Annotated in this window: 51 protein-coding genes and 3 pseudogenes (2 of these 54 only partly in view); 45 read left to right on the forward strand and 9 right to left on the reverse strand. The window is 40.9% G+C overall.

Annotation, left to right across the window (positions count from 1 at the left end):
- The 4 genes from MKX60_RS15000 to MKX60_RS15015 form a co-directional block, all read left to right on the forward strand.
- Window positions 1-403, forward strand: the 3' portion of a protein-coding gene (locus tag MKX60_RS15000) for a VanZ family protein (protein ID WP_341060205.1). The gene continues 746 nt to the left of window position 1, outside the view; only the last 403 of its 1149 coding nucleotides appear in the window; its start codon lies beyond the left edge, outside the window; it ends in the stop codon at window positions 401-403.
- 152 nt (window positions 404-555) lie between these two features.
- Complete coding sequence (locus MKX60_RS15005) at window positions 556-1323, forward strand: ABC transporter ATP-binding protein (protein WP_042189627.1); 768 nt, start codon at window positions 556-558, stop codon at window positions 1321-1323.
- Entirely contained in the window at window positions 1310-3229 is a 1920-nt protein-coding gene (locus MKX60_RS15010) for an ABC transporter permease (protein ID WP_341060206.1), read from the forward strand. The genes MKX60_RS15005 and MKX60_RS15010 overlap by 14 nt, the downstream gene beginning before the upstream one ends.
- 5 nt (window positions 3230-3234) lie before the next feature.
- On the forward strand, window positions 3235-3588 hold the full coding sequence (locus tag MKX60_RS15015; protein WP_076285453.1) for a YxeA family protein: 354 nt from the start codon (window positions 3235-3237) through the stop codon (window positions 3586-3588).
- Window positions 3589-3667: 79 nt separating this feature from the next.
- On the opposite strand, the gene MKX60_RS15020 is transcribed toward MKX60_RS15015, so the two are convergent.
- A complete protein-coding gene (locus tag MKX60_RS15020; protein WP_341060207.1) occupies window positions 3668-5059 on the reverse strand; it encodes a sensor histidine kinase in 1392 nt (463 codons plus the stop codon).
- A 6-nt stretch (window positions 5060-5065) separates the two neighbouring features.
- Window positions 5066-5767 carry a response regulator transcription factor gene (locus MKX60_RS15025; RefSeq protein WP_340971125.1) on the reverse strand — a complete coding sequence of 234 codons (702 nt, stop codon included), beginning with the start codon at window positions 5765-5767 and terminating at the stop codon, window positions 5066-5068.
- A gap of 88 nt (window positions 5768-5855) precedes the next feature.
- On the opposite strand from MKX60_RS15025, the gene MKX60_RS31700 reads away from it, so the two are divergent.
- The 13 genes and pseudogenes from MKX60_RS31700 to MKX60_RS15085 all read left to right on the forward strand — a co-directional run bounded on the left by MKX60_RS31700 (window position 5856) and on the right by MKX60_RS15085 (window position 19417).
- Entirely contained in the window at window positions 5856-6164 is a 309-nt protein-coding gene (locus tag MKX60_RS31700) for a hypothetical protein (protein WP_445670752.1), read from the forward strand.
- Window positions 6100-6704: pseudogene (locus MKX60_RS15030) on the forward strand (MMPL family transporter); the annotation flags it as partial. The gene MKX60_RS31700 and the pseudogene MKX60_RS15030, both read left to right, overlap by 65 nt.
- Window positions 6705-7009: 305 nt before the next feature.
- Window positions 7010-7873, forward strand: a complete 864-nt coding sequence (locus MKX60_RS15035) for a MurR/RpiR family transcriptional regulator (protein WP_060622962.1) — start codon at window positions 7010-7012, stop codon at window positions 7871-7873.
- A gap of 571 nt (window positions 7874-8444) precedes the next feature.
- Window positions 8445-9350, forward strand: a complete 906-nt coding sequence (gene murQ / locus MKX60_RS15040; protein ID WP_036688725.1) for an N-acetylmuramic acid 6-phosphate etherase — start codon at window positions 8445-8447, stop codon at window positions 9348-9350.
- Between the two features lie 57 nt (window positions 9351-9407).
- On the forward strand, window positions 9408-10862 hold the full coding sequence (locus tag MKX60_RS15045; RefSeq protein WP_036688723.1) for an ABC transporter substrate-binding protein: 1455 nt from the start codon (window positions 9408-9410) through the stop codon (window positions 10860-10862).
- 104 nt (window positions 10863-10966) lie between these two features.
- The gene (locus MKX60_RS15050) at window positions 10967-11869 is read left to right on the forward strand and encodes a carbohydrate ABC transporter permease (RefSeq protein WP_060622964.1); all 903 of its coding nucleotides are present in this window, start codon (window positions 10967-10969) and stop codon (window positions 11867-11869) included.
- Between the two features lie 18 nt (window positions 11870-11887).
- The gene (locus tag MKX60_RS15055) at window positions 11888-12748 is read left to right on the forward strand and encodes a carbohydrate ABC transporter permease (protein ID WP_341060208.1); all 861 of its coding nucleotides are present in this window, start codon (window positions 11888-11890) and stop codon (window positions 12746-12748) included.
- Window positions 12748-13968, forward strand: coding sequence for an anhydro-N-acetylmuramic acid kinase (locus tag MKX60_RS15060; protein WP_341060209.1), 1221 nt, complete (start codon window positions 12748-12750; stop codon window positions 13966-13968). Before MKX60_RS15055 ends, MKX60_RS15060 begins: the two co-directional genes overlap by 1 nt.
- Window positions 13969-14940 (forward strand): GNAT family N-acetyltransferase, encoded by a 972-nt coding sequence (locus MKX60_RS15065; RefSeq protein ID WP_341060210.1) that lies wholly within the window; start codon window positions 13969-13971, stop codon window positions 14938-14940.
- 2 nt (window positions 14941-14942) lie between these two features.
- Window positions 14943-15650 (forward strand): PIG-L deacetylase family protein, encoded by a 708-nt coding sequence (locus tag MKX60_RS15070; RefSeq protein WP_076106428.1) that lies wholly within the window; start codon window positions 14943-14945, stop codon window positions 15648-15650.
- A gap of 98 nt (window positions 15651-15748) precedes the next feature.
- Window positions 15749-16891, forward strand: a complete 1143-nt coding sequence (locus MKX60_RS15075) for an exo-beta-N-acetylmuramidase NamZ family protein (RefSeq protein ID WP_341060211.1) — start codon at window positions 15749-15751, stop codon at window positions 16889-16891.
- 17 nt (window positions 16892-16908) lie between these two features.
- On the forward strand, window positions 16909-18471 hold the full coding sequence (locus MKX60_RS15080; RefSeq protein WP_076285350.1) for a glycoside hydrolase family 3 protein: 1563 nt from the start codon (window positions 16909-16911) through the stop codon (window positions 18469-18471).
- Between the two features lie 28 nt (window positions 18472-18499).
- On the forward strand, window positions 18500-19417 hold the full coding sequence (locus tag MKX60_RS15085) for an N-acetylglucosamine kinase (RefSeq protein ID WP_076285351.1): 918 nt from the start codon (window positions 18500-18502) through the stop codon (window positions 19415-19417).
- Between the two features lie 96 nt (window positions 19418-19513).
- On the opposite strand, the gene MKX60_RS15090 is transcribed toward MKX60_RS15085, so the two are convergent.
- On the reverse strand, window positions 19514-20722 hold the full coding sequence (locus MKX60_RS15090) for a GNAT family N-acetyltransferase (protein WP_341060212.1): 1209 nt from the start codon (window positions 20720-20722) through the stop codon (window positions 19514-19516).
- A 340-nt stretch (window positions 20723-21062) separates the two neighbouring features.
- On the opposite strand from MKX60_RS15090, the gene MKX60_RS15100 reads away from it, so the two are divergent.
- From MKX60_RS15100 to MKX60_RS15110, 3 genes are all read left to right on the forward strand, one after another.
- Window positions 21063-21380: a MurR/RpiR family transcriptional regulator gene (locus MKX60_RS15100; protein WP_445670753.1), complete on the forward strand. Its 318-nt coding sequence runs from the start codon at window positions 21063-21065 to the stop codon at window positions 21378-21380.
- Window positions 21381-21430: 50 nt separating this feature from the next.
- Window positions 21431-21910 (forward strand): SIS domain-containing protein, encoded by a 480-nt coding sequence (locus MKX60_RS15105; protein ID WP_341060213.1) that lies wholly within the window; start codon window positions 21431-21433, stop codon window positions 21908-21910.
- A gap of 114 nt (window positions 21911-22024) precedes the next feature.
- Window positions 22025-22519, forward strand: a complete 495-nt coding sequence (locus tag MKX60_RS15110; RefSeq protein ID WP_341060214.1) for a GyrI-like domain-containing protein — start codon at window positions 22025-22027, stop codon at window positions 22517-22519.
- A gap of 72 nt (window positions 22520-22591) precedes the next feature.
- On the opposite strand, the pseudogene MKX60_RS15115 reads toward MKX60_RS15110, so the two are convergent.
- Window positions 22592-22741 (reverse strand): annotated as a pseudogene (locus MKX60_RS15115) (helix-turn-helix domain-containing protein); the annotation flags it as partial.
- 19 nt (window positions 22742-22760) lie between these two features.
- On the opposite strand from MKX60_RS15115, the gene MKX60_RS31705 reads away from it, so the two are divergent.
- The 3 genes from MKX60_RS31705 (at window position 22761) to MKX60_RS15125 (ending at window position 25942) form a co-directional block, all read left to right on the forward strand.
- The gene (locus MKX60_RS31705) at window positions 22761-22883 is read left to right on the forward strand and encodes a DUF6809 family protein (protein ID WP_445670754.1); all 123 of its coding nucleotides are present in this window, start codon (window positions 22761-22763) and stop codon (window positions 22881-22883) included.
- A gap of 770 nt (window positions 22884-23653) precedes the next feature.
- A complete protein-coding gene (locus MKX60_RS15120; RefSeq protein ID WP_341060215.1) occupies window positions 23654-24742 on the forward strand; it encodes a DUF1648 domain-containing protein in 1089 nt (362 codons plus the stop codon).
- Between the two features lie 210 nt (window positions 24743-24952).
- Window positions 24953-25942: an aldo/keto reductase family protein gene (locus MKX60_RS15125; protein WP_042189570.1), complete on the forward strand. Its 990-nt coding sequence runs from the start codon at window positions 24953-24955 to the stop codon at window positions 25940-25942.
- An 8-nt stretch (window positions 25943-25950) separates the two neighbouring features.
- On the opposite strand, the gene MKX60_RS15130 is transcribed toward MKX60_RS15125, so the two are convergent.
- Window positions 25951-26850 carry a LysR family transcriptional regulator gene (locus tag MKX60_RS15130; protein ID WP_341060216.1) on the reverse strand — a complete coding sequence of 300 codons (900 nt, stop codon included), beginning with the start codon at window positions 26848-26850 and terminating at the stop codon, window positions 25951-25953.
- Window positions 26851-27093: 243 nt separating this feature from the next.
- Here MKX60_RS15130 and MKX60_RS15135 point away from each other — a divergent pair, with 243 nt between their 5' ends.
- The 8 genes and pseudogenes from MKX60_RS15135 to MKX60_RS15170 form a co-directional block, all read left to right on the forward strand.
- A complete protein-coding gene (locus MKX60_RS15135; RefSeq protein ID WP_341060217.1) occupies window positions 27094-27936 on the forward strand; it encodes a sugar phosphate isomerase/epimerase family protein in 843 nt (280 codons plus the stop codon).
- A gap of 267 nt (window positions 27937-28203) precedes the next feature.
- Window positions 28204-29703, forward strand: coding sequence for a sensor histidine kinase (locus tag MKX60_RS15140; protein ID WP_076299285.1), 1500 nt, complete (start codon window positions 28204-28206; stop codon window positions 29701-29703).
- A complete protein-coding gene (locus tag MKX60_RS15145; RefSeq protein ID WP_076299284.1) occupies window positions 29681-30373 on the forward strand; it encodes a response regulator transcription factor in 693 nt (230 codons plus the stop codon). The genes MKX60_RS15140 and MKX60_RS15145 overlap by 23 nt, the downstream gene beginning before the upstream one ends.
- A 149-nt stretch (window positions 30374-30522) precedes the next feature.
- On the forward strand, window positions 30523-32034 hold the full coding sequence (locus MKX60_RS15150; RefSeq protein ID WP_341060218.1) for an S-layer homology domain-containing protein: 1512 nt from the start codon (window positions 30523-30525) through the stop codon (window positions 32032-32034).
- A gap of 141 nt (window positions 32035-32175) precedes the next feature.
- The gene (locus MKX60_RS15155; RefSeq protein WP_341060219.1) at window positions 32176-32784 is read left to right on the forward strand and encodes an ankyrin repeat domain-containing protein; all 609 of its coding nucleotides are present in this window, start codon (window positions 32176-32178) and stop codon (window positions 32782-32784) included.
- Between the two features lie 167 nt (window positions 32785-32951).
- Window positions 32952-36074, forward strand: a complete 3123-nt coding sequence (locus MKX60_RS15160; RefSeq protein WP_341060220.1) for an ATP-binding protein — start codon at window positions 32952-32954, stop codon at window positions 36072-36074.
- 173 nt (window positions 36075-36247) lie between these two features.
- Entirely contained in the window at window positions 36248-36844 is a 597-nt protein-coding gene (locus tag MKX60_RS15165) for a DUF1349 domain-containing protein (protein ID WP_341060221.1), read from the forward strand.
- Window positions 36845-37079: 235 nt separating this feature from the next.
- Window positions 37080-37238, forward strand: a pseudogene (locus MKX60_RS15170) (HAD-IA family hydrolase); the annotation flags it as partial.
- 139 nt (window positions 37239-37377) lie between these two features.
- Here MKX60_RS15170 and MKX60_RS15175 read toward each other — a convergent pair.
- Window positions 37378-37902 carry a CDP-alcohol phosphatidyltransferase family protein gene (locus MKX60_RS15175; RefSeq protein WP_341060314.1) on the reverse strand — a complete coding sequence of 175 codons (525 nt, stop codon included), beginning with the start codon at window positions 37900-37902 and terminating at the stop codon, window positions 37378-37380.
- Window positions 37903-38085: 183 nt separating this feature from the next.
- Here MKX60_RS15175 and MKX60_RS15180 point away from each other — a divergent pair, with 183 nt between their 5' ends.
- Window positions 38086-39522 carry an FAD-dependent oxidoreductase gene (locus tag MKX60_RS15180; protein ID WP_341060222.1) on the forward strand — a complete coding sequence of 479 codons (1437 nt, stop codon included), beginning with the start codon at window positions 38086-38088 and terminating at the stop codon, window positions 39520-39522.
- Between the two features lie 94 nt (window positions 39523-39616).
- On the opposite strand, the gene MKX60_RS15185 is transcribed toward MKX60_RS15180, so the two are convergent.
- The 3 genes from MKX60_RS15185 to MKX60_RS15195 form a co-directional block, all read right to left on the reverse strand.
- A complete protein-coding gene (locus tag MKX60_RS15185; RefSeq protein WP_076299279.1) occupies window positions 39617-41296 on the reverse strand; it encodes an ABC transporter substrate-binding protein in 1680 nt (559 codons plus the stop codon).
- Window positions 41297-41401: 105 nt separating this feature from the next.
- The gene (locus tag MKX60_RS15190; protein ID WP_076285370.1) at window positions 41402-43012 is read right to left on the reverse strand and encodes a response regulator transcription factor; all 1611 of its coding nucleotides are present in this window, start codon (window positions 43010-43012) and stop codon (window positions 41402-41404) included.
- A gap of 4 nt (window positions 43013-43016) precedes the next feature.
- Entirely contained in the window at window positions 43017-44828 is a 1812-nt protein-coding gene (locus MKX60_RS15195; protein WP_042189548.1) for a sensor histidine kinase, read from the reverse strand.
- 155 nt (window positions 44829-44983) lie between these two features.
- Between MKX60_RS15195 and MKX60_RS15200 the strand changes: the two genes are divergently transcribed.
- The 13 genes from MKX60_RS15200 to sigJ all read left to right on the forward strand — a co-directional run.
- Window positions 44984-45934, forward strand: a complete 951-nt coding sequence (locus MKX60_RS15200; protein WP_042132288.1) for an ABC transporter permease — start codon at window positions 44984-44986, stop codon at window positions 45932-45934.
- 15 nt (window positions 45935-45949) lie between these two features.
- Window positions 45950-46822: a carbohydrate ABC transporter permease gene (locus MKX60_RS15205; protein WP_076285371.1), complete on the forward strand. Its 873-nt coding sequence runs from the start codon at window positions 45950-45952 to the stop codon at window positions 46820-46822.
- A 209-nt stretch (window positions 46823-47031) separates the two neighbouring features.
- Window positions 47032-48384, forward strand: coding sequence for a sodium-dependent transporter (locus MKX60_RS15210; RefSeq protein WP_076285372.1), 1353 nt, complete (start codon window positions 47032-47034; stop codon window positions 48382-48384).
- 243 nt (window positions 48385-48627) lie between these two features.
- Window positions 48628-49299 (forward strand): GntR family transcriptional regulator, encoded by a 672-nt coding sequence (locus tag MKX60_RS15215; protein WP_042189543.1) that lies wholly within the window; start codon window positions 48628-48630, stop codon window positions 49297-49299.
- Window positions 49300-49319: 20 nt separating this feature from the next.
- Window positions 49320-50480 carry an amidohydrolase gene (locus MKX60_RS15220; RefSeq protein ID WP_341060223.1) on the forward strand — a complete coding sequence of 387 codons (1161 nt, stop codon included), beginning with the start codon at window positions 49320-49322 and terminating at the stop codon, window positions 50478-50480.
- Between the two features lie 46 nt (window positions 50481-50526).
- The gene (locus tag MKX60_RS15225; protein WP_341060224.1) at window positions 50527-51570 is read left to right on the forward strand and encodes a methionine ABC transporter ATP-binding protein; all 1044 of its coding nucleotides are present in this window, start codon (window positions 50527-50529) and stop codon (window positions 51568-51570) included.
- On the forward strand, window positions 51545-52204 hold the full coding sequence (locus MKX60_RS15230) for a methionine ABC transporter permease (RefSeq protein ID WP_341060225.1): 660 nt from the start codon (window positions 51545-51547) through the stop codon (window positions 52202-52204). Before MKX60_RS15225 ends, MKX60_RS15230 begins: the two co-directional genes overlap by 26 nt.
- Before the next feature lie 31 nt (window positions 52205-52235).
- On the forward strand, window positions 52236-53255 hold the full coding sequence (locus MKX60_RS15235) for a uroporphyrinogen decarboxylase family protein (RefSeq protein ID WP_339242198.1): 1020 nt from the start codon (window positions 52236-52238) through the stop codon (window positions 53253-53255).
- 11 nt (window positions 53256-53266) lie between these two features.
- A complete protein-coding gene (locus tag MKX60_RS15240; protein WP_076285375.1) occupies window positions 53267-54094 on the forward strand; it encodes a MetQ/NlpA family ABC transporter substrate-binding protein in 828 nt (275 codons plus the stop codon).
- A gap of 18 nt (window positions 54095-54112) precedes the next feature.
- On the forward strand, window positions 54113-54919 hold the full coding sequence (proC, locus tag MKX60_RS15245; protein WP_076285376.1) for a pyrroline-5-carboxylate reductase: 807 nt from the start codon (window positions 54113-54115) through the stop codon (window positions 54917-54919).
- A gap of 2 nt (window positions 54920-54921) precedes the next feature.
- Entirely contained in the window at window positions 54922-55686 is a 765-nt protein-coding gene (locus MKX60_RS15250; protein WP_076285377.1) for a VOC family protein, read from the forward strand.
- Between the two features lie 418 nt (window positions 55687-56104).
- Window positions 56105-57289 (forward strand): NAD(P)/FAD-dependent oxidoreductase, encoded by a 1185-nt coding sequence (locus MKX60_RS15255; protein ID WP_076285378.1) that lies wholly within the window; start codon window positions 56105-56107, stop codon window positions 57287-57289.
- Between the two features lie 39 nt (window positions 57290-57328).
- Window positions 57329-57671 carry the 5' portion of an RNA polymerase sigma factor SigJ gene (gene sigJ, locus MKX60_RS15260; RefSeq protein ID WP_341060226.1) on the forward strand. 521 nt of this gene lie beyond the right edge of the window, so only the first 343 of its 864 coding nucleotides appear in the window; the start codon lies at window positions 57329-57331; its stop codon lies off the right edge, out of view.

Genomic DNA, 57671 nt, shown 5'->3' on the forward strand with positions numbered 1-57671 from the left:
TTTGGTTAGTGAATTTATTGCAAGTACAATTACGCTTTTTATAACCTTTTTTATTATTCCATGGATTTGGAATGGATCGACAATTGGAACGAAAATTATGCGCTATCGTTATGACAGTAAAGTAAGTCGAGTGGAAACTAACAAACGATTATTTAAACGTTTTGGTGCGATTTACGCGATGTACTTCATAACAGTCATTGCGAATACTTTGAATAACGTGGAAATATCAATGGATTCTCCATTTTATAAGGCATCTATATTCTTAACGCTAGGTGCTGGATTGACCTCTATCATTTTAACGATCGTGTTGTTCATTCATATTATATTAGTCGTGTTTGGCAAACAAAAACGCCGCTTTTACTTTGATGAAGCTTCTGATTTATATACAACGAGAAAAAAATGAATTCTTTTCAATCGTAAAGGGGTACTCCGTAGTCTTAAATGGCTACTGGGTACCCCTTTTTTTGGATTTAAGCTTATTGTAAGGTTGGCATGAATTTGCTGTAAGGTTCACAGCCTATAGTATAAGTATCAGCAAATTATGAGGTGAAATGAATGGAACCATTATTAAAAGTAGAAAACATAAAAAAAGTGTACGGGAAGTTAAGTGCTGCATACACAGCCTTAGAAAACGTGTCTTTTGACATTCATGAAGGTGAGTTTGTAGGGATTATGGGACCTTCGGGCGCTGGAAAATCAACCTTGCTAAATTTGTTAGCAACCATTGATTCTCCAACTGAAGGGAAGATTTATATGAAGAACAAGAGTATTCATGATATGAAGGAAGCAGCCTTGTCAGACTTCAGACGTGAACATCTCGGCTTCATCTTCCAAGATTACAATTTACTCGATTCCTTGACTGTAAAGGAGAACATATTGCTTCCTCTGGCGATTGCTAAAATTCCAGCGAAGAAAATCAATCACCTCGTGACTCAGATTTCTAAAGTATTTGGGATTGAAGATTTACTGGCAAAATATCCTTACCAAATCTCTGGTGGTCAAAAGCAAAGAACCGCTGCGGCTAGAGCGCTCGTGACAGAGCCTGCACTGATTTTGGCTGATGAACCAACAGGTGCGCTTGACTCTAAATCAGCAACAGATTTATTGGAAAGCTTAAGCACTTTAAATGAAAATAACAACTCGACCATTATGATGGTGACTCATGATGCCTTTGCCGCAAGCTTCTGCCGCCGGATCATTTTCATCAAGGATGGTTCATTTTCAACAGAAATATTTCGTCGTGATCAGACACGCAAAGCCTTCTTCCAAGAAATCTTAGATGTTCATGCGGCCATTGGGGGTGAGGTAGATGACGTTATTTAGTCTAGCAAGAAAAAATATAGCCAGAAACTTTTCACAATATTTTTTATATATTGCATCGATGGTGTTTAGTATCATCATTTACTTTACATTTGTGACCTTAAAATATAGCGATACGATAGCAGAACAGACGGCTTCATCCCAAAAACTTGGTTCACTAATGAGTGGGGCGGCAGTCATTCTCATCTTTTTCGTGTTCATATTTATTGCTTATTCCAATTCATTTTTTATGAAAAAGCGTAAAAAAGAAGTCGCATTGTATGCGTTGCTAGGGGTACGTAATCGTCAAATAGGTTTTATGCTCTTTTTCGAAAATTTATTGTTAGGATTATTCTCTTTAGTAATAGGAATTGTACTTGGGTTCCTATGTTCAAAAGGATTTATGACGATTTTAATTCATTTAATGGGTTATGACGTTGTAGCACCCTTTACATTTTCAGCGGCGGCAGCGATGAACACGGCTATCGTATTTCTAGTTATATTCTTAGTAACATCGTTTCAAGGCTATCGCTTGATCTATCAATTTAAGCTGATTGATTTATTTCATGCTTCCAAAAAGGGAGAAGTGGCGCCTAAACCATCTATGATAGTAGCCTTTCTTGGAGTGTTACTCATTGTCTTGGGCTATTGGCTTGCAATGCAGGACCTTTTCACTTCTAAGGTATGGGAAAAAATTGGATTCCCCTTGACTGTATTAATTATTTTAACAACGGTTATTTTGGGTACATTTTTATTGTTCCACAGTGTGACTGGCTTTGTGTTAGCAATGATTAAGAAAAATGAAAGGTGGCTTTGGAAAGGCCTTCATGTCATTACTATTTCGCAGCTGCTCTATCGTATTCGTGGGAACGCACGTACATTAACTGTGATTGCCGTGTTGAGTGCTACGACAGTAACTGCCGGTGGAGCGGTCTATGGCCTTTATTACAATACGAATGACTCGGCGAAAACGATTAATCCGAATACCTTTATGTATCAATCCACAGATGCAGAAATGGACAAGCAAGTGAGTGCTGTAGTATCAGATACAAAATACGATAAAAATATTGAAGCACTATCCATTACGTTTCATACGAAAGAGTTAAACTCGCCATCAACATTCGATAGCTCTGATAAAAGAGAATATACAGTTATCGATGAAAAAACATACAACCAATTAGCAAGTCTACAACATAAAGAAAAATTAGATGTAAAGGACAGCTACGCGGTTATTTTAGATATCGGATATGACAAAAGGTTCTCACCAATATATACAGGGAAAACTATAACAACAGGCAACGGCCATCCTCTCACATTCCAAAGCTTTAAAACGCAAAGCGTATTGAATGTAGGTACAGCAGGTATAACCGTGGTAGTCTCGGAGGATCAGTATAAAGTGTTGCAAAATGATGGGGAAGTGCTGCACTATCGTGTTCTTGGGGTAGATGATGCTTCTGTAGATTTATCTAAAAAAATTGCAAACCAATTACCTGAAGAAGCGTTATTTTCAAGTGGTCCACAAGATTACCAAACAAGTTTGGAAGGTGTGGGTTCTCTACTGTTTATCGGAAGTTTCCTTGGTCTAGTATTTCTGGCTGCTACAGGCAGTATCATTTATTTTAAGGTTTTAACAGAGGCAGAAGAGGATAAATCACAGTACAATATGCTGCATAAAATGGGTGTCAGTGCAAAAGAAATGCGAAAATCAATTGCGTCACAGGTATTCGTTATCTTTGTTGTACCGCTTGTAGTAGGGTTATTGCATAGTGTAGTGGCTTTAAAAGCATTCTCTAGTCTACTGATGATAGATTTAGCAAAACCTGTGTTGCTCTGGATGATTGCTTATACCGTAATTTACGGGTTGTATTATTTCTTAACCGTAGCTTCTTACAATCGTATTATCACACTAAATAATAGAACAGAAGGATGATTGAGATGAAAAAATTTCTAATTACTATGGGTATTTTGTTTGTTATTGGAGTTGTAGGGGTCTTTGCTATAGCCAAGATTGATTTCAATCGCTTCAATGCCGAAAATTACTACTTACAAATCACTGAGGATGGGGAACCCCATGAATATAAACTGAGCGATGGTTCGGTCATGACCTCTTATTCTTATACACTAGAGGCTACAAATGCCAAAGGTACTACAATTCCACTGGAATTTAATGCACAAAAAAATCTTCGTAAAGGCGCCTACTTGAAAATGTATGTAAAAAAAGGTGATCAAGTCTCCTCATACGATGAAGTGAAATTAGAGGATATTCCGCTAAAAGCACTAAAAAACTAATAAATTGAAGAAGGGCTGTCTCCAATAAAGTAAGTGGAGAACAGCCCCTTTCTCTGCCTAATAAGTAAGTCATTTTGAATTATAAAAGTATAGTAATGGTGGTACCGGTATTTTCAACGCTCGTCAAATCGAGTTTCCCCTCATGAGCCCAAATAATATCTCTGGCGATGGCCATACCTAACCCAGTTCCATGCTTACTCGTTGTGTTTGTACCCCGATAGTAGCGTTCGAAAACCTGTTCCAGATCTTTAGCCGGAATACCCTGGCCATTATCAGAAATTGTAATTTGGGTATGCGGACTAATGGTTTCCACTCGAATCTTCACCACGACATTTTCATCGTTATGCACAAGCGCGTTGTAGATAAAGTTAAGGATCGCTCGTTTTAGTAATTTTTTATCTACTTTATGTACGGCTTTAACTACATTTGCCTCAAACTCTATCTGCCGTTCACCAAAGGTCGGATCATTTAAAAGTTCAATCGTCATTTCTCGTAGAAACTGAACGAGATTCACCTCTTCAAATTGCAGGGATAGCTGGTGATTACGCAAACGTGTCGTTAAATTGAGGTCATTTAACAGATCTTTCATATACATCGATTTACTCTTGATAATTGACGTGTATTCCTGTAATTCTTGGGCTGTTAAATCTGTGGCACTGTCGTTAATAAATTCTGCATAACCTTGAATAGAAGCAAGTGGTGTCTTCATGTCATGTGAAACATTGCTAATCCATTCCTCACGCATTTGATCGAGACGTTTACGTTCCTCTTCATGTCGATCGAGCTTTTCAGATAGTTCATTCATATTACGAAAAACATCTTCATAAACACCTTTGGGAGTAGGCATTTTCTTAAAACGTCGTTCCCTGAGCTGTTGAATACCCTCTATTAATGTATGAAGGGGTGCAGTTAACTTTTTCCCAAATAGAAATCCAATGAGGATTACAATAAGCACATCAACGATTAAAAAAATGAAAAGAAAAACATTAACATCTTTGAAAATTTTAGCGTAGTCATAGGTCATTACGTACCGGCCTATTTTTGGATTATTAATCCCTAAAAAGTAACTGAAATTTTGGGCTTCGCTGACAAAAACCGTCGTGCGTGCATCTAATTCTTTATATTTATACATTTGTACAATTTCAATAGGAGAATACTCTGTTTTCAATTCTTCAGGGGTATAAAAGGCAGCTGCTTGCTCCCCTTGGTCATTCAAGAATTGTACCCAGGCGCTCATTTCTTGTAGTTTTTTGAGACCTTCTTCATTCACAACAGGTTTGCCGGCCTGTAATTCTACGTATTGTGAAAAGGTCCGGCTAAAGGTTTCTGCAGATGCTTCTTCAGTGCCAAAGTTATTATTATTTACCTTTATAACGAATAAGGAAAGGAACAAAATCGCGTTTACAATACCAACGATCACAACAATAGTCATAACCGATCTTAAAAAGCGGAGTGTCAATTTCCATTTCAACTAGTCTCACTCCTTGGTATTTAATTTATAACCTAACCCTTTAACCGTCAAAATAAAGGAAGGATTTGAAGGGTCGGCCTCAATTTTTTCGCGTAAGCGCCGAATATGTACCATCACTGTATTATCGGAACCAAAAAAGTCCTCACCCCACACCTGTCCAAACAAGGTTTCTTTGCTTAGAATCTGATTGGGATGATGCATAAAACAGCTCATTAAACCGACTTCTTTGGCGGTTAGCACGAGGACCTCGCCATTCTTTTTTAATTCTGTCTCATTGGCACTAAGCTCAAAGGGGCCAGCTTGTAAGCTTTTCGGAGCTTTTTTTTCTTCTGTAAAGCCAGCTCTTCTCAGTTGTGCCTTTACCCGATAAGCGACTTCTTTCGGACTGAACGGTTTAGTAATATAATCATCGCCACCTATCGCCAGTCCTAACAGCTTATTAATTTCCTCATCCTTTGCAGACATAAATAAGATCGGTGCATTTGATGTTTCCCGAATTTTTCTGCATAAGTCATATCCTTCTCCATCTGGTAGCATAATATCTAGCAAGATAAGTTCAGGATTATACTCCTGAAACTTGTCCCAGCCCTCTGCAACTGTCCCGGCAGTTACAACGTCTGCAATACCTTCTTTATGTAAAACTGCCTTCATCAGACGAGCTAAATCATCTTCATCGTCTATGATTAATACCCATTTATGACTTGCCATTTGTTTCCCTCCAAATCCGTCTTTATGTACATTATTACATTATAAAGGACTCTTTATTTCTTGCGCAAAAAAATCGCAAAAGAAAGGCTTGCATGAAGATGGGTATTACTTAAACGAAAATAGCAAAGCAATATTCGGTGATTTATTAAAATTCATTCTAGATATAGCCAAATCAGGTAAGGAGGAGAAATTATTACGCCCCCTGCCTTCCATGGCATTGATCTGCACTGTATATGGCCCTTTGAAGATGTTCGCTAAAATGATGGAAGAAGGTGAGTTACTGTATTCGCTTGAGCTCGAAGAAGAACTTGCAGACAGCTTTTGGAATGCCGTTAGATGGCAGCGACTTGCAAGGAGTGCAAGCAGCCTTAACAGGAACAACTGCAACCAATGCTGATTTACAGAATATTTCACAGGATGACTTTGTACGTACAGCCGTGATTATGCTGGTCGGGATCATAATTGTGCTAATAGTCATTGCGCGTTCTGTGTTCAGTTCTCTGTTCATTATTGCTTCCTTGGTGCTAGTGTACTTACTTCTCTTGGAATCAGTGAAATCTTGAGCTGGATCGTTCCATTTTTCAGCTTCATTATGATTGCAGCCCTGGGCGTTGATTACAGCATATTCCTGATGATGCGGTATAACGAGCTTGAAGGGGAGGGATGTTGGATCAAGAATTGAGTGGCATCACATTATATGGTTGGTGTAGTATTGTCTGCTGCCTTTATTCTAGGAGGCACCTGCGCCGCGTTGATTCCTTCAGGCGTAATGACACTTATACAGGTAGCATTCGTATTAATCATTGCACTATTATTACTAAGTGTAGCGGACATGCCGGTGTTCTTGACTGCATTAAAGCAGCTTGCTAGCAAATTAAATGGTTCAAGAAACGGTGCTACATCAAAGAATGTAGTTGACAAATCGAGTCATATTTAGACGGCAGTAAAATTTAAAAATACATGCGTATTACGTATGCTGAGAACAATAGAAAAAATCTTCGGGGACCTTTGTGGTCCCTTGTTTCACCATATCAGAAAGTATATAATTATCGACTATACCTTACAACTTTATTACGCTATAATCAACGTAAAGTCACCAGATGATCTAAGAGTAGGATGATTTTAATAGATTAATTAATATTAGCTTTTGATATGCCAAAACGTATTTTGTTATTGAAATAGGTTGTTTATATTGTTTATGATATTATTAAAGGTGTTAATTAAATCTAGAGTAGGTAGATTATGAGTCTAAATGACAACGTATTAATTAAAATTCGTGAGATGCGAGAGAGTTTTACACCAGTTGAACGATTGGTCGGAGATTACATTTTAGAAAATACGGAAGAGATCCCTCATTTGTCGATTAAGGAATTGGCTCAATCGAGTAAGACAAGCGATGCATCTGTCCTTCGTTTCTGTAAGACGATGGGTTACAGCGGATACCGCAATTTTATTGTGAGTATATCGGCATCTTTGGGTTCTCGTGATGAGGATTCAAAGGCTCAATATACAGATATTCAGCCAGGTGATGATCTCTCGACAATTATATCAAATATTTCATTGAATAATTGCAAGTCCATTGAGGATACGCTTAGTGTTATTGATCGAAAAGAAATTACAAGAGCTGTAGAATTACTATGTCATAGTAAGCGAATTGTTTTCTTTGGAATAGGTGCTTCGGGACTCGTTTGTATGGACGGGGAACAGAAGTTCTCGCGAATTAATAAGATGTGTCATGCCTATACAGATGGTCATAGTCAGCTCACGGCAGCAACTTTACTTGAGAAAGATGATGTTGCCATTTTCATTTCTAACTCTGGAGCAACTAGTGATATTATTGATGCACTGGAAATTGCCCAAAAGAATAGAGCGAAATGTATTGCGATTACGAAGTACAATAAAAGTGAGCTTGCGGAGCGGGCGGATATTGTACTGAGCATATCCACACCTGAAATAACAATCCGCAGTGGGGCTATGGGCTCGCGTATTGCGATGCTTACGATCATCGACATATTATTTGCTGGTGTCGCAAGTGCAGAATATGAAGAAGTAAAAACCTACTTAACAAAAACGCATAATATATTAAAGAAAAAACTTAGAAATTAGGTTCTGATAGAATGAATGTGGAGGAAAGCATTGATCATGGATCAATGCTTTCTTTTTTTTTGTATTTCATTCACTTCGTATACTTAAATATACTATTTATCAATCCATGTCAGATTATCTACATGATGAATACGTTGATCTAATGAATATAATAAGTAGTTTAATTCAATAATTAGTAGCTTGGCACACAATTATGAGGAAGAAAATGAATGGAATCGAAGACGAAACATCATCCGGTTGAACACGGATGATGTAACTTTATGTTTCGTTTGGAGCGACAATCAGCAAATAATACATTTTTTTAAATCGATTTAACCTTAGAGCCATAGCGATCAAAGCAATTGGTAAAAATTTAAATTGCATCTTGTAAGCGCTTTATAAATGTGGTATAACATAGTGTGTAAGGAATGAAATAAAACATCAGAATTTATTTTCTTTATGAAATTATATTTCAAAATCTATTGACGAAGCGATGGTGTTGTATTAGTATAAGAACATAATAATTGTAAGTTAATCTAACGCGTTTTGTTAATTACATGACAGATTAAGGCTGGGAAGAAGGAGGATGGCTATGAATGACTACCTTGCGGGATTGACAACAGAGGCTGTGAATCCAGACACATTAATGATTGATGAATGTACTACGGAAGAAATGATCCAGTTAATGAATCAACAAGATGCACTGGTCCCCAGAGCTATAGCTGAGGAGATTCCGCAGATTGCAAAGGCGGTAGATATTCTACATCATAGGTTGTCTAATGGTGGAAGAATGTTTTACATAGGAGCTGGCTCATCAGGAAGATTAGGTGTTCTGGATGCTTCCGAATGTCCTCCTACCTTTGGTACAGATCCTTCCTTGGTGCAGGGCTATATTGCTGGTGGTGATATTGCTTTGCGTACTGCGGTTGAAGGCTGTGAAGACGATATGGATGAAGGGATCGCATTAATCGAAAGCATTGGTGTAACAAACAAAGATGTACTTATTGGGATTTCGGCAAGCGGTAGTGCAAACTACGTTATTGCAGCTTTAGCGAAAGCAAAGGAACTTGGAGCAGCCACTATCGGTGTTTGTAACAACAGAGGCTCAAAGTTCGAACCCATTGTAGATGTTTGTATAACACCTGTTGTAGGACCTGAGGTCATTAGCGGTTCGACTCGATTAAAGGCAGGAACTGCTCAGAAGTTGGTGCTTAATATGCTGACAACATGCACAATGGTCAAGTTAGGAAAAACGTACAACAACTTGATGGTTGATCTGAAGGCTAGTAATTTTAAGCTCGTAGATCGCTCGATTCGTATCATCATGAACACGACTGGTGTAGATACATCAACCGCCGCAGAAACACTTGAAAAAGCATCTATGAACTGTAAGCTGGCAATTATGATGATTAAATCGGGGTTAGATGCAAAAGAAGCAGAACAAGTACTTAACGCAAACGGAGGACGCTTGAAACAGGCAATCGCATCATTGGTTTAGGTGTGAAAAGTGGAATAACAGGATGGATGCTATTAATAATTGAGGAGGCTGTTTTCGATGAAAAAAAGATCACGTGGATTAACTCTGTTTTTGTCAGGAATCATGATGGTATCACTATTATCGGCTTGCGGAGGAAACGGAAATAACGCTCCAGCTTCTACAGATTCCGGTAACACAGGAACTAGTAACGGTGGTTCTGAGCCTAAAAAGGATACGATTACAGCACTTTTACCTCCGATATCAGCGAACTATCAAACACGTTTTGCTGATATGGAAAAAGAATTTAATACACTACATCCTAACTTGACTTTGAAAATCGAGCCAGCGAGCTGGGAAGATATGACGCAAAAACTTGATACTCAAGTAAATGCAGGTTCTCCTCCAGATATTGCTTTTATCGGTGCTTCAGGAATTTCGAAATATGCAGCACTTAATGTACTAATCGACCTTAACGGTGCCCTTTCTGATGAAGCCAAGGCAGATTATGACGAAGTTCCATTGAAATATTTCCAACTAGGTGACGCTCAATACGGCCTACCAGCGTATATGGAAATCCACACTATCGGTGGTAACAAACAATTCCTTGAAGAAGCCGGAATTGATTGGAAAAGCATTCAACAAAACGGTTGGACTTATGAAGAGTTCCGTAATGCAATTTCTAAAGGCGTAGTGAAAAATGATAAAGGTGAAACTACTCGTTATGGTTTCGTGTTCGCAACATCTGGTGTAGCATCTAAAGACTATCTAGCTATTCTTGCTAAAACTGCAGGTTTACCAGATTACTTCGATAAAGATCTTAAATATACGTATACAAGCAAAAACTTCTTGGGTCTACTTACATCTATTCGCGAAATGATCAACGATGGTTCTATGCCTAAAGAGCTAAGCTCTATCGATGCTGGTAAACGGTGGAACATGTTCCTAACGGGTCAAACGATGATCACAGGTAAAGGTTTATCTGCATTTGAAAACTCTGCTCGTCTAAACAATGAGAAGATTAAAGCGAACGATGGTTCAGCTGTTGCAGATTCTATTGAAGTTGATTATATTTCACTTCCAGTCCCAACATTCAACGGTGCTGATTATGTCCCTACTTCAATCGTTGATGGTTATATCGCACTTCGTGGTAAAAAAGCTCCATCTGAAGAGCACATCAAAAATATTGCCCTAGCAACGAATTTCTTGTCTTCTGGTTCAATTGCTGCTAACTACAGTAATGAGCTGTTCTTATCACCAATTACTGAATCTGCACGTAATGCAGAAGTACTTGAAAAATTCCCTCGTAACGAAGATAACGTTGCTGCAGGTAAAGCTATGATGGCAAAAGCGCTTCCGGCTCGTACAGATATTCCTACTGATCTGGCTGCTGAAGCATTAAAAATTGAAACAGAAGTTATTATTCCTAAACTACAAGCCTTACTTGCAAATGAGATTGCTCCACAAGAAATGTATGATGCAGTTAAAGCAGCTGCAATTAAATCTTTCGGTAAAGATGGTATTGTAGTTGACTAGTCTGTCGTAGGCTGACATGTGAAAGCTGTGCGTAGCTAGAACGTACAGCTTTCCTTCTAAATTAGCTAGAGCTTGTACTGTTTTTAGAAGAGAGGTGCGACCCAATGAATCAAACGTTGACTAAAAGAAAAAAATTGAAACTCGAAAGTGACTCAGGTTGGGGATACGCGTTTATCGCAGTAGCACTTATTGCGTTTTCTTTATTTACCGCATATCCAGTCATCAATGCTTTTATTATCAGCTTACAAAAATATGGTCCATTAGGATCCACTTTTGTCGGCATGGATAACTTCGTTAACTCGTTTTCAGATGAACTTTTCTGGAAAGCACTGAAAAACACGTTAGTATATACGCTATTAACTGTTCCGTTTAATATTCTTCTATCATTTTTAATTTCAATTTTGATTATTCCTTTCAAGAAAAAAACACAAACGATCTTTAAAGCACTATATTACTTGCCAGCCGTAGCATCTGGTGTAGCGCTTTCTGTTGTGTGGCTGTGGATCTTCGATCCGTTAAAATCAGGTATTGCCAATAAGCTCGTGAGTTTTTTAGGTATTGAAAATCAAAACTGGCTTGGTTCCAGTGCAACTGCAATGTTCTCACTTGTGTTAATGTCATGGTTATCAAGTCATGGTACAGCAATTATTATTTATATAGCCGCATTACTCGCTATTGATAACAGCTATTATGAAGCAGCTGAAATTGACGGCGCGTCTTTCCTGCAAAAGCTTTGGTTTATCGTTGTCCCTTTCCTTAAGCCAACAACGCTATTCCTACTTGTTACTGGTGTTATCGGTTCCTTCCAAGTATTCCAAAACGCTTATCTTATGACAGGCGGTGGACCAGACCATGCAACAACAATGGTAGGTTTGTTAATCTTTAACAATGCGTTCACATATTTTGAGTTTGGTGAGGCAGCGGCACAATCATTAGTTCTAGCAGCGATTATCGGATTTATATCATTCCTTCAATTCAAGTTTATAGGTAAAGATGTAGAATACTAGGAAAAGGAGCAGAATACTATGGGTTTGTACAACAATAGCTTAAGAAGCAAAGGGTATCTGTTTATACGTAATGGTGCAAACATTACGTTCCTTATCCTATTTGCCGCAGCTACCATATTCCCGATATACTTTATGGTCATCTCCTCGTTCGGTGATCCGGTAGAAGCTGGTGCAATGAGCTATTCTATCCTACCATCGAAGATTTCATTTGAATCTTATAAATTCTTCTTTAATTTCAGCAAACATACATGGGACTGGTTATTGAACTCCTTTATAGTGGCAGCGTGTATCACGGTATCTAACGTATTTTTTGCTACACTTGCTGGATATGCTTTTGCAAAAATGAAATTTAAAGGGAAAAACATTTTGTTCGCTATTTTGCTGGGATCTATGATGATTCCTGTTCAAGTCACTCAGGTTCCACTATATATTTTGATCGTAAACATTTTTGAATTACAAAATACGTACACAGCGTTGATTATGCCGAGCATAGTAACGGTATACAATATCTTCTTGGTTAAGCAGTTCATGTCCTCCATTCCAGGTGAAATTATTGAATCTGCTAAAATCGAAGGTTGTTCCCAGCCTAAAATCTTCTGGTATATCATTATGCCTCTATCTAAAACAATTATGGCAGTACTAGCAATCCTAACGTTCATGGCGGCATGGAATGACTTTTTCTGGCCGTTCCTAGTAACGAATACGATGGATATGCAAACCATTCAGGTCGGCTTGAAAAACTTTCGCTTTGCGAATACAACTTACTTTGCACCGATGATGGCGGGGGCAACCATTTCAGCAGTTCCAATGTTTATTTTGTTCTTCAGTTTACAAAAATACTTCCTTGAAGGGGTAACAGTTGGAGCGGTGAAAGGCTAATGGACAAACAATCAAAAGTTGATGCAACATACTTAGTTGGCTTGATGTCCGGTACATCAGTAGATGGTATTGATGCAGCAGTAGTTAAGCTTTTCCCATCAGCCGAAAAAGAACATGGAGTAGAGATTGAATTACTGGCTTTTGAAAACACACCTTTTGAGATGCAAGTTAGAAACTCCATATTTGAGCTTTTTGATCCCGCTAGCGCTACGATTGATAAGGTTGGCGCAATGAATATGTGGCTTGGCGAATTATACGCCCAAGCCACATTATCCGTTATAGGGAAATGCGGCCTTTCGCCTTCGCAAATATTCGCAGTAGGATCGCATGGTCAAACAATCTATCATGCTCCGGATGGGAATGTTATGGGCGGTTATAATCTGCATTGTACCGTTCAGATTGGGGATGGTGCAGTTATCGCCAATCGCACAGGAATTCCTTGCGTATCAGACTTTCGAGTTGCTGACATGGCAATGGGTGGACAAGGAGCTCCGTTAGTACCATTTACCGAATACTTATTGTTTAACAATCCAAAGAAAACACTTCTGATGCAAAATATTGGCGGAATAGGCAATGTGACTGTTTTGCCTGTAAATGCCTCACCGGATGAGGTATTTGCTTTTGATACGGGTCCTGGAAATATGATTATCGATGGCCTTGTATCGCAATTATTTGCACCAATGACAATGGATGTTAATGGCGAAATTGGTGCGGGCGGTCAAGTGATTGATGAGCTATTGAAATGGATGCAGCAGGATAAATATTATACGATGCCGTTACCAAAATCGACAGGCAGAGAACGGTTTGGCCAACAATACGTGGCACAAATTATTGAAATGATGAAGGTTAATAACTGGAAAGCAGAAGATGTTGTTGCAACAGCTACGTACTTAACTGCCTGGAGCATCGTCGATAGCTATGAACGGTATATTGCACCGCAGCACCAGGCTGAGCAATTGTTAATTGGCGGCGGTGGAAGCTATAACAAGACGCTTTTGCGTGATTTACAGCACTTATTTGCACCGCATAACGTGCAGGTGCTGACGCAGGAGGATATCGGTGGTAATAGTGATGCTAAGGAAGCAATTGCTTTTGCTCTGCTAGCGTGTTACACGATGGAGCGCTTACCAAACAATATCCCGCTAGTAACTGGAGCTTCACAGCCAGTAGTAATGGGCAAAATTTCCTGGCCCTATATTGGACGTTCACAGGAGGCTTAAATGTTGCAAATCAGACCCTTTTCAATTGAAGATCACTCTGCAGTTGTAGAGCTTTGGAATCGTGAGGCTACAAAATATGATTATAAGCCATTTACAGATCGAGAGTTTCAAGATACATTCATCGACCATCCTTATTTTGACGCTGACTGTATATGGGTAGGCTGTGACGAAAAAGGGATTGTTGGTTTTGCAGCTGGCTGCTGCGGTGACGATCTCCCTCTTGGAGATGTGGCCGGTTATATTACGAGTGTTATTATAGATAACCATGTGGCTTCTCTGGAGCTTTACGATGCTTTTCTATTGCGTTTAGAAAAAAGATTCCAAGAACTTGGGAAAAGACAAGCGGATGTATTGTTTTTCAACCCTGTTAAGCTGAAGTGGAGTATACCAAGTGCACCTCAGCATGAGCATAATAATGCCCCGGGCATCAGTAAGGACCAGCCATTATATGAAGCTTTAATGGCTAGAGGCTACGAAGATCGAGCGACGCAATGCGGCATGTATTTAAAACTCGGAAGCTTTATTGTTCCCGAAGATATTTTAGATAAGGAAACCAATGCAAATAGCAAGGACTATTACATTACGTCTTATGTCCCTGATTTACATACAGGGCTTGAAGCAACGCTTGCTGCCCTGCAAAATCCGCAGTGGAAGAAGGATATTGTTACTTATGTGAAGGTTGGCGCACCACTTGTAGTAGCCGTGTACGGCAACGAGGTTGTGGGCTTTGCAGGTCCAATTATTTCGCAGCCTGATGGAAGAGCATTTTTTTGCGGTATCGGAGTGCACCCAGAGCATGAGGGTCATGGCCTTGGCAGTGTATTATTTTTCAGAATGGTTGAAGCTTTTCAAAATGTGGGCTGTCAATATATCTCTCTATTCACTGGAAATAATAATCCGGCTCTTCGAATCTATCAAAAAGCGGGCTTTACTATTGAAAAACAATTTTCTATATTGCGGAGGGAACTTTAAAGATGAGCGAAAAATTCACAGTATTAGCAATTGGAGCGCATGTTGGTGATGTGGAGCTAGCTTCTGGTGGTGTGCTCGCTAGTCATAGTTTAAAGGGAGATCGCATTGTGACACTAGCGTTAACTGCGGGTGAACGAGGGGTCCCGGCAGGACAGGATATGAAGGAATATCGTCAGCAAAAAGTGAAAGAGGCACAGGTTTTTGCGGATATGCTAGGCGGTGAAGCCATTGTATTCGATGATTATTGTGACGGAGAGTTGCCTGACAATCAAGAAATTCGTATGGAGGTTTGTGATGTAATTCGTCGCGTGAAGCCTAATATTATTATTACACACTGGAAAAACAGTATGCATAAGGACCATGCGCTAACGCATCATATCGTAAATGATGCCCGTTTCTTCGCAAGTCTATCATCCTTTGAACGAGCGCTCCCCGCGCACTTTGCAGCAAGATTATATTACTCCGAAAACTGGGAGGATGCGGTTGATTATGTCCCTTACGTATATGTGGATTTCGATCAAGCGGCATTTGATCTATGGATAGATGCTTTAAGCAAGCATTGGTTTGTGACGAATAGCAAATCTTTCAAATACATGGATTACTATAAAGCACTAGCAGTTGTTCGCGGCTGTGAAGCAAGAAAGACATATGCAGAAGCATTTATGGTGCCTGCTGAAACGGTGAAGGTTAGGCAGTCTAGTCTTTGGTAACTATTCAACTAGCTAAGAGGGAGTGTTTCTATGTATAGCAGGAAACATTCCCTTGTTCTATCCATTTATGCGAAAAAGCAGCTAGGAGGCAGCTTCATATGGTGTTAAATGGGATTGATTCTATAACGAATTATCGTTATTTGTTCGAAGGTAAGCGCGTAGGATTGATTACAGCGCCGACAGGTCTTACGAAGGATTTTGCATCAACGATTACTATATTACATGAAAATTTTAATCTTGCTGCGATGTTTTCACCTGAGCATGGCGTTCGCGGAGATTTGGATGCAGGGGCAGTAGTAGACACTTACATGGATCCTTTTACGAATGTTCCAGTCTATAGCTTGTACCGTAAAGACTCCAAGCGTTTAACAAAAGAAATGCTGAATGAAGTAGACATCATTGTATACGATATTCAAGATGTTGGTGTACGCTATTACACATTTATTTATACGATGCTGTATGCACTTGAAGATTGTGCAAATGCAGGCGTAGAATTTGTTGTTCTTGATCGTGTTAATCCGCTTAACGGGGTAACGGTAGAAGGGAATGTCTTGAAGCCCGGCTTCAAATCATTTGTTGGAAATTACGAGCTAGCCGTGCGATACGGCTTAACAGCAGGTGAGGTAGCAACGATGGCAAATGATCAAATGAATTGGAATGCATCGCTGCATGTCGTTCGTTTGGAAGGCTGGGAACGGAGCATGTCCTTCCCGGATACAGGATTAACTTGGGTCCATCCTTCACTTGGAATGCCACGATATGAAACAGCTTTATTATATACAGGAACATGTTTATTTGAAGGCACGAACTGCTCGGAAGGACGAGGCACAACGTTCCCATTTGAAATGATTGGTGCTCCGTTCATTCAAGCGCAGCAATTGGCAGATGAGATGAATGCAAAAGGTATCCCGGGTGTGCTTTTCCGTCCAGTTCATTTCAAGCCAACGTCATCTAAACATTCTGGCGAGCTATGCGGCGGGGTACAAATTTACATTACAGATATCCAAGTGCTGAGGCCTTTAGAAGTTGGGGTAACCTTATTATTTACGATAAGAGATTTGTACGAGCAATTTTCATTCCTGCCTCCTGTAAAGGAGGGCTCTCGTCCATTTATCGATTTGCTGGGGGGAGACAACATGTATCGTACGGAAAATATGCAAGCCAAGCAACTGCTTGAACAGTTTGCAGCGGAAAGCAAGCAATTTGCAGAAATAAAACAGCAGTATCATTTATATCGCTAGAGGAAGGTGAATAATTGATGAGAACAATAGAATATATGAGCTTGCGCGAAAAGATTGGACAAATGTTCGTAACAGGCTTCCCTTCAACCGAGATCACTCCTGAGCTGAAGGAAGTTATTGAGCATTATAAAGTCGGCAATATTATTTTATTCTCACATAATATCGACAATAAATATCAATTAGGCGAGCTTGTTACTGAGCTGCAGCAATGGTACACGACACATACTGGTATCCCGGGTTTTATTACGATCGACCAAGAAGGCGGTCGAGTCACTCGTATGCCTAAAGACGCGACCAATGTTGCTGGAGCCATGGCAATTGCTTCTTCAGGACGACCTGAAAATGCGTATGCAGCAGGCAGAATGACTGCCAGAGAATTGAAAGCATTAGGTATTAATTTTAATCTAGCTCCAGTTATGGACGTTAACAATAATGCATTGAATCCAGTCATAAATGTTCGTTCATATGGTGATTCTGTTGCAACAGTATCCCAGTATGGAATTCAAATGATGAAGGGATTACTCGATGGAGGCGTCATGTCCTCACTTAAGCATTTTCCAGGTCATGGTGATACAAATATCGATTCACATATTGGCTTGCCTACAATTGAAAAAACACTTGAGGAATTAGAGCAGCTTGAGCTGCTGCCGTTTAAGGCCGCAATTGAGCAAGGCGCTCAAGCGATTATGAGTGCACATATTTTATTTCCGAAAATTGAAAAATCCGGTGTGCCCGGAACTATGTCTCATACCATTATTACAGAGATATTAAAAGGAAAATTAGGATATAAAGGGTTAGTTGTATCGGATTGTTTAGAAATGGACGCGATCAAACGATACTATGGTACGGCAAAAGGAGCGTTAGGAGCTGTTAAAGCAGGTATTGATTTGGTATTCATTAGTCATACTCCTGAGACAGTGAAGGAAGCGATTCATTTGATCGAAGAAGCTGTAGCCATCGGTGATTTGGATGAAGCGCTAATTGATGCAGCTGTTACAAAAATTTTAGCTTATAAAGCACAATATGCGACGATTGAGGAGCTAGATTATGAACTAGTTGGCTGCGATGTACATCGCCGAGCAAATGAGCTAATGCGTACGGAAACGATCTGCCTCATTAAAGGTGAGCTCCAGCCCATTCATACCGGTGACGAGCAAGTGTTATTTATGGGTTCCTATTCATACCGCACCGATCTTGCGTCCAGCAGCTTGAATCAAGCTCTTAGCTTTCCGCAATATATGGGGGAGCATTTTAATACAGCTTATGAGATTATCGACATTGACCCGAGCGAGGAGCAAATCAACGCTGCGCTGCCAAAGGTACAAGGCTACAAGCATATTGTTATCGGCTTGTTCAATGCGCGTGAAAACAAAGGTCAGCTTGCGCTTGTTCAGAAGCTGCTGGCTGCAGGCTGCAAAGTAACGGCCATTACATTAGGTCGCCCGTATGATTTACCGTTAATCGAAGGCGAGTTCTGCGGAATTGCGGCATTTGAGTATACACTTGATGCATTCAAATCACTCCTTCCAATCCTAAATGGTGAGGTTGTACCCACCGCCAAGATTACGATACAGATGTAGATAAAAAGTACAACAAGGGGACATAGGTATGGCATTTATCGTTGGAATTGATGGGGGCGGCACGAAAACAGCTGTCACAATTACCCATGACCAGGAAGACGCTTTATTCACCTTTACTGTAGGGCCTATTAATTATAACGGTGGTGATGCTGATGCTATTGCCGCCTCCTTTGAGGAAATTTTTAGTCAAACGAAGCTCTACTGCGGTAATTTACAAGAAGTTGCTCATATATGTATAGGTGCGGCAGGAATAAGTAATCCGCTGGTCATCAATTTTTTGGAGCAGCATGTGAGAAATAACGGTTATATCGGGTCATTAACGATTACAGGCGATCAAGAAACCGCATTATACGGAGCACAAAATGCGATGCAAGGCATCATTCTCATTGCCGGTACAGGATCGATTTGCTTTGGGGTCAATGAAAAAGGAGAGCAGCATCGCACAGGAGGCTTTGGTCATCTGATTGATGACGAGGGAAGCGGTTATAGCATTGGGCGCGATCTATTATCCGTATTAGTTCAAGTGGAGGACGGAAGAATAACCGATACGGTCATCCCAGCGATGGTATATGAGCAGCTTGGCTTAAGCACTGTGAAAGAGATTATTGGCTTTGTTTATGATAAAAATACGACGAAAAAAGATATTGCGCAGCTCGCACCGATTATGACGACCGCATGTGAGAAGGGCGATGCACATGCAATAGCGTTAGCGGAGAAATGTGCAACCAATCTATATGAGCTTGTTGTGCCTGTTATTGAACGGCTTAAGCTATATGAAAGTCCGATTGCGATTGCAGGAAGTGTGCTGCAAAAGTCTCGCTTTGTGAAAGAAGCCTTGGAGCGAAAGCTCGCACAGAGCTACCCGCAAACAAAGCTGATTTTGCCAATTAAGGATGCAGCCTACGGTGCTGTCCTGTTAGGAAGATCAAAAATGAACAACGACTAGTTTTTGTCGCTATGGAAAAATAAGGGTGTGTCATAAGTCCGAGCAGTTGGACTTGCGACACATCCTTATTTTAAAATAGTAGGAATCAAAAATGGCTTAAAATTTATCGGTCAAATAAAACACGGCTTGTTGTTTCGGAAATAGAGCTTGAAGGATGTTAGCGTGCTCAGTACTGTCCTTTGCTGCGCCTTCTTCATTATAGCCAAACATGATATAAGTCATTAGCTCGCGTTCATCTACTTCTATTGAAGTAACGGGAATGGTATGATTACTAGCATCGGAAACAGAAAGCTGCTTTTGCTTATAATCCAAGTAGATACAGTCCTCATTGCTGCGAAGTGCAATATGCAGCTCCTGGTCTGCAATTATGTTGCTACGGTTTAGGCGATCTTCTAATTCAGGCTGAAGCTTATGGAAAGTTGAACTGAGATTGATCATTTTCCACATCGCCATATTGATTTGAATTGAATTTGCTTGATGCTGTTGGTAATAGGAATATAGCTTATGGTCCTCTGGGAGCATCGCTAATATTTGCTTTGCATTTTGGCGCAGCTGACATAAGGCATGAAACAAAGCTTCAACGCCGTTTTCGGCTTCGTTCAAATACAATAATTCATTAATAAATACTTGTTCAGTATCTTTCTTTTCAATGATGCCATAAGCGACGATTTTCCCATTTCTGCGAAGGAGCAAGCAGTCAACTTTCTTCCATTCCGGCCAGGTCAATAAATCATTCCAATACGTTTTACTTCGGATCACGGTGTAGGTACGATTCTTATTGAATTGTTCATAGATGAAACGGATATCATCGAGATAACAGGCTTCAAAAGGAATGATTTCATCACTGCTTTGCTGCTGCTCCAAACTTGCTGGTTTTTCAATTGCGAAAGCAGTCTCGGGAATAAGTCTCCAGCCAGCTTTTTCATAAAACGCATGCTTGCTAGCCAAAAGCAAGCTTATATCATAATCGGTTTCTTTCATATAGTTGGTCTGCGCATGAAGAATTTTGTGTGCAAGCCCCAGCCCGCGGTAATTTAGATCTGTACCGACACTCCCCATTGCACCTGTTTTCAAGATCGCTTGACCGACTCTAATATGAAACGGGAAAATTTGTACATTGGATGCAATCTTACCGTCAACCATCGCAAACCATGTTGTATCTGGATCATATGTGGTGTCTAGGTCTAATCTTTCTTGGAAAAAAGCTCGGCCAACGGAAAAGCATTCATCTAAAATATCGTAAATCTTTTCAAGCTGCTCTCTAGTTGGATGGTTCATTACGATGATGTTTGGTGTCGTCGTCATCTTTCATTTTCCTCCTGCGACGTAATGTTGGGATAAATTTAATAAATAAAAAAAATGGTTTTTTGGAATTTAATTTCTTATTTATAGTTTAATATTGAAATAAAAATTCGTCAATAATGGAACGTGTGGAATCGTAGAAGTGATACAAAGTTTAGATTACTCAATATAGTCTAAATGAGGATTAGGAAAATAGCGACTTCGGCTGAGCAATTACAAGCACAAAGCGCACAAATGAAGGCGAAGCTTAAAAAGAAGAATGATAAACCGTTCAAGAACTTTTTGCGAAAAATCGGAAATATTTTCATACCAATGATTCCTGCATTTGTTGGAGCGGGTTTAATTGCGGGGAAGTATGATTTCGCAAATTGAGCTAGACTTAAATGAATTGCCAGAATCAGAGAAAAAAGTAGTGGAGTACATTCTTGCAAATGCTAAAGAAGTGCTGCATATGACCATACATGAGTTAGCGACAAAAGCGGAGGCAAGTAGTGCGGCGGTTGTTCGTTTTTGTCGGTCGCTTGGAATAGAGGGCTTTCCAGCGCTGAAAATCCGTTTATCCGCGGAGGTAGAGAACACGCCGCTTGTTAGATACTTTGATGTTGAATCGAATGAAACGTTGATTCCATCATTGATAAAATGTTGTCAAATACAATACTGACCTTTCAGAATACGGCCAGTTAACTCGACGCGCAGTCTATTGAGCAGGCAGTGAGCCTGTTACAACAGGCAGAAGTGATTTATGTTTATGGGATAGGTGCCTCATTTATTATTGCAGAAGATGCAGCACAAAAATGGCTTCGGCTAGGCAAAAATGTATATGCGATTTCAGATCGTCATTTATTGGCGGCAGCCATGGCTACGAAATCAGAAAATGCCGTCTTCTGGGGGATTTCGTATAGCGGTGAAACGAGAGAGGTTATTCAATTATTAAAACGAGCTAAGGAACAGGGGATAAAAACAATCAGCCTCACTCGTCCTGGTAATAACAAGCTCTCTCAGCTTGCCGATGTTTCTTTATTTACATCACGTGCGCCGGAAGCGCAGCTTCGTAGTGCGGCAACAAGCTCAAGATTTGCGCAATTATTTGTGCTCGATATTGTCTTTAGCGCATATGCATCTGCTCAGCATGATTTTACTGTGGGGCAGCTAGCGAAGACAAGAAAAATGATTGAAATTTTGAATGATTAAATTGCGATAAGAAGCTTCTACCAGAGTATGGTGGAAGCTTTTTTATTGTAAAGTGCTTTAAGCAGATCGAACTATTCTTCCACTTAATAGTATAATCAAATAGTATTCCTTATTTTGAATGGAGGAGATTTTCTGGAAGCTAAAGTAGTAACATTATCCCCTTTTCATGTTGTAGGCTACAAAATTGAAGCAGATATTAAAGAATTTGAGTCTGGTCTTGGTAAGAGTATTTATCATTCGCTATTTGAAAGAAAAGACGAAATTCAAGACAAGAAAAATGAGAATGTAATCTTAATACAGATTTATCCTATGGAGCCCGATTTTAATCCTCAGGTTGACAGGTTTACACATATTCTTTGTTATGAAGTAAGTAAACAAGGTGATGTTCCGTTAGATATGATAGGTCATGCTGTCGGTGAGAGTAAGTATGTTACTTACACACATCAGGGACTTGAATCCGATCTCAGTCGTTCATATGACTATGTATATGGACAATGGATTAGAGAAACTGGAAATGAACCAAAGGATTATGATTTTGAAATTTGGGATGAAAGATATAAACCAGAAAGTCTAGAGAATGAGATTGATTTGTTTGTAGCATTGAAGTAATTATTTATGCTTTAGCCTAGACGTGAACAAGCTCCTGTGAATATCACAGAAGCTTGTTTGTGTTGCGGATTATTATTTTTTGCTGGGATTGCGCTTAGGGTTATCTGTCTGACCTAAAATATAGTCGATGCTTACTTTATGGAAATTAGCTAGCGTAATTAAAACGGCGCTCTGAACATCCAAATTTCCATTCTCGTAGCGGGAGTATCCGAATGAGTTAATTAAGCCAAGTGATCCGGAATTGCAGAAGATTAATCAGAAAATCATTAATTTTTTGGAGATACTCAAAGAGAGGTTATCCGAGGAAGATTTTGATCAAGTCGAAAAGTTATTCGATTTACAGAGTGACTCAAGTTCTATTTAGTGGTGATAAAGATTCTATTTAGTGGTGATAAAGATTCTATTTAAGATGGCATATAATAAGTCAGTAAAGGAACCGGGGTGTAAATACGCTTCGGTTTTTTTGGGGTTTATTTCATGGCAAATAAGAATAGGATTTCAAGCAGAAATATCCGTAGAAGTAATCAGGTTAGATAGTGATAAGGCAAGAATTAACTCAATGTATCCTTTGACTTCATGTCCATTTTTGCCAGAATAGAATACAAAACGATTAAGCGAAGAATGAAGCAGGACAAAGAGGCTGGAGTGAAGAAAGGCATTTTGACAAACGGAAAGCAACTGTTTCCATACTATTATGATAAGAACACAAGGTCGGTACTGGTGGATGAAATGAAGCATCCGATTTATCGAGCGATTGTAGAGAAATATCTTAATGGAACAAACCTGAGCAAGTACTATATTAAGCATGGACGGACTTATTTATACTCTGACGCAGTAATCCGCACCATTGCAGATACGAGGCGAGTCCTTTACCTACATAGAATTTCAAACAGATGTACTTGCCATAATTCAGTTGTCAGATGAGTAGCTCTGCGTAGCGAAAAAACTGGATAAATTGTTAATTTCACCCCAATAGTCACTAAAATCGATTATAATAAAATTTATGTTCAAGTCGATTACCTATCCTAAGTTAATAGGATAATCATACGCAAAAAGGCATAGTGATGAATCGCCTATGCTATAAGGGTTATAGAGTTTTGAATACACACTTATATATAAGAGGAGGCGAATGATATGACGATAATGCCTGTTATAGTAATGATCTTTGTATTTGTACCTGCCATTGTACTCATGGTAAGCATGCCTTATTTAACAAGAGAGACGATTAGTTTTGGGGTCACCGTCAGCCCTGTACAATTCCATAGTGAGCCTCTGCGCCAGATGCGGAAGTCATATGCTAGGATTAGTGCTACCTTGCATACCATCATATTCATTGTTTGTATCATCTGTCTAATATACGGTGATGAACATTCCAAGCAACAAAGTTGGATCATTGTCACTTATTCACTCGCCATGGTCGTAATCTCCCTAGTCATAAACATTAGCTATCATTTCAAAATGAAAAGTTTACTACCTATGCTGCCTATTGCTCTGGAACCATCGATCATGGCAGTGGACACTGGATTTCGGAAAAGAAACATTGGCTTGTCTAATAATTGGTTCCTCATTCATGTTTTAATTACTGTTGTTAGTATTGTAACTGTGCTATACAACTACGATCTGATTCCTGATCAGATTCCGATCCATTACAACAGCAGTTGGAACGTAGACCGCTATGCAGCTAAATCTTTTAGTTCTGTGTTTATGCCTACAATAATGCAAGTGTTCATAACACTTTTGTTCATATTTGAGAATTGGAGTATTCGCAGAGTAAAGCAGCAGGTTCAACCCAATGATCCTAACCGTTCCATCAGACAAGACGCAACTTACCGCCGTACTTGGTCATATTTTATGCTTACAGCAAGCTTCTTAATGGTTATCCTGTTTTCTGTCGTGCAACTAAACATGATATCTCTGCTTAACATGAATTTCGCTATCCCTATTATCCTAATCATAATAGCCCTTATTATCCTATACGCCTTGGCCTTAACGTTCTGGGCTGGTCAGGGCGAAAGCCGCTTGGAGCGATCTGCCGATAGCTCCAATGTCAGACCTGTCCATGATGATGATAAATGGCGATTTGGTATGATTTATTTCAATCCCAAAGATCCAAACCTAATCGTCAAGAAAAGGCTCGGAGTCGGCTGGGGATTAAATTTCGGTCACCCATTAAGCTGGCTGTTTTGGCTCGGAATTATTGTACTGTTAGTTGTGGTGCGGTAACAAGGCTTGGAGGTTAATACTCACCGGAGTATAGGCGAAGTTAGAGTTTCAAAACAAAATATTTACCGAAAAAAACGCCTAAAGGGCGTTTTTTATTATCTTTAAGTATCTCAGTAATATCTTTTTTGAATTAAATCGCATATCAAAGAGTATTTCTCGTATTAATATCTCTTTGTTACAATCAGATTGTTATCTAAAGGAGGGTATAAATTGAACTATCGCAAATTAGGAACGAGTGGTTTACATCTAAGTGAGATTGCTTATGGTAATTGGATTACACATGGTGCTCAAGTGGACAATGATACTGCCCATGCTTGTGTTCGCGCTGCATTGGATGTAGGGATCACAACATTTGATACTGCAGATGTATATTCCGATACGAAAGCTGAGATGGTGCTGGGCCAAGCATTAAAAGGAGTGCACAGAGCTGATATCGAATTGTGTACCAAGGTGTGCCATCCCACAGGGACGGGACGTAACGCAAGAGGTCTGTCTCGCAAGCATATTATGGAGGCGTGCCATGCTTCACTGAACAGATTACAGACCGATTATATTGATATCTATTATGCGCATCGCTTTGACGCAACAGTATCCCTTGAAGAGACCTTCTTGGCTTTTTCGGATCTGGTGCGTCAAGGTAAGGTTCTCTATGTCGGGATAAGTGAGTGGACGGCGGATCAGATAGCAGAAGGTGCTGTTTTGGCGAGGGAATTGAAGGTGCCATTGGTGGCTAGTCAACCTCAATATTCGATGTTATGGCGCGTAATGGAGACGGAGGTAGTTCAAGCTTGTGAGCGGGAAGGGATTGGACAGGTGGTCTGGTCACCGCTTGCTCAAGGGATTCTTTCAGGCAAATATATGCCAGGGCAACCATTGCCAGAGGGTTCTCGTGCTTCAACAGCTGCGGGCTCACCTTTTATGAATAAATTGGCGGGTCAATGGCTTCGGACTGAGGTGCTTGAGGCGATCTCGAATCTCTCTACCATCGCCAGCGAAGTTGGGTTGACGCTTCCGCAATTGGCTATAGCATGGGTGTTGCAAAATCCACAAGTCTCATCTGCAATTATTGGGGCATCCAAGCCTGAGCAAGTAATAGAAAATGCCAAAGCTGCGGGAGTTCGTCTGGATAGGGAAGTTATGATGCAAATCGATAGGGTGCTAGAAGGACTCGTTGAACGTGATCCTAGAAAAACGGGCTGAATATTATATCATTCACCATTAATAACTTCTGAACTCATTTGTCCTATGATCTCTAGTAACGCGGATAAGGAGGCACGATCGGAATCGGTTCTCCAAGCGGCATAAAGGGGAATCGATGGTGTGCTTTCTTCAAAGGGACGAAATACGACACCTTCGCGCTGAAAAATAGCAACTGAAGAGGGCACAATGGAAACTCCAAGATTAGCAGCTACCAAGTTTACAATGGTGTACATCTGAATGGCTTCCTGTACAACATTCGGATACATGTCGTGTTGGGCGCAGAAGCTCATAATGAGGTCATGAAAAGGAGCTCCTAAATGACGTGGGAACGATATAAACGGCTCTAAAGATAAAGAGCGAATGGATAACACCGGTAAATGAGCTAGGTGATGCTTCTCTGGCAAAACGGCAACAAGCGATTCATTGACTAAGGGACGATGGTCGATATGCTTGCCCGACTCTGTATAACGTACAAATCCAATGTGAATCGTTCCTTCATGTAAAGCCTGCCACTGCTGAGCAGATGTCATCTCATGTAATGTGAGTTGTACTTGTGGATAACGTTCCCGAAACATTTTTAACATATCGACCAATACTCCACCAGCTGCAGAATCTATAAATCCAATGTTCAAATGTCCGATAATTCCTTGATCGACTAATTGTGTTGTTTTAATAGAGCGTTCCAGTTGAGATAGAATGGATTTAGCCTCCTCTAGAAATACCGCCCCCGCTGGCGTTAGACGAACTTGTCTTTTGTTCCGTTCTAATAGTTTCACACCAATCTCATTCTCCAGAGCTTGAATTTGCTGGCTTAAGGGAGGCTGCGTCATATTCAGCTTCTCTGCTGCACGGTTAAAATGCAGTTCCTCTGCTACTGCGATAAAGTATTGCAATTTTTTTATGTCCATACTGTTCAATCTCCCTTGAAATGCTTCTCCAAGCAAGTATAAGGATCTTTGAACGAAAATGAAAGGAAGGGCTTGTCGTCCCCCCATAAGCCTCCTACCCCATCTTAATTTTTGACAAAAAACATTATTGCAATTAGATCGTAGAATTTGTTAAAGGGGACTAGAGATGGTTTTATTCGAGTGCACGATGCGCTAGACTAGATATGACGAACTGTTAGATTGGTCATAAGGGGGAGAACGACGATGATAAGAGGATTAACAACAGCAGGTTTGGGTGAACTCAGTTCTAATGAAGAATATATCAGACTTGCGAGCCAATTCGGCTTTCAGTCGATAGACGCAAATCCATTGGAGTTAGTGCAGCAGTATGGTAAGGATGGGGCTGTTCAATTGCTGGAAAGCCATGGCATCATGCTAGGATCATTTGGTTTAGTGGTAGATTGGCGCACAACAGAGGAAAGCTTTAGAGAAGGGTTGAAATCGCTTACCCAAATGGCTGAGGCCGCTGCTGCATTAAATTGTACGACATGTTGTACATATATTTTACCTTCGACAGATCTTCCGGTCGCAGCTTTTATGATTGCAGCCACGAGACGTTTAAGACTATGCGCGGAAATATTAGGCGCTTATGGAATTACATTAGCATTAGAGTTCGTAGGCCCTCATCACTTACGTACACAATGGGCAAATCCACTGATCTGGACGATGCAAGATACGTTGAGCTGGATGGAGACGATTCAAGTAAGGAACATCGGATTGTTATTGGATTCTTACCATTGGCATACGAATGGATTAACGAGTGAGGATCTGCTGAAATTACAACCGTATCAAATTGCATATGTCCATATTAATGATGCTAAACCTCTACCGACAGAGGAATTGTTAGATTTCGATCGATTGTATCCAGGAGAAGGTTCTATTGATCTCACAGGATTCTTGGGAAGCCTGAAAAAGATCGGGTATGCCGGTGTGATCGCCCAAGAAGTTCTGGCGCCAGCTTCCGCGCTAAGTTCATCTGAATTATTTTCTCGTTCTAAAACAGGCTTCGATAAAGTATTCTCATCACTGGAAAACGTACCCATATAGAATGAACTTGAAAATATTCAAAAAAGGGAAAAGTGGTCGAAGTCCAAACATTCTCTGGAGTCGCGACCAACCCGAAATAGGAAAATCATCAGATCAATCTATATAGCATTTGATGATCTCGCGTAAATTAAGTTCTATAAAAACTTCTGCCGAAGTGTTGGTAGAAGTTTTTTTCTGTTAGCAAACGCTCTCCCCATGTGATAGTATTTCACTAAAATACGGAGATGACTATTTAGCGGATCCAATGTTAGTGAGAGGGGAACAGTCGTGTCGATTCGGATAAAATTACTGTTATCTTATACGGGAATGCTAGTCGTTAGTTTACTTATCATCGTAATGACGGCAGCTTTATTTACAATTGCATCAACTGGAGATGTTCATAGTCTTCGGGATTTTTATAAAGTGCACTATCAATTAAATCCGTTGTCGGAGCAAGAAGAGTCGATTTTTTTAGAATTAAAGTATTTAGCCAAGCATGACCCGGATGAATTGCAGAACAAGGATTTGTTACTGGAATATGATTTTAAGCTAAAGACAGAGAAAGCGGGACTATTTGTAAGGCGAGTAAATGACCCTGTGTTTGAATCGCGCACCTTCAATCAACCTGAATTAAAGGATGCTTTACCTCCTTACGATCTCAATAACTATCAGATTCGTAACACGTTTAATATTAAAGAAAGATTTTATGGCTATGCCAAATTTGACTTTAAATATTCGGATGGGGCGAAAGGCAGTGTTTTCGTCATCAAAGAGCATAGTCCTTTTGCGGAACTCACACGGAGGCTGCTACCGATCTTTTCATTGATATTAATTGGCGTTCTTGTGGTTGCGAATGTACTATTATATCGCTGGATTACACGAAGTGTTATTAAGCCACTGAACAAGTTAAGGGATTCCGCAGAACGAATTCAAGAGGGTGACCTTCAATTTGAACTTAACCTGCAATCCAAAGATGAGATTGGGGAGTTAAATAAAGCGTTTGAGACGATGAGACAGAGGTTACAAGAGTCAGTGAGCCTTCGTCTGCAATATGAGGAGAATCGGAAAGAATTAATCTCAAATATTTCACATGATTTACGTACTCCGATTACGAATATTAAAGGGTTTATTGAAGGCATACGAGATGGTGTCGCCAATACACCTGAGAAGATGGACATGTACGTCGACATTATTTATAACAAAACCATTGGAATGGATAAATTGGTTGATGAATTGTTCCTATATTCCAAGCTGGATTTGAATCAGGTCCCATTTTCGTTCGAAGCTGTGGATATTATTGCATTCCTTGAGGATTGTATCGAAGAGATGCGCTACCATAACGAAAATAAAGGAGTTTCATTTCAGCTAGACGACCATAACTCCGAGCGTATTGAGGTTGTTGCAGATTTAGATAAATTAAAACGGGTATTACTGAATGTAATTGGAAATGCGCTGAAGTATATGGACAAGCCGGACCCTTTCATCCGTTTTTCTCTGCAAGTGGATAGTGAATGGGTGACTGTTGAAGTGAAGGATAATGGAATGGGTATTGATGCTGAAGCACTTCCACATATCTTTGAACGGTTTTATCGTGCAGAGCCTTCTCGGAATCTATCGACAGGCGGTAGCGGACTTGGTCTTGCGATAGCTCGTCAGATTATTGAAGGGCATGGTGGGTCGATATGGATGGAAAGTGAACCAGGTGTGGGATCAAGCTTGTTCTTTACTTTAAAGCGAACGACCGATGAAGGAGGATTTCATTCGCATGACACGGATTCTGATTATTGAAGATGAGGCAACGATAGCGCAATTGGAAAAAGATTATTTTGAACTGAACGGTTTTGCCGTTGATATATGTCATACAGGTTCTGAAGGGCTTGGGCAGGCTCTTGAAGGGGATTATAATCTTATTATCGTAGATTTGCAGTTACCTGGCATCGATGGCTTTGAATTATGCCGCCGTATTAGGGAGGCTAAGGAAGTGCCGATCTTTATCGTATCTGCGAAGAAAGAGGAGATCGATAAGCTTCGGGCGTTTAATCTCGGAGCGGATGATTATATTACGAAGCCCTTTAGTCCAAGTGAATTAGTGGCAAGAGCGAAAGCGCACCTAACGAGATATGAACGCATGCTCAGCAAGCTAGAGCCAATGGAGAAGCATGAGATCCAAATCCGTGGAGTTCATATCGATAAAAATGCCCGCAGAGTGTATGTACGTAATCATGAGGTTTTGTTTACCGCTCGGGAGTTCGATGTACTGGTCTTTTTAGCGAGTCATCCGAATCGGGTATTCAGCAAAGATGATTTATTCGAACGGATCTGGGGGATGGACTCCAGCGGAGATATCGCAACGGTTACGGTTCATATTCGCAAAATACGGGAGAAGCTGGAAGCGGACCCCTCGAATCCACAATATATTGAAACGGTGTGGGGTGCGGGATACCGGTTTACGGTGTAATGGCGTTTTTCTTTAAGGTTTTCGATAATTTTAAGCTCTAGTTAATACTTTATTAATAAATCGTTTCTGGGGAGTTTATTTCTTTCCTTTATCATTCAGTTATAGACATGAGCAACAAATAACTTAATGATTTTAGAGGGGGAAATACAGTGAGAATCGTTTCTAAAAAAGCAGCAGCATTAATGATCGCAGCAACACTAGGCGCAACCTCTTTACCCTTTGCCGTGTTAAATGTACAAGCAGCACCTACATCAGGCAACATAGGAATATCCGCAGCTGCATCTAAGTTATCAGATAAAGAAATTCAAGAAGCCGTTGAAGTACTTGCGGGATTAGGTGTGTTACAGGGTTATGCAGATCATTCGATGGGTGTGAACAATCCAATCAATCGTGCAGAATTAGCGAAAATGGTAGTATTGACTTTTAAATTACAAAGCACTGAAGAGAACACTGCCCCATTCACCGATGTGAATTCGAACGTATGGTATTACAAATATGCGTCAGTACTTGTTGGTTTAGGGATAATGGAAACGGAAGATGGTAAATTCAGCCCTAATAAAACGGTAACGGATGAAGAAATCGTGCAAGTTGTATCGAAGGCGTTGAAGCGTGATGTCTTATCGGTTAACTACTGGGCTAATAAATTGCAATCCACTTCTGGACCTGTAACACGTGGCGAAACAGCGGCCTTACTGAATACAGCACGTAAAGCAATGCCATCCGATAAAGCTCAAATTACAAGTGTGAAATCGATCAATGAAATTACATTAATCGTAACCTTAGATGCTCCTTTGACAGCTGAGAATGAGGTGTTTGCTAAAGCAAAAGAAGATTTTGTATTCAATGACGGTCTAACCTTAACGAATATGCCGCGGCTGAAATCGGGTTCTGTTGCAACGTACATTGTTCCTACATCGGTGCAAAAAGCTGGAACAACCTATAATTTAACGTACAAAGGTAAGAATGCAGGATCATTTGTAGGAAACGCAGCCAAGGTGGATATGACAGCAACCACTCAGGTAACCAACGACACCTTTGAGATTGAAGCACTGAAAACAAATGGCGTCATTGACTATGGATATGTCATCTCTGCATACAGTGGTGGACGTGGTGCTAACGCATTTGTTTTGGATGAGAACAACAGAGCAAATGGCATCACGTATCAAATCATTCCTTCCATGCAAGGTAGACAAGTAACGATTACCCCAGAAAATGGAGAATCCATCGTTGCCAAGTATGTTCCATTTACACAATCGACAGATGGTAAGATTGAGCCGAAATTCCGGCTTCCTGAAGGACAAGTCTTGAAACCAGGTGTGAAATATACCGTAACATCCGACTGGGCCAATATATCAAATCCTTCATTCGAAGCAAAAGAAATAGCGCCACTGCAAATCTCTGGCGCTGAAGCTGTCAGCGATACATCCATCAATGTATCCTTGGCTCAAGACCCTGGTGATGAATTGTTTTCGGGTCGTAGTGTACAACTAACCGCTCCAAACGGAGACAAATGGGCTGCAACCTATAAATTCTCCAGTCGTAAAGGTGCCGTAGGTGTATTCGATATTACGGATAGCGGTAAATTGGCTGCTGGGACAGTGTATACTGTGACACCACTAGGCGCATGGGCAACCTCTCAAGTCACATTCACTTCGAAATAAGGCGAGTCTACATGAAAGGTGTTGAATGTCATGCGCTTTCTCGTCTTAACACTCTTACTTTTTATATCAGGATGTCAGACCGATGATTTCAAGGTGTTAAACAACCAAGGGCAGCAATCAACTCAGGAGGTGAACAATGAAATGGATAAGCTGAACCAAGCACTGTTAGCTGCGACTCGTCAAGGAGATAAGGAGCTTATAACAAAACTATTAACAGACGGTGCAGATATTGATGTTACAGATAATGAGGGTAGAACGCCCGCTTTAATCGCTGTACACACGAATCAACTGGATATATTCAAATTATTGCTTGAAAAAGGTGCCAACATCAATATCCGCGACAATCGCTCGGATAATCCACTTCTTTATGCAGGCGCTGAAGGAATGCTTGATTTTGTGAAGGTATCTATTGCTGCAGGTGCTGATACCTCAATTGTGAATAGGTTTGGGGGGACCGCACTCATCCCTGCTGCAGAGCGTGGTCATATGGATATTGTGGAAGAACTTCTTACAAGTTCTGACGTCAATATTGATCATGTCAATAATCTGGGTTGGACTGCATTACTAGAAGCTATCATACTGGGCGATGGGGGCAAAGAACATCAGGCTATAGTGCAATTGTTAATACATCATGGTGCTGATATTCATATAGCAGATTCTAACGGAGTTAGTCCCTTACAGCATGCGCAAAATAGGGGTTATCAAGAAATGGTAGAAATGCTAATGAACAAGAGTAGTGATTCGATATAATTTAAAAAAAGGGAACTCCGCTCAAAACGGAGTTTCTTTTTTTTGTCCTTTGAAACTAGGATTACCCACCTCTAGAAACCTCATAATATAGTATAATCAGACTATAATATTCAATAGCGGAAGATGGGAATATAGCACTATTAAATTTATCGAAGAATGAGGCGTACATGAGAACTTCGGAGAATAAAATTAAGTTAAGTCATATGTTATACATAGTAGTATTTATCAGTATTTTAATTATTGTACGTTGGGGCTGGTATAATCATTTTTCGTTATCCAATCCTCCTGCTGTGAAGCAAGGCGTGTTAGATTTACGTGGGGTGGACATTGAATCACTAAGCACCTTTCCGCTGGATGGTGAATGGGAATTTTATCCTGAACAATGGGTGAATGCTACCAATATCGACAACGCTACGAAGGGGCAGATGCTTCAGGTACCGGGTAACTGGAATGCTATATTTAAGCCTGAAGAGCAAAAAAAGGCATATGGATACGGAACTTATCATTTGCGAATTCTGCTGGATCAACCCTTATCTGAGCCACTTAGCTTTTGGTTCCAATCTATCTATACTGCATCTGAAGTGGAGATTAATGGAACAGTTCTCTCACGGTTTGGTGTGTTATCTGATGAGAAAGAAGGCCATGTTTCTGTCACCAAGTCATTCCTGATCAGTTATACATCGATAGATCAGAAACAAATGGATCTGTTTGTTCGGGCATCAAATTATGAGTCTCCGTTAAAAGGAGGCATTGTTAGGTCTGTAGAGTTTGGCATTCAACATGAGATAGATACAGTCTACTGGAATTCCATCGGCTTGCAGCTAATCGTAGGGGTACTGCTTCTACTACATGGGCTGTATTTATTGATCATCTATTTGATGGATGTGCGAAAAACAGAGTTGATTATTTTCTTCTCGATGATGGTTGCAGCGGCTGTATCCATTGGGGTTGAACATAATGGACTATTGTTCCGGTTTCTTCAGGTTGATTTTGCCTGGACGTTGAAGCTAAAGGTTCTTTCGTATATAGGGTTCTGCTTGTTCCTGTTCCTGATGGGTAGAGAGCTTTATGGGAATCTGCGGAAAGGCAAGGCCTTTTATAGTTACATCTTCTCACTCCTCGTTTTTACACTATTTATAATCTTTGGTCCAGAAGAGACAGTGCTATATTCAATCGAAAAAGGGGTCTATATGATCCTGTATTACGTTCCAGTATGTTGGACGGCTTATTATTTTATAAAGATGGTATCCATTCGAGCTGAGGGTGCACTATTTTTATTATGTTCAGTGCTTGCTGTGATTAACAATATACTATGGGCGTCTGTTTATTACGTAGGAACCTCGCAATTTATGTTTTATCCGGTAGATTTAATTGCTGCACTAGCCACTTTTTCTGCCTATTGGTTTAGAAGATACTTTAATCAGTCCCATCAGAATGTGTTATTAAACGCTCAATTGGCAGAGACGAATAAATTAAAAGACCGTTTTCTGGCGAATACGTCACATGAACTACGGACTCCCCTACATGGAATTATGAATATTGCCCAGAGCGTGTTAACGAGGAAAAAACATGTGCTGGATGAAGAGAGTCAACGTGATATGGAACTGCTAATTATGGTTAGTCGGCGGATGTCGCTCATGCTGAATGATTTGCTTGATGTGGTGAGATTGCAGGATAAACGGATTGTGATGAATATAAAAGCAGTGCATGTAAGCTCCTTGGCTGAGGGCGTGCTGGATATGTTACGCTTCCTTACCGGTGGAACAAAGGTGGAGCTTAGCATGCATATTAATGAGGATTTGCCGCGTGTACATGCTGATGAGGAGCGATTGGTACAGATTCTGATAAATCTTGTTCATAATGCACTTAAGTATACCGAACAGGGTAAGGTTGAACTGGTCGCTGAACAAGTGGGTAGGGATGTATGGATACATGTTACGGATACAGGAATAGGTATGGATGAGGCATTGAAGAAACGTGTCTTTATGCGCTATGAACAAGGGGCTTACGGGGAAGGTGGTATTGGACTGGGACTTAGCATCTGCAAGGAACTGGTCGAGCTGCACGGGAGTGAATTATTGCTGCAATCGCAGCCGGGTCAGGGGAGTAAGTTCAGCTTCAAATTACCCGTAGTAGATGAGCGTGTTCAATCATCTATTTCGGATGTTCAACTAGAAAAGGATACGATAACATTATCACCATTCAGCGCATGGATAACAGCTGAGACATCTACTATGGTAGCTGCCACATATTCCACGAAGGAAGTAGAGCCACTCTCTATGGTTGATTCAGACTCTGATATTATACGTGTTCTGGCAGTTGACGATGATTCGGTCAATCTAAAAGTTTTACAAAATATTTTGTCAGATGGAACCTATCAGATGGTTACTGCGACTTCTGCACGGGAAGCGCTGGATAAGTTAAACCATGATCGATTTGATCTGATCATCACTGATGTGATGATGCCGGGCATGTCTGGTTATGAATTGACAAGATTGATTCGTGAGCGGTTCACGATGTATGAATTACCTATTATACTACTGACTGCTCGTAGTGAGCGGGAGGATGTCTATGCGGGCTTCTTGGCTGGAGCAAATGATTATGTCACCAAACCGGTAGATGCGATGGAATTGAAGTATCGAGCCTTGTCCCTTTCATCTATGAAGCGAGCGGTCAATGATCGGTTGAGGATGGAGGGGGCTTATTTACAAGCGCAGATCCATCCACACTTTCTCTTCAATACACTGAATTCGATCATGTCCTTAAGTGACTTTGACACTGCCAAAATGAGAGAGCTATCAGATGCATTCACAACTTATTTGCGCATAAGTTTTGACTTCTTAAATGCAGGCAAGCTCGTTACGCTGTCACAGGAGCTTAAACTGGTGGAGAATTATATATATATCCAGCAGCAACGTTTTGAAGAGAGACTCCTTGTGGAATGGGAAGTAGATGCAAATCTTGAAATGTTGATGCCTCCGCTTACGATTCAACCACTAGTTGAGAATGCTGTTCGACATGGCGTTTTAAGTCGGGCTAAAGGTGGAACACTGCGCATTCACATTGAGACACGTGCGGATGCTGTCCATTTTAACATTGTAGACACAGGGTTGGGAATGGACGAAGCACAAGTCAGCATGCTGTTAAATCCGAATGGCTATAAGAATCAAGGTATTGGGCTGCTTAATACGGATAGAAGATTGACACAACTATATGGACGTGGCTTGCAAATTCAAAGTATCCCTGGTTTGGGAACTACGGTGTCATTTATCATTCCTGATAAGGATTGATTGTGATCATGGGGGAACTCCTTGGAGTTATCCCTTTTTGGTGTTTCTTTAGAAAATTATGTGAATATTTCACTATTGTTGCATCATTGATTGTAAAAATAAAAGCTACCTGCCATTATTACAGAGAAAGGAAAATTTGTGATCAAAAAACCATTCATGATAGGAGAATTAGAATGACTAATAACTTATTTGTAAAAGAGACAAGAGAACAACTGAGCTGGATGAATTGCCCCGAGCGTTGGGAGTTTACAGACTTAGATGAGCTTACAATAATTGCACCACCTAAATCGGATTTTTTCCAAGACCCGGCAGGTAAACATTTCGCAAGTTCAGCGCCATTCTTATCCATCCCTGTGGGTACTTCCTTTGAAATGACGACCAGAATTAGTGTCGATATGCGGCATAAATATGATTCAGGCTGCCTCATGTTTATGCTGGACCATTATAACTGGGCCAAAATTTGCTTTGAGTTTGACGGACAGTATCCCATAATCGTGTCTGTGGTGACAAGGGAAGGGATGTCAGATGATTGTAACTCCGTACAAGTTGCTGTAGACAATCCGTATTTGCGTATTACCAAACAAAATCATTGTGTTACCTTCTCCTATTCAGAGGACGGAGCGAATTGGACACTGATCCGATATTTTGGAATGAAGGAAGGTGCTGAATGCGTAGCAGGTGTTGTCGCACAATCTCCCCAAGGTGAAGGCTGCTCAGTGAAATTCGACTATTTGAGTTTGTCGGAATCGAAGGGGGAAAGCCGCTTCTAACCAATCCAATGAAGCGAGGGATTCTATGAAAGCAGTTATCTGACTTTGATGGTTTAGTGCTTGATACGGAAACGCCATGGTATTACGTATTCAAAGAAGCTTATTTTGCGTACGGACTGGACTTGCCGTTGTTGCTTTGGGCACGGAATGTGGGCACAAACTTTGAAGAGTTCCGCTATTTGATGCAGGAGTTACATCTGATGATGTCAAATGTGTAAAGCTAGACCCGGAACTATATAAGCCGGCGATGCAGCAATTAGGCGTAAGCCCAAACGAAACCATCGCGTTCGAAGATTCACCTAATGGCTTGAAAGCAGCCAATGCTACAGGAATTCGTTGTATTATTGTTCCGAATGAAGTGACTAGAGAGCTGGACTTTCCACCTTATGAATGAAGAGTTGAATCTCTCCTAGAATTTGATTTTGGGCAATTGTTGTTGGAGGGTGAGCTACTCGATCTGGCATAAGGAAGTAAAAATAGGAGTTTAAATCAAGAGGTAACTCCTTGGAGTTATCTCTTTTTTGAGTAGAAAATCAATTCCTAATAAACAATCCTTTTCGGTCCACCTGCAATTCTTTTGATGTGATTTGGAGGATGAATTCCTCCACAGCAGATAAGGTTGCAATGATACATACAAAGACAGTCCAAATGGTGGAATGAATGAAGGAAAGCCATAGAGGAGTAACAAATAAGAGGAACCCGGTGAACTTATTGCCATAGGTGTGAGTGCTTGCGTAAGTTTTGAATCTGCGAAGGGCAATCCCAATTGATGTTATACGGATGCCCCCAATCAAGAAGATCCACAAGATGATTACATGCGTAAGTCCGAGAAACGGATACAATGTAAATAAAGAGACAGCTATCAGTATTGTGTCGGCTAAAGAATCTAGCTTTGCACCAAGACTACTTGTTGTGTTCGTCTTTCTAGCAATAGGTCCATCTATCAGATCGGTGATCCCACAAAGGACATAAATTACGAGGAAGACCGAACTTAGCGGCTTGAAGAATAACAGCATTATTGCCAAAATGATTCTGCTAAGCGTGATATAGTTAGGCACAAGCTTCAACTTCAACCCCACCTTTATTCATGACCTCATTTTATTCTATTTTACCAGAGGGAATCATGCATATGCTTTCGATTATCTACTTTTTTAAAACACCGAGTAAGCTCATTAAAACAAATGAAGAAGCCGATAGATAATGGGATGCTTTCAATAAAAAACAGGGAGAATTATTATAAGATGCTAAAAGAGAGAAAAAAAGGTTATTTTGTATTTGGTCTTCTGATTATGGCATTTTTTATGGCTTTTGGAAGCTTAGATCCACAAGTAGCGGTAGCTCAGACAAGCGTTCCAACTACAGCAGCAAGTTATGATGTTGTTGTCATTGGCAGCGAGATTCAAGGTGTTTTACTGGCCAGAGAGGCCAAGAACTTGGGTTTAAAAGTGATGATTTTAGATCCTCGAAGTAAGCCAGGCGGTGAATTGATTCAAGGGCAGATGTTTTTTCTGGATGATGTGAACGACAATAAGAAGCGAAGTCTCGTGCAAGGGGAGATTAAAAATCTGTTCACAGCTTATAAGGCTGGATCTATACGTAAAAAGGAAGATTTCGAGAAATATTTCAACAAAGTAATTAAAGGGATTCCTTTAAAAAGTGGAATTGTCATTGATGCCGTTGCTACTGTTCCATCAAATAAAGATAAGGCACTAAAGACTCTTACATATCATACAAAGGATGGCACCCAAACTACTATACAGTCTAAATACTGGGTTGAAAATACAGATTTTAATGCGCTTAGCAGCCACTTGCAGGTTAAACGAATTCCAGGTATGGAGAGCATTTATAAGGGGAAACAAGCGGATTATATGGCGGCCACTTATATGTTGAATTTCAAAAATGTAGACTGGAACCGACTGCATCAAGCCATTCTGGAAGATTATCCATTAACAAATGTTCGTAACAAATATGGCCCTAACACCTACGTCGATTGGAATTTCGCCACAGGGTTCAGCAATATTACCAATAAGTACAAAGCGGATAACAGTGATCTTAAGCTTCGTGGACTGAATGCAACGTACCAGAAAAATGGACAGGTTATTATAAACGGACTCCTTATTTATAACGTGAATCCTGCTGATCCGAAGTCTGTTCAATCTGCGATTACAAAGGCTCGAGCCGCAGCCCCTAGTATATTAGCTTTTTTACGCAGCAATATACCTGGATTCTCTAAAGCAGAGCTTAATGGATTTCCTGAGTATCTTTATATTCGCGATTATAACCGTCATGAGACTAATTATGTGCTTGAATATTCTGATCTAATGAATGGGACGATGTTCTGGGATAATGTCAGTATTGGCGGTTATTCCATCGATCTTCAAGGAACTAAAACGATTCCTACCGGAATTGGCTTTGGTAAACCGGACCGTTATGGATTGCCTTTACGCTCTTTTGAATTGAAATCGTATGACAATGTTCTAGTAGTAGGAAAAAATGTAGGAGCTAATATTAAGGCTTACGGTAGCGCCCGTATCATGCCAACGACAGCTCTGGCGGCACAGACCATCGGGATTATCCTTGGTAAGGAGAGTAAGCGATTAGCGGATCTAAATCCTGCTGATTTTGAGCGGATTCATAAATATCTGGAAAAGGATTATAAGATTATACTGAAGAAATAAATGTAGATTAGAGATTGAAAGTTAATACGGTTTATACAAAAATAAGCCGGAGCGAATGAATCACGCTCCGGCTTGTTTCTATATTTGTTAAAGCTTATTGCGCGGAAACAGACTTGAACCATTCGTTAACTTCTTTAGTGATTTGGTCACCGCCATTGGATTTCCAATTGGCAACGAATTGGTCAAAGGAATCTACTGGCAGTTTGCCGTAAATAATTTTGTTGAAAGTTTCCATTTCGGACTGACGAAGCAGGTTCCATTTGGAAACCATCGTTGGTGTAGCAGCACCAGTAAAGTAGTTTTGTTTACGAACGTCTAGTTGTGACATAACCACTTTTCCTGCCGCCCAGTTTTCTGGTTTACGGAACTCTGCCATTTGTTTTTCATAAGGTGTTACAGGTGTCTCGCCGTCAGCAAGTTTAACCAAAGTCTTCATAAACAGATCAGGAATACGGGCCGGACCTGTTAAGAATGGGAACTCATTGGAGAAGTCTTTAATCTTGTCTTTATCACTTGTTGGTTCTCCATCAATCATATCCCAGTCGTAACCTTTAGCAAAGCCATATTCATATTGACTGCCTGCAGCAGGGTTAGCTAAGTTATCAAGCAAGTAGTTATAGTACAAGAAAATAGCTTCTGGGTGCTTAGCATCCTTGTTAATCATGATACTAGCATTTACACCGGAATTCTGCCATTTGGTTCCAATCAAACCATCTGGTCCTGCTGGAACCGGATAACCTTTAATCTTCGCTCCAGGTACATTCTTCATAAGATCGGGAGCTGGCCAGTCTGGAACCCAGTTGGCGCCTGGCAGAATACCAGCTGCACCTTTCGTGAAGCTCTCAGCGGATTTACCTTCATCCCAAAGGGCGGAGTCCGTGTGAATATATCCTTTATCCATCCATTCGCTAAGCTTTGCGAGTGCTTGCTTAGCACCTGGGTTAATGGAACCATATTCAAGATTGCCATCTTTATCTTTGTTCCATTGTTCCTCAATTGTACCGTATGCCCCGAATAACCAGTCTAGTTGGCCCATCCAGGTATTTGTGTTGTTTTTCAAAGAAATTGCAAGCGGGTACACATCTTTAGGCGCTAAGCCATCAGGGTTTTCGTTCTTAAATTTGTCCATGATGTTCTCAAGATCGGCGATGGTCTTAGGCGCTTCCAGCTTCAGCTTTTCCATCCAATCTTCACGTAACCACAAGAGCGTATCATCATTGTCGGTATATTCAAGGATCGGCAGATTATATTTCTTACCGTCTTTAGTGAATGGGTACCAAAGTTCTGGATGTGCTGCAACGTGATCTTTTAAAATTTTGTTTGCATACTTATCAAACAACTCATCGATAGCGATGAACTGACCGGAATCAATAAGCTGATTGGTCAATACTGCGTTAGTTGGTGCAAAAACGAAATCAGGAAGCTTTTCGCCGGAAGCAATGGCAAGTTGAAGCTTTTGTCTGTATTGATCGTCATTTGCAGGATACCAAGTATCTTTATGCTTCATACCCAATGTTTCAAGCATCCAGCGATCGTGAACGTTGTTTTCTTTGGTATCACCTTGAACATACTTCTTAGGCATCAATACGGCACTGAACTCGATCGGTGGATCGTATTTGCCTTTTGCGAAAGCAGCATCTGCTTCGGATTGGGTATTATTGGTAGCGTTACCATTTTTGGCATTCTCATTAGATGTGCCGCTACTGCCACATGCTGTGAGAGTGATAAGTGCTGTGACCGTGAGAAGCGACCACATTTTCTTGAACTTGATCATTCTTCAATTCCCCCTACTGTGTATGATCTTTACAAGTGTAACTTTAACAACTTGTCGGGGATGTCATCTATATGAGATTTTTAGTTTCGATAGGACTCTATCATGTTATTTGTTAGTATCTCTATATTCCTGCGGCGTTACCCCAAACTGCCGTTTGAATACTTTGATAAAATAAGCAGGGTCCATATATCCAATTTCCATGCTGATTTCATAGACTTTTTTATTGGTGGTCTTCAGCTTATGACAGGCACGATCCATCCGCAAGCGCGAGATATAATCGCTAATGCCTTCACCTGTTTCAATCTTATAAATTTTTGATAAATGGGTCGGATGGAGATTTACATGGTCAGCCAGAACACGTAATGATACATCATCATGCAAGTTCTTATCCGTATAATCTTGAATTTTCTTTACATACTCGGAACGTATGTCTTTGATTTCGTTGGATGTGCCTTCTTTTAGATTGGCTAGAACACTTAGCGACCATTTTCTTAGTTTACTAATGCTGGTAAAAGCATCCCCACTTTGCAACGCTTCTATATCGGTCCCCATTAAGTTTGCTAGCGTATGACCATTGCGATGTGCAAGATTCGTGAAAGAAGCAGTAATTAAAAAGCCAGCCTCCATGCAATGCTCCCAGGATTCAGACCATTTCTCATCCAGTTCCGCACAGACGGCAAGCAATTTCTCTTCGGCCGCATCCCAATGTCCACTCTCCAGTAGATGAATCAAAGAGGGTGGGGTATAAAGAGCGTCTAAAGGTCCTTGTGCTGAGGGAAGCCCCAAGTCACTGACCCGCATAATGAATTCTCGCTCATCTCCGACAATTTGGCGGAAAGAGGAGGAGGCCTGATGAAAACGATTCGACAACTGCTCAGGAAACTTGAACCACTCCGTGATTACAATGGATAGTGAGCCTTTCAGAAATTGCTTGACCTTATATTGAAGTTGTAAAGAAAGCTTCTCTAATATGGATTCTTTTCCAAGGTCAGTTCCTTGTTCTTTAAGCTGGAGCAGAAACACAAGATATCCATGTTCCTCTTTAACGCCCCAGACTTCCATAAATTCTCCCATAATCTCTTCAGCCATATTAATAATCGCATATTCAATCAAGGTTTGATCGGTATTATCAAATTCTCTGAATTCTTCTTCCATTCGTACCAGCATCAATGCGGATTCTCCGGATTGGAAGGGCAGATCGTAACTCACGAGCTTCCGTTCCCATTCACCGGCTTGAAAACGATGACCTTGTAAAGCATCCAGTAGCAAGCGCCCCCGTAAAACAGGGAGGTTCTCCCGGAGGGTAAACTGGGTTCGTTTAAGAGAACTTATAAGCTCCCATTCAGCATTCAATTGATTGATCGCATTTTTGACTGCTCCGAGTAATTCATCATCAGTCGGCGGTTTAAGCAAGTAATCCACGGTCTTGTTCTGAAGTGCTTTTTTGGCATAATCGAATTCTGAATGGCCGGATAATATAATACATTTAATTTTTTTGTTATGTTTTCTTATCCGCTCTATCAATTCGATTCCCGTCATTTCTGGCATTTGAATATCTGAGATTACTATATCAATGGGATGCGTATCGATAATTTGTAGCGCTTCACGTGCGGAATAAGCTTTATGCACATGTTCAATTCCTAGCGTATGCCAGGGTTTAGTCATGGAAAGATTATCTACCCAGTGTGCTTCGTCGTCTACTATGATCATCTGCATGTTGTTAGTCTCCTTGATGTTCCTTTAATTTATAACTATCATCCTCAGTTGGGATTTCCCAGATAATTTCTGTTCGGAATCCACCGAGAGGGGATGGCTTGAAGGTAAGACTTGAATGATTGCCGAACAGGTGAATGATCCGCTGATTTGTATTCCAAAGACCACAACCCATTTCCTCCTGCAAAGGCTCCTGCATTTTACGGTTTAATGCTTCTAGCTGATCCGGATTCAGGCCAGGACCATCGTCATCGATATAAATTCTACAGAAGCCGTTTGACTTCTCACCACTAATCTTGATCTCACCTGATGAATAGGACTTCGCTACTCCATGAATCACAGAATTCTCCACCATAGGTTGAAGCATTAGGCGAGGTACAGATTGGCTAAGCATATCCTCAGGAATATCAATATGATAATCAATTCTGCCATTACGCAGTTTCTGGATATCTAAATAGTTGACTAAGAGCTTGATTTCTTCCTCCAAAGAAGCCGTCTCCCGTTCCATCCGGGTGGTATAACGATAGTAAGCACTTAGATTATAAGCCATTGAGACGACAGCGTCCTCATCTTTCATCTGGGCCATATTGATAATATAACCAAGACAGTTATAGAGAAAATGCGGGTTAATTTGTGCTTGGAGCTGCTTCAGGGTAGCTTCTCGAGCACGGATCTTTTCATTAAATACATTTTCTATCAGGTCTTGAATTTGATGGGACATATCGTTAAAACGACGGAACAGAAACGAAAACTCATTTTGCTCATTGCTATGAAGCCGTACGGAGTAATCACCTTGCTGTACGCGCTGTAAACCACTGACTAGTTTTTTAATCGGATATTGAACGTTTCTATACAGCAGAATGGAAGAGGATACTCCCACAACAAACAGCAGAATCATTGTGATATAGAATAAATCTCGACTAAGAGAAATCGGTTTGAGAATTTGATAAAGGGGGACAACATCTACTAAATGCCAATCCAAAGAGGCTGATTTCACAGAACTGACCAAATAGTTCTTCCCATTTAGTTTCACTACATCCTGAGTTGTATTCTCCGGAGAGTGATTATCCAGGTAATTAACTAGTTCGTCGGATAGCTGCTTGTCCGCGCTACGGTTGAGGATCGGTTTCTCCCCTTTGTGATAGAAGAACGGATCGCCTTGCCCACCTGCTTTGTACGAATCGAGCATGTTCTGAATGTTCGTATAACTGAAGCTGGCTTCAATGACTAGGCTACTTCCTGTTAACGTCCCCGGCTGAGCTAAGGAATCCGTTAAGAACCAGTAAAAGGATTTTAAATCGCCTTGAGATTCCACACCATGATCACCATACGTCCATCTTCCGCTCATATTTGCTTTTAAATAATCCTCATCATACCCGATGGGTCTGTCGTAATTGGCGATGACATCTTTATTCTGCTGTGAATGAACGGCGTATCTGGTCGGCCAAATATCTGTAACCCCAGCTTGAAGCACCATCTTTTCCTGGAGGATATATCTGGTCTGCATCTGATCATATCGATCTTCCCATACATTTAGTCCATTGAATGCCCTGACATTGGGATCTCTTGAAAGAATAAGGGTGAAGTCCATCATCTGATTAATTCGAGAATCGATCTGATTGGATAAAAAAGTGAGTTGTTTCGTATTGGACGTCTGCAACTCTTTGCCTACAACCTCGAAGGTGACGTTATTTGAAAAGGTATACATGATAATGATGGGAATGAATAGGAGTATGATCAAGCTGTTTATTTTGGCAAACAGACTAAATCGAGATTGTAAGTTTCCTCTAAGTATTGTAAAGCGCTTCCATAAATTCATAAATGCCCCTCCAGATGTTGTCCTAATAAAACCCTATCAAGCCTAACAATGTTATATAGTCAAACCTGAGAAACGCCTGATACTATTTATAGCAGAGATCCCCATCACACACAAAATATTTTTTTTGGGAACAGGAGAGAGCTATGGAGGCTAATATGGAGGTTAACTCGATACCACAGGCGAGCCTAGAAAGTCAGCCGAGTAAAAAAAGAAAAAAAGGCTTTAATCAACCATGGATTCTCCATTTTATGGTGTTGCCAGCGGCAATCATGGTTTTTATTTTTTCTTATATTCCGATGTCCGGAATTCTTATGGCATTTCAAGACTATAAACCTGCACTAGGTTTTTTTGATTCCGAGTGGGTCGGACTTAAGCATTTCAGGTACATGTGGGAGAATGATTATTTCCTGTCCATTACGTGGAATACGTTATTTTTTGCTTGCTCCAAAATTGTTTTGAACTTGATTATTCCGTTTATCTTCGCCTTATTGCTTAATGAGGTAAGAAGAATGGGCCTTAAAAGAACTATTCAAACACTCGTTTATCTTCCGCACTTTCTGTCTTGGGTTACACTTTCAGGGATTCTCATTGATATCCTTGCTCAGACAGGTATTGTCAATCAATTCCTCACATCTGTATTTGGCATCAAGCCGATTTTCTTCCTAGGAGACGGCAACTGGTTCAGGTTCACTATCATTGCTAGTGATGTTTGGAAAGAGTTTGGTTTCAATACGATTATCTTTTTAGCGGCACTTTCGGGTATCAATCCATCACTTTATGAAGCTGCTGAAGTGGATGGGGCGGGGCGTTGGAAACAAACGATGTATATCACAATTCCTGCGTTAATCCCAATCGCTATCGTAATCGCCACCTTGGCACTGGGTAATGTGCTCAACGCAAACTTTGACCAGATCTTTAACTTGTACAGTCCATTGATCTATCAGCAGGGAGATATCATTGATACCTTCGTGTATAGAGAAGGTCTACTAAGCGGACAGTTCAGTTTCGCAACCGCAGTTAATCTATTCAAATCGTTAATTAGCTTAGTCTTAATCGTAGTCTCTTACCGACTTGCTTATAGATTTGCAGGGTACAGAATTTTCTAGAAAGGATGACAACTGATGTACCATAAAACAATTCCATATCGAATATTCAGTATAATCAATAATGTGTGCTTGACTATCCTTTCCGTGCTCTGCCTGCTACCTTTGTACCACTTACTCATGGTATCTCTTAGTGCATCCGCACCTGCTAATGCTGGATTAGTCACATTCTGGCCGATTGGCTTTACCTTTGAAGCCTATGCAAAGACGTTTAATAATGTCAATTTCCTTAATTCCTTGTGGGTGTCTGTGGAACGGACAATACTCGGAACAGGACTTGCGCTGGTGGTGAATACGGTTGCAGCTTATGCGCTGTCTAAGGAAACAAGAGTCTTTCGTGCTAGAAACGTCTATCTTTGGTATTTTGTTGTCACCATGCTGTTCAGCGGTGGTCTGATACCGGGTTACATTCTAATTCTGAAGCTTGGTCTTATGAATTCATTGATGGCACTTATTCTTCCTGGATTAGTTGCTGTATTTAACATCATTTTACTTCTGAATTTCTTCCGTACCGTACCTAAAGATCTTGAGGAAGCAGCTTTTATTGATGGGGCAGGACACTTTCAGACCTTTGTGAAAATATATTTACCGGTCTCCTTACCTGTTATTGCAACCGTCTCTCTATTCCTTATGGTAGGACACTGGAACGCTTATTTTGACGGTATTATTTATATCAGAGATGCAGACAAGCTTCCGCTAGCGACGTTTATGCAGACGATTATCGTTCAAGCAGATATGTCTAAGCTTGATCCGGCAGCCGTTGCTAATTTATCACAACGAACCATCCGGGCCTCGCAGATTTTTATAAGTGCTTTGCCAATTCTATTGGTTTATCCTTTCCTGCAACGTTTCTTTGTAACTGGGATTGTGGTAGGTGCTGTAAAAGAATAATCTCTTTTTAGAAAAAGAGTTTGAAGAAGGAGCTACGGTTCTAGTCCAAGACTAGAACCGTAGCTCTTTTTTTATTTAGATGGATTTCATGGCTAAACTGGATAATTATTGAAAACAATAAAAATATTCAGAAAATTTTCATATGACGATCAAGCTAACATAGGCTATAATGAGGTCTAAAAAAGAAAAAAAGAAAACGGGGCATAAGAATGAATCAATTTAAAGGTGAAAAAAATCTTCTCACAGAGAAGAAGGAGCGGTTCTCTTCCGCCGGCTTTATTTTCGCAGCTATCGGGAGCTCAGTAGGACTGGGGAACATGTGGAAATTTCCTTATATCACTGGGGAAAATGGGGGAGCGGCTTTCTTCCTTCTTTTCATTGTATGTTTAGTGTTGATCGGTTTACCCGTATTGTTGGCAGAGTTGGCCATCGGTCGTAGCGGACGTGGAAGCGCGGCTACTGCATTTGTACGAGCCGGAGGCGGGAAGAACTGGATGGCAGTCGGATTTCTGCAAGTCCTTGCACCATTTTTAATTCTTTCCTTTTATATCATTGTTGCAGGATGGACGTTGAACTACGCAATGATTGCCTTCAATGGACAATTGTTCAGTTCCAGTAATTATGCAGGTGAATTCAGCTCCTTTATATCTGGACCTATGCCAATTGTTTGGCAGGGGATAGCAATCCTTATAACGGCGGGTGTTGTTATTCTTGGAGTATCAGGCGGGATCGAGAAATTTAATAAGGTATTGATTCCTGGTCTGGTTGTTCTCCTAATTGTATTGATGATTCGTGCGGTTACCTTACCAGGTGCAAACGAAGGAGTAGCCTTTTTCCTAAAACCAGACTTTTCGGTGCTGACGGCGGAATCTGCGCTAGTCGCATTGGGACATGCTTTCTTTTCATTGTCGCTTGGGATGGGAATTCTCCTGACTTACGGCTCTTATGTGGATAAAAAACAATCGCTAGGAACTGCTGCACTCGCAGTCGGGGCAGGAGATTTGTTATATGCGTTTATCGCAGGATTGATTATTTTTCCGACGACATTCTCATTTGGCATTGCTCCTGATCAAGGTCCTTCGCTAATTTTCATTGCTTTGCCAGCAGCTTTCTCAGCAATGCCATTTGGTGCATTCTTTGGTGGTTTGTTCTTTATCTTGCTGGCGATTGCCGCTTTAACTTCTGCCGTATCTCTGCTTGAGGTGCCTGTATCTTTCGCGATGGAGCGCTGGAATTGGAGCCGGAAACGTTCAGTTTGGATTTTGTCATTAGTATGTTTCCTCCTCAGTATTCCTTCGGCGATGTCACTGGGAATGGTCCCTGAGCTATCGTTTGGCGGCAAAGCGTTGTTCGATTGGGTGGATTTTGTAACTTCTAACATTATGTTGCCACTAGGCGGTCTGTTGGTTACCATCTTTGCCGGTTATTTCTGGAAAGGGGCAGCAGAAGCGGCTGGGCTTAAGGCAGGTTGGTTCCGCGTTTGGTTATTTATGCTCCGGTATGTTGCGCCGATTCTGGTGTTCTTGGTATTGCTTCATACTTCAGGGATTATTAAATTTTAATTTAATTCAATTTCTAAAAAATCATCAAAAAAAGCTCTACGACCCTTGTGGTTGTAGAGTTTTTTTTGATATTGAAGATAAATACATTATTCCTCTAAATCCTACTTGACTAGGTGGATTAATTGGAATATAGTATAAAAAAAGATTGAACGAATCAATTCAAAACTAATAATTGTATACAATTATACAAATATATTGTTGAGGCTCTTGCCCGACAGATTATCGATGAGGAGCTACATAAATATGGCGATACGATCACGGAGGTTGTCAAAGGATAATACCTATGATGCATTAAAACAAAAAATTATTGATAGTGAATTAGAGCCGAATCAACCTGTACATGAAGAAAATTTGGCAGCGTTACTAGGGGTTAGTCGTACTCCACTAAGAGAGGCAATACAGAGATTGGAGAACGAGGATTTTCTCATTCGACAGCCAAATGGAAGACTGCGGGTGGCTTCTGTGACACTCAAAGAGGTTGAAGAAATATTCCAAATTCGCAGCATGCTTGAAGGCTATATCGCAAGAAATGCAGCTAAGCATGCTACAGAGAACGATATTGTTAATTTAACGACGATGATTACAAAAATGAAACACTCCTTCCAACTTGGCGACAATCAGAATTTTGTAACCTATGGATTTGAGTTCCATGATTATTTATCAGAAATCAGTGAACTAAAAACATTCGAGAAAGTTCTGAATCAATTAAGAGATCATTCCCTTCGCTATTGTCGATTCGTCTCCATGCATGGAGATTGGAATACACAGGCGGATGAAGAACATGATCTTATCTTGCAAATGATCGCTGACCACAATGAAGATGGCGCTGAAAAAGCAATGCGAGATCATATTTTAAGCAGTCTAGCTACTGCACTTGACCGGATTAAAGGTATTGAAGAAAAGTTGGAAGCATAAAGAAAGGGGAGCACTTTACTATGAATATACTTAATGAGGTTGATCAAGCATTAGCGAATCAATTAATTGATGTTCGTAGAAACCTACATAGAGAGCCTGAATTAGCTTATGAAGAATTTAAGACCACAGAGAAATTACGGGAATGGCTGACCCATGCCAATATTCATATTCTAGACCTTCCTTTACAAACCGGACTTATCGCAGAGATCGGACAAGGTAATGGACCTGTTGTAGCTATTCGCTGTGATATTGATGCACTTCCGATAGAGGAACAGACCGGATTACCTTTTGCTTCTGAGATTCCTGGAAAAATGCATGCTTGTGGGCACGATTTTCACACGGCTACGATTCTAGGAGCTGCCTTATTGTTAAAGGCACGTGAAAGTGAATTGCCTGGCAAGGTTAGAGTATTGTTCCAACCAGCAGAAGAAACAGGGCATGGAGCGGAGAGTGTCTTAGCATCAGGAGGACTCAAGGGTGTTGAAGCTATATTCGGTTTACATAATTCACCAGACCTGCCTACAGGAGCTTTTGGAACAAGAACAGGAGCTTTAACAGCAGGTGTTGATCGGTTTGAAATTACGATAAAAGGTGTCGGCGCTCATGCTGCTTATCCTGAAAAAGGTGTGGATTCCATAGTCACTGCGGCTCAGATCATTACCTCGCTACAAACCATCGTAAGCCGCCAAAACAGTACTACAGAACCGGTGGTGTTAAGTGTCACCAGAATTAATGGGGGCTTCACATGGAATGTCCTGCCGGAAAAAGTGGAATTAGAAGGTACGGTGCGAACTTACAATGAAGAGATCCGTCACCAAATTCCAGTCCAAATGACTCGAATTATTGAAGGGATTGCTGCAGCTGCTGGAGCAGAGGCTAAGCTACATTGGTATCCAGGACCACCAGCAACGATTAATCATGGCGAATGGGCTGACTTTACCAAAGAGGTCGCTTCAGATGCCGGATATATAGTACATGATATCCCTCCGCAAATGGGAGGAGAAGATTTCTCTTTTTATTTACAACAGATACCGGGTGCTTTTGTAAATATAGGATCAGGCCCAGCCTATGCTTTACATCACCCTCAGTTCGATGTGGATGAAGCTGCGATTTTACCCGCTGCGAAGTACTTCGCTTTATTGGCAGAACAAGCGCTGGTGAAGCTACAAGTCAAAGCTTAATTAATCTCCTAGACCTAAATCCTAAAGATGATTGAGAGGAATGTATATGATTGAACTAAAACAGGTTTCCAAAACGTTCACTCGGAAAGGAATCACGATTGATGCGCTTAAAGGGATCGATTTAAAGGTCGATAAAGGCGATATCTTTGGCGTTATCGGCTATAGTGGTGCGGGGAAAAGTACATTAATTCGTTTAGTCAATTATTTGGAAAGACCTACAGAAGGACAGGTCTTCGTTGCTGGGCGTGATTTAGGAACGTATAACGATAAAGAGTTACGGGCGGCTAAGAAGAATATCGGCATGATTTTTCAACATTTTAATCTATTAGAATCTAAAAAAGTATTTGATAATGTAGCGATTCCTCTAGTTCTCTTAAAAAAGAATAAGAATGAAATCCGCCAGCGTGTACAAGAGTTGCTAGAGTTTGTTGGATTAAGTGACAAAGCAGGGAGTTACCCTAGTGAATTGTCAGGTGGACAGAAGCAGCGGGTCGGGATTGCCAGAGCGCTTGCCTCGAATCCATCCATCCTATTATGTGATGAAGCGACTTCTGCCTTAGATCCACAGACAACACATTCTATTTTACAGCTATTAAAAAAAATCAATGCAGAGTACAACATTACTGTGATGATCATTACACATGAAATGTCTGTCATTCAAGAGATTTGCAACAAGGTGGCGGTGATGGAAGAGGGCCGAATTATTGAGCAAGGAAGCGTTCTAGATGTATTCGGTAGTCCGAAGCATAAGACGACACAGAATTTTGTGAAGACGGTTATTCAAAATAGCATTACGCCAAGCGTCCAAAAATCCATCAAAACAGAACCCGGAAGTGTCCTTTATAAACTTAATTTTGTTGGAGAAAGCGCCTCTGAGCCTATCCTGTTCGAGATGATTCGATCCTTCGATATGAAGGTCAATATTTTATTTGCGAACACGACCGAGATTCAGGAAACGACACTGGGTACAGTAATTATTCAATGCAGTGGAGATACAGCTGAGATTAACAATGCGTTTTCTTTCTTAAAACGTCATGGAGTCGGTGTAGAGGAGGTAGAATCTAATGTTTTCGACCACATTAACAGGTGATCAATTTCTGCAGGCGATTATTGAAACGATTCAGATGGTTGGCGTCTCCTTGTTTGTTGGCTCTTTGATAGGGATACCCTTTGGGATATTGCTTGTAATCACTCGTCCTGGTGGGGTTTTGGAGAACAAAGCACTTTACGCCGTACTAAATCCGATCATCAACATTATACGCTCTCTGCCTTTTATTATTTTACTTGTAGCGATTGTACCTTTCACTCGTTTGATTGTTCATACTTCGATTGGGACAAGCGCAGCGATCGTACCTTTAATTATCTATATCGCACCTTATATTGGACGTTTGGTAGAGAACTCCTTGCTTGAAGTAAACCCGGGAATTCTTGAAGCTGCTGAAGCGATGGGGGCTACGCCATTTCAAGTGATTTGGTACTTTTTGTTGCCAGAGGCGGTTGGATCATTAATTCTGTCTTTGACAACGGCGACGATCGGGTTGATCGGTGCAACTGCAATGGCTGGAACGGTAGGGGGCGGCGGTGTCGGCGACTTGGCGATTGTATATGGGTACCAACGTTTTGATACGGTTGTCGTGGTAGCCACTGTTGTTATTCTCATTATTTTAGTGCAAGGCATTCAATCTTTAGGCAACACGCTAGCAAGAAAAATTCGCCGTTATTAGTCATTACATATTCCGGGAGGGAGTTTGGCAGATGAGTGAATGGAGCAAGCAAGATCGATTTAAAGCGATATTATCTGGAGAAAAGGCAGATCGCCCAATTGTAAGTGGTTGGCGGCATTTTATCGACAAAGAACAAACTGCAGATGATTTAGCGCAAACTACGATTTCTTTTACGAAACAATATGATTGGGACTGGGTCAAGATCAATCCTAGAGCAACTTATTTGGCGGAAGCTTGGGGCAATCAATATGATTTTACGGATTATCAGACTGTATTTCCAAGGCAGCAAACAACAGCAATTCCATCAGCGGTTAATCTATGGGATATCGAAGTTAAAAAGGCGGTGCATACAGCTTCCTTGGCAGAACACTTAGAGAGTGTTAGAAAAATTCGTCAAGGACTACCTGATACCCCACTAATCCAAACGGTATTCTCTCCATTGACTGTATTGCTATTTATTGTAGGACGTTCTGCTTATGTTACAAAAACAGTGTTTGGCATTGAGCATCCGGTAACTTTGGAGTCGTTATTTAAGGAGCATCGTGCGGCAGCGCACCATGCGTTACATGCGATTTCATTAACCTTAGCCGATTATGTACAAGAGCTGCAGCAAGTGGGTTCTGACGGTTTGTTCTACGCTGTGACAGGCACCGCTCACCCAGGATTATTTGATGAAGCCATGTTTGACGAGTTCTCCAGACCTTATGACTCTATTGTCTTAGAAGCTGCAAGCTACGGCAAAAACATTCTTCATACTTGTGGGGCTTATGCCCAGCCTGAGAAATTTAATGATTATCGAATTGATGGGATCAGCTGGGATACTGTAGCCGAGGGGAACCCTGGTTTAGAGGCGGATCTTAAAGCTACTAAAGTAGGTGGCGTCGATCATGGGCTGTTCGCTGTAAACGATATCGCACAAATTAAGCAGCAGGCTAAAGAAGCACTGACATTAATGAAAGACCAGCCTTTTATTCTTTCTCCAAATTGCGCTATCCCACTTAATGTGACGGATGAGGCGTTAGCACAACTAAAACAATCTATATTTGAATAGGAGATGAAGTTATGAAAAAGTTGATAGTAGTGTTGATGATAGGGGTTCTAGCGGTGTTGACGGCTTGCGGGAATAGTCAATCCGATAATTCTGGAGATAAGAAGAAGCTTACCATTGGATTTGGTGTGGGAACCTATGAGGAGCAATTCCGCCAATCGATCCTTCCGATCCTAGAGAAACAAGGCTATAGCGTTGAAATTAAGTCCTTTTCGCAAAACATGCAGGTCAATCCTGCGATGAAGGAAGGCTCCATTGACGCAAGTATCTTCCAAAGCACAGCATACATGGAGGCAATCAACAAAGAAATCAAAGCAGACATGGTAGGAATTGCTTATGCGCCTGGTGCACCACAAGGTCTTTATTCCGTAAATCATACTACACTTGACGATGTTAAAGATGGTACAACCGTAGCTGTTCCGAATGATCCGGTGAACCAAGAGCGTGCACTGCGTATCCTGGAAGAATTGGGTTGGATCAAGATTAAAGATGGCGCAGGCGTAGCTGATTTTAACATCAACAGCATGGAACCGGATAAATATAACATTGATATTAAAATATTGGACCCTGCTCAAATCCTAGTTTCACTGCAAGATGTTGATTACGGCGTTGTAAACGGGAATTATATTGCTAATTCAGACAGAAAGATTACGGATGCCTTGAAAATCGAAAATACGCCTATGGAACACAGAATTATCGTATCGGTTAATAAAAAGTATGAAAATACACAGTGGGCGAAAGACTTGAAAGCAGCTTATGAATCTAAAGAGTTCGAAGAATATATTCGTGGAATAGAGAAATATGATGGTTTCATTCTGCCTGAAGCATGGGACAACAATTAAGTAAGGAAGTGAACGCAAGTGACACAAGAAAAGATTCATTTTATTGGTGGAGGACAGATGGCGGAAGCGATCATTCGCGCATGTATATCCAACAACACCCTGTCGGTAGATCAAATTAGTATATCTGACATTAATGAAGCTCGTCTTCAGTTTTTGAGTACCAAATACGGAATAGATACGAAGAGCTCACAGGAGCAAAGCCTATCTACTGCAGATCTGATTGTCGTTGCGGTGCGTCCACAGGATGATTTAACTACACTTGGACAAATCGTACAACAATTCGCTTCACCTACCGCAGTCATCGTATCGATTGTGGCAGGTGTGACGAATGTCCAATTAGCTGGTTATTTTGGAGCTGAGAGGTCCATTATCCGTGTCATTCCAAATACATTGACGGATACAGGCTACGGATATAGCGGTGTAGCATTAAATGCTTACGCTAGCCGTGATCAAGTGGAGCATTTCTTACTCGGATTTGGTAAAGTGCAATATCTGGATGAGACATTAATGGATATTTTCACTGGATTTGGTGTGGCTGGCCCCAACTATATTTATTATTTCATTGAGTCTTTTGTAGATGCAGGTGTGCTTGCCGGATTGCCGCGTGAGCAAGCCTGGAATGTTGCACTGGAGAATATGATGGGATCGGTAGCTATGCTGCAGCAGACAGGGCTGCATCCAAGACAACTGCTAGATATTAATAATTCACCTGGCGGAGTTGGGATGCATGGCTTGTACGAATTAAATAACAGTGATTTCGCAGCAGGTCTGCAAAGAAGTGTTCTGGCAGCTGTGAAGCGTACTACTGAGCTAGGAGTGAAGTAATCATGGCAACAGTGAAATGGGATCACTTAGTACACTACGTCAATGATCTGTCTAAACCGGTTGAAATCTTTAGAGCTCATGATTTGGTTGCTTTTAAGGGAGGTTCTCATAAAGATTGGGGAACCTATAACGCATTAAGTTATTTCGGGCTAACCTATCTAGAATTTCTGGGCATTGAGAATCTTGAGTTGGCAAAGGCAACTGAACATAATCTAGTGGTGAAAGACGCTGTAAAACTTCTGCCGGAGCATGAAGTCTTGAGCAGAGTAGTCATCCGGACAGATGATATTGAAGAAGTAGCGGATTCCCTTAAGGCAGCGGGTTTATCACTATCTCCAATCATCGATGGGAAGCGTCTAGATAACGAGGGAAGATTAATCGAGTGGCGCATGATGACTATCGGTGGTGACTTTCAAGGCCTAGTCTATCCGTTCATCATTCAATGGAGCGGGATAGATGCAGAGAGGTTAGAAAGATTATCATCGTCTGGAGTCATCCAGCCTCATCCTGCAGGTCATGTTGAAATCGTGCGCTCTGTATTCCATGTCTCCGATCCTGCAGCTACCGCTAAACACTGGGGATCGATATTCGGATTGCCTGTAACAGAGTCAGAGGAAGGTACTTTTATCCTTACGATTGGAGATAAGTCTTTTGCTTTCGTACATGGGGACGAGAACCAGTTCAAACAGGTGTTTTTTGAAACGGATTCGTTAGCGCTGAAAGGGAAGACGGTTCAGATCGGTGACGGGGAGTATGTTTTTATATAAGGCATTAGTTTCTATATAATTTAAGATGAAAAGACTTGCTCGAAGGTATTGATACCTCGAGCAAGTCTTTTTGCTATCCATTGATGTGATTTTTTGTTTTAATCAATTTGTAAACCAGATGAAATTCCATTTTATAGTAAGATAACCATGATAACGAAGATTGAAAACCTCGAGTATGCAGTTAAGAGATAACTTTCAACGGATTAATTCATGTACCAAAAGTATAGTATCCACTTTGATTGGGATTGCAATTGAAGAAGGATGTATCCCTTCTGTTGAGATTACTTTGAATAACAAATGTTTTTTGCGATGATAACTTTTTCAAGTACAGATAATCGGCAGTCATCGAAATATCGTTGTTGTCACAAAACGACTCCTTATCTCGTTTTATATGCAGACGGAATAAGGAGTGGTTGCAATGAAAGAATTGACATGCATCGTTATTGGCGGAGGATATGCAGGTATTAATGCAGTTAAAGCGATTCGGAAAACATTTAAGGGGCAAGCAAGTAAACGAACACTCCGACTTATTTTAATCGATAAGAACACTTATCACTTTCGCAAAGTATTGCTTTTTAAGCCCGCGGTCGGAGATGAAGAGATTACTATCCCTCTGACTAGGTTATTTCCCGAGGGGGTTGAATTCGTTCAGGCTACTGTAACGAAAATCGAATCAGGGGAAAGAAGGCTACTTTGTCAGGATGCTGTAGGAAATAAGAATTCGATAAAATATGACTTCCTCGTTTTGGCGGTGGGCAGCGTCGTGCGGCAACCCGACCCTGATCAAGGAGGTATGGCATTAGCGAGTTTAGACGCTGCGTGGAAGATCCGAGAGGCATGGCGCGCGAATATAAAGAAAGCTGTAAAGGAAAAAAGCTCGAAAGAACGTCAGAGATTAATGACCATTGCCGTTGTTGGAGCGGGCATAAGCGGCATCGAGATATCTGCCGAACTAGCTTATTTTTTTCGTAATGATGCGGTATCATTGGGACTTGACCCGAATGCTGTAAGGATAAATTTATTTAACGCGAATAAGAGACTTTTCCCAGAAGGCCCGGCAAAAGTAGGCCTTAAACTGGAACGTTCACTTGACGCTTGCGGAGTAACTACCTTACATGGAAGTAGGGTATTACAGGAGAAAGAGGGAGTGCTAACCTTATCTAACGGCGAGACGATGTCCGCTGGCCTATGTGTCTGGACGCTGGGGCTGTTACCCAACCCAATGCTGCAAAGCATCGGGTTACCGATCACTCCGGAAGGATACGTGATCGTAGATGCAAGTTATCGGGTTCAAGGGGCCCAGGGTGTATACAGTATCGGCGACTGCGCGCGAATCGTAGACCCTGCTACCGGACGGGTGGACGGGAAGACGTGTAAGGAAGCGACCGCCCAAGCAGCAAGGCTTGGAAAGATTTTATCGGCGGATATTGCAGGGCGTCCGGCACCCATGCATAGGGAATTTATTGACTTTTTTTGTTTTGCCTTAGGTCCGGAGCAGGGAATGGTATGGACACATCAATGGGGGTTAGATATTATTTTTACAGGAAAGCTGGGTTGGCGAATAAGGAAATTCACATGGGATTCGGCAAGTCTGTTAAAATAATGTAACCAGAGGGTTAGTGGAAAAGGGTGGAATTTTAAGATGCAAGAGTTATATGAGCATTATAAAGGGCTGCTTTTTACGCTTGCCTACCAACTGACTGGATCGGTCTCCGATGCGGAGGACGCTGTGCAGGACGTATTCCTGAAGTTGTATGATGTAAAGCTGGATCGATTGGTTGAACCTAAAGCATATTTGTGCAAAATGGTAACTAATCGCTGTCGGGATTTATTCAATTCGGCGCGTAAGCGGCGGGAACAGTATTTCGGGCAATGGCTTCCTGAGCCCCTTCTTACTCCGAATGATGAATCGTTTGAATCGGTTGTTCAAGGCGAGCTGCTGTCTTATGCTATGCTCGTCTTGCTTGAAAGGCTGTCCCTTACGG

The sequence above is a fragment of the Paenibacillus sp. FSL R5-0914 genome (genome assembly GCF_038004525.1).
GTDB lineage: Bacteria > Bacillota > Bacilli > Paenibacillales > Paenibacillaceae > Paenibacillus_AQ.

Coding starts and splice junctions, on each gene's coding strand:
- MKX60_RS15250 (WP_076285377.1), top strand. CDS start 54,922: ATGGCAACAGTGAAATGGGATCACTTAGTACACTACGTCAATGATCTG.
- MKX60_RS15240 (WP_076285375.1), top strand. CDS start 53,267: ATGAAAAAGTTGATAGTAGTGTTGATGATAGGGGTTCTAGCGGTGTTG.
- MKX60_RS15065 (WP_341060210.1), top strand. CDS start 13,969: ATGTTGCAAATCAGACCCTTTTCAATTGAAGATCACTCTGCAGTTGTA.
- MKX60_RS15155 (WP_341060219.1), top strand. CDS start 32,176: ATGGATAAGCTGAACCAAGCACTGTTAGCTGCGACTCGTCAAGGAGAT.
- MKX60_RS15235 (WP_339242198.1), top strand. CDS start 52,236: ATGAGTGAATGGAGCAAGCAAGATCGATTTAAAGCGATATTATCTGGA.
- MKX60_RS15220 (WP_341060223.1), top strand. CDS start 49,320: ATGAATATACTTAATGAGGTTGATCAAGCATTAGCGAATCAATTAATT.
- MKX60_RS15215 (WP_042189543.1), top strand. CDS start 48,628: ATGGCGATACGATCACGGAGGTTGTCAAAGGATAATACCTATGATGCA.
- MKX60_RS15035 (WP_060622962.1), top strand. CDS start 7,010: ATGAGTCTAAATGACAACGTATTAATTAAAATTCGTGAGATGCGAGAG.
- MKX60_RS15090 (WP_341060212.1), bottom strand. CDS start 20,722: ATGACGACGACACCAAACATCATCGTAATGAACCATCCAACTAGAGAG.
- MKX60_RS15210 (WP_076285372.1), top strand. CDS start 47,032: ATGAATCAATTTAAAGGTGAAAAAAATCTTCTCACAGAGAAGAAGGAG.
- MKX60_RS15045 (WP_036688723.1), top strand. CDS start 9,408: ATGAAAAAAAGATCACGTGGATTAACTCTGTTTTTGTCAGGAATCATG.
- MKX60_RS15060 (WP_341060209.1), top strand. CDS start 12,748: ATGGACAAACAATCAAAAGTTGATGCAACATACTTAGTTGGCTTGATG.
- MKX60_RS15130 (WP_341060216.1), bottom strand. CDS start 26,850: ATGGACATAAAAAAATTGCAATACTTTATCGCAGTAGCAGAGGAACTG.
- MKX60_RS15200 (WP_042132288.1), top strand. CDS start 44,984: ATGGAGGTTAACTCGATACCACAGGCGAGCCTAGAAAGTCAGCCGAGT.
- murQ (WP_036688725.1), top strand. CDS start 8,445: ATGAATGACTACCTTGCGGGATTGACAACAGAGGCTGTGAATCCAGAC.
- MKX60_RS15135 (WP_341060217.1), top strand. CDS start 27,094: ATGATAAGAGGATTAACAACAGCAGGTTTGGGTGAACTCAGTTCTAAT.
- MKX60_RS15145 (WP_076299284.1), top strand. CDS start 29,681: ATGACACGGATTCTGATTATTGAAGATGAGGCAACGATAGCGCAATTG.
- MKX60_RS15010 (WP_341060206.1), top strand. CDS start 1,310: ATGACGTTATTTAGTCTAGCAAGAAAAAATATAGCCAGAAACTTTTCA.
- MKX60_RS15180 (WP_341060222.1), top strand. CDS start 38,086: ATGCTAAAAGAGAGAAAAAAAGGTTATTTTGTATTTGGTCTTCTGATT.
- MKX60_RS15085 (WP_076285351.1), top strand. CDS start 18,500: ATGGCATTTATCGTTGGAATTGATGGGGGCGGCACGAAAACAGCTGTC.
- MKX60_RS15230 (WP_341060225.1), top strand. CDS start 51,545: ATGTTTTCGACCACATTAACAGGTGATCAATTTCTGCAGGCGATTATT.
- MKX60_RS15195 (WP_042189548.1), bottom strand. CDS start 44,828: ATGAATTTATGGAAGCGCTTTACAATACTTAGAGGAAACTTACAATCT.
- MKX60_RS15055 (WP_341060208.1), top strand. CDS start 11,888: ATGGGTTTGTACAACAATAGCTTAAGAAGCAAAGGGTATCTGTTTATA.
- MKX60_RS15120 (WP_341060215.1), top strand. CDS start 23,654: ATGACGATAATGCCTGTTATAGTAATGATCTTTGTATTTGTACCTGCC.
- MKX60_RS15025 (WP_340971125.1), bottom strand. CDS start 5,767: ATGGCAAGTCATAAATGGGTATTAATCATAGACGATGAAGATGATTTA.
- MKX60_RS15160 (WP_341060220.1), top strand. CDS start 32,952: ATGAGAACTTCGGAGAATAAAATTAAGTTAAGTCATATGTTATACATA.
- MKX60_RS15255 (WP_076285378.1), top strand. CDS start 56,105: ATGAAAGAATTGACATGCATCGTTATTGGCGGAGGATATGCAGGTATT.
- MKX60_RS15050 (WP_060622964.1), top strand. CDS start 10,967: ATGAATCAAACGTTGACTAAAAGAAAAAAATTGAAACTCGAAAGTGAC.
- MKX60_RS15225 (WP_341060224.1), top strand. CDS start 50,527: ATGATTGAACTAAAACAGGTTTCCAAAACGTTCACTCGGAAAGGAATC.
- MKX60_RS15005 (WP_042189627.1), top strand. CDS start 556: ATGGAACCATTATTAAAAGTAGAAAACATAAAAAAAGTGTACGGGAAG.
- MKX60_RS15185 (WP_076299279.1), bottom strand. CDS start 41,296: ATGATCAAGTTCAAGAAAATGTGGTCGCTTCTCACGGTCACAGCACTT.
- MKX60_RS15165 (WP_341060221.1), top strand. CDS start 36,248: ATGACTAATAACTTATTTGTAAAAGAGACAAGAGAACAACTGAGCTGG.
- MKX60_RS15070 (WP_076106428.1), top strand. CDS start 14,943: ATGAGCGAAAAATTCACAGTATTAGCAATTGGAGCGCATGTTGGTGAT.
- MKX60_RS15015 (WP_076285453.1), top strand. CDS start 3,235: ATGAAAAAATTTCTAATTACTATGGGTATTTTGTTTGTTATTGGAGTT.
- MKX60_RS15080 (WP_076285350.1), top strand. CDS start 16,909: ATGAGAACAATAGAATATATGAGCTTGCGCGAAAAGATTGGACAAATG.
- MKX60_RS15205 (WP_076285371.1), top strand. CDS start 45,950: ATGTACCATAAAACAATTCCATATCGAATATTCAGTATAATCAATAAT.
- MKX60_RS15075 (WP_341060211.1), top strand. CDS start 15,749: ATGGTGTTAAATGGGATTGATTCTATAACGAATTATCGTTATTTGTTC.
- MKX60_RS15190 (WP_076285370.1), bottom strand. CDS start 43,012: ATGCAGATGATCATAGTAGACGACGAAGCACACTGGGTAGATAATCTT.